52 protein-coding genes (1 of these 52 running past the window's edge) are annotated in these 57,671 nt (G+C 43.1%); 12 read left to right on the forward strand and 40 right to left on the reverse strand.

Annotation, left to right across the window (positions count from 1 at the left end):
• Nucleotides 1–852: glucosamine-6-phosphate deaminase (nagB, locus tag BLS28_RS28115; protein WP_091175617.1), on the reverse strand; the 852-nt coding region annotated here is incomplete at its 3' end.
• A 442-nt stretch (nucleotides 853–1,294) separates the two neighbouring features.
• Between nagB and BLS28_RS28120 the strand changes: the two genes are divergently transcribed.
• Nucleotides 1,295–2,488 carry an anhydro-N-acetylmuramic acid kinase gene (locus tag BLS28_RS28120; protein WP_256337565.1) on the forward strand — a complete coding sequence of 398 codons (1,194 nt, stop codon included), beginning with the start codon at nucleotides 1,295–1,297 and terminating at the stop codon, nucleotides 2,486–2,488.
• An 82-nt stretch (nucleotides 2,489–2,570) separates the two neighbouring features.
• Here BLS28_RS28120 and BLS28_RS28125 read toward each other — a convergent pair whose 3' ends face one another.
• From BLS28_RS28125 to BLS28_RS28170, 10 genes are all read right to left on the reverse strand, one after another.
• Nucleotides 2,571–3,473 (reverse strand): glycosyltransferase family A protein, encoded by a 903-nt coding sequence (locus BLS28_RS28125; RefSeq protein ID WP_091175620.1) that lies wholly within the window; start codon nucleotides 3,471–3,473, stop codon nucleotides 2,571–2,573.
• Between the two features lie 122 nt (nucleotides 3,474–3,595).
• Complete coding sequence (locus tag BLS28_RS28130) at nucleotides 3,596–5,548, reverse strand: OmpA family protein (RefSeq protein WP_091175623.1); 1,953 nt, start codon at nucleotides 5,546–5,548, stop codon at nucleotides 3,596–3,598.
• A 1-nt stretch (nucleotide 5,549) separates the two neighbouring features.
• Nucleotides 5,550–6,548, reverse strand: coding sequence for a PorP/SprF family type IX secretion system membrane protein (locus BLS28_RS28135; RefSeq protein ID WP_091175626.1), 999 nt, complete (start codon nucleotides 6,546–6,548; stop codon nucleotides 5,550–5,552).
• Nucleotides 6,545–8,578 carry a T9SS type B sorting domain-containing protein gene (locus BLS28_RS28140; RefSeq protein WP_091175628.1) on the reverse strand — a complete coding sequence of 678 codons (2,034 nt, stop codon included), beginning with the start codon at nucleotides 8,576–8,578 and terminating at the stop codon, nucleotides 6,545–6,547. Before BLS28_RS28140 ends, BLS28_RS28135 begins: the two co-directional genes overlap by 4 nt.
• Before the next feature lie 537 nt (nucleotides 8,579–9,115).
• Nucleotides 9,116–10,600 (reverse strand): oligosaccharide flippase family protein, encoded by a 1,485-nt coding sequence (locus BLS28_RS28145; RefSeq protein WP_091175631.1) that lies wholly within the window; start codon nucleotides 10,598–10,600, stop codon nucleotides 9,116–9,118.
• Nucleotides 10,597–11,733: a glycosyltransferase gene (locus BLS28_RS28150; protein WP_091175633.1), complete on the reverse strand. Its 1,137-nt coding sequence runs from the start codon at nucleotides 11,731–11,733 to the stop codon at nucleotides 10,597–10,599. The genes BLS28_RS28145 and BLS28_RS28150 overlap by 4 nt, the downstream gene beginning before the upstream one ends.
• Before the next feature lies 1 nt (nucleotide 11,734).
• The gene (locus BLS28_RS28155; protein ID WP_091175636.1) at nucleotides 11,735–12,502 is read right to left on the reverse strand and encodes a class I SAM-dependent methyltransferase; all 768 of its coding nucleotides are present in this window, start codon (nucleotides 12,500–12,502) and stop codon (nucleotides 11,735–11,737) included.
• 254 nt (nucleotides 12,503–12,756) lie between these two features.
• On the reverse strand, nucleotides 12,757–13,788 hold the full coding sequence (locus BLS28_RS28160) for a LamG-like jellyroll fold domain-containing protein (RefSeq protein WP_091175638.1): 1,032 nt from the start codon (nucleotides 13,786–13,788) through the stop codon (nucleotides 12,757–12,759).
• 121 nt (nucleotides 13,789–13,909) lie between these two features.
• Nucleotides 13,910–15,910, reverse strand: a complete 2,001-nt coding sequence (locus tag BLS28_RS28165; RefSeq protein ID WP_091175640.1) for a M56 family metallopeptidase — start codon at nucleotides 15,908–15,910, stop codon at nucleotides 13,910–13,912.
• 2 nt (nucleotides 15,911–15,912) lie between these two features.
• Nucleotides 15,913–16,284: a BlaI/MecI/CopY family transcriptional regulator gene (locus tag BLS28_RS28170; RefSeq protein ID WP_090534685.1), complete on the reverse strand. Its 372-nt coding sequence runs from the start codon at nucleotides 16,282–16,284 to the stop codon at nucleotides 15,913–15,915.
• Nucleotides 16,285–16,441: 157 nt separating this feature from the next.
• Here BLS28_RS28170 and BLS28_RS28175 point away from each other — a divergent pair, with 157 nt between their 5' ends.
• Both BLS28_RS28175 and BLS28_RS28180 read left to right on the forward strand, forming a co-directional pair.
• Nucleotides 16,442–17,845 carry an MBL fold metallo-hydrolase RNA specificity domain-containing protein gene (locus BLS28_RS28175; RefSeq protein WP_091175643.1) on the forward strand — a complete coding sequence of 468 codons (1,404 nt, stop codon included), beginning with the start codon at nucleotides 16,442–16,444 and terminating at the stop codon, nucleotides 17,843–17,845.
• A gap of 204 nt (nucleotides 17,846–18,049) precedes the next feature.
• The gene (locus BLS28_RS28180; protein ID WP_091175646.1) at nucleotides 18,050–18,316 is read left to right on the forward strand and encodes a GIY-YIG nuclease family protein; all 267 of its coding nucleotides are present in this window, start codon (nucleotides 18,050–18,052) and stop codon (nucleotides 18,314–18,316) included.
• 184 nt (nucleotides 18,317–18,500) lie between these two features.
• Here BLS28_RS28180 and BLS28_RS28185 read toward each other — a convergent pair whose 3' ends face one another.
• The 12 genes from BLS28_RS28185 to BLS28_RS28240 all read right to left on the reverse strand — a co-directional run bounded on the left by BLS28_RS28185 (nucleotide 18,501) and on the right by BLS28_RS28240 (nucleotide 30,605).
• Nucleotides 18,501–19,358 (reverse strand): NAD(P)-dependent oxidoreductase, encoded by an 858-nt coding sequence (locus BLS28_RS28185; protein ID WP_091175648.1) that lies wholly within the window; start codon nucleotides 19,356–19,358, stop codon nucleotides 18,501–18,503.
• Between the two features lie 90 nt (nucleotides 19,359–19,448).
• Nucleotides 19,449–20,021 (reverse strand): Crp/Fnr family transcriptional regulator, encoded by a 573-nt coding sequence (locus tag BLS28_RS28190; protein WP_091175650.1) that lies wholly within the window; start codon nucleotides 20,019–20,021, stop codon nucleotides 19,449–19,451.
• A gap of 151 nt (nucleotides 20,022–20,172) precedes the next feature.
• On the reverse strand, nucleotides 20,173–20,598 hold the full coding sequence (locus BLS28_RS28195) for a hypothetical protein (protein ID WP_256337566.1): 426 nt from the start codon (nucleotides 20,596–20,598) through the stop codon (nucleotides 20,173–20,175).
• Nucleotides 20,599–20,703: 105 nt separating this feature from the next.
• Nucleotides 20,704–21,456 carry an SDR family oxidoreductase gene (locus tag BLS28_RS28200; protein WP_091175750.1) on the reverse strand — a complete coding sequence of 251 codons (753 nt, stop codon included), beginning with the start codon at nucleotides 21,454–21,456 and terminating at the stop codon, nucleotides 20,704–20,706.
• Nucleotides 21,457–21,599: 143 nt separating this feature from the next.
• The gene (locus BLS28_RS28205) at nucleotides 21,600–22,340 is read right to left on the reverse strand and encodes an SDR family oxidoreductase (RefSeq protein WP_091175752.1); all 741 of its coding nucleotides are present in this window, start codon (nucleotides 22,338–22,340) and stop codon (nucleotides 21,600–21,602) included.
• Nucleotides 22,341–22,559: 219 nt separating this feature from the next.
• The gene (locus BLS28_RS28210) at nucleotides 22,560–23,498 is read right to left on the reverse strand and encodes a helix-turn-helix domain-containing protein (RefSeq protein WP_091175652.1); all 939 of its coding nucleotides are present in this window, start codon (nucleotides 23,496–23,498) and stop codon (nucleotides 22,560–22,562) included.
• Between the two features lie 118 nt (nucleotides 23,499–23,616).
• On the reverse strand, nucleotides 23,617–25,053 hold the full coding sequence (locus BLS28_RS28215) for a DUF4097 family beta strand repeat-containing protein (protein ID WP_091175654.1): 1,437 nt from the start codon (nucleotides 25,051–25,053) through the stop codon (nucleotides 23,617–23,619).
• Nucleotides 25,034–25,609: a hypothetical protein gene (locus tag BLS28_RS28220; protein WP_091175657.1), complete on the reverse strand. Its 576-nt coding sequence runs from the start codon at nucleotides 25,607–25,609 to the stop codon at nucleotides 25,034–25,036. Before BLS28_RS28220 ends, BLS28_RS28215 begins: the two co-directional genes overlap by 20 nt.
• Nucleotides 25,606–26,166, reverse strand: coding sequence for an RNA polymerase sigma factor (locus BLS28_RS28225; protein WP_091175659.1), 561 nt, complete (start codon nucleotides 26,164–26,166; stop codon nucleotides 25,606–25,608). The genes BLS28_RS28220 and BLS28_RS28225 overlap by 4 nt, the downstream gene beginning before the upstream one ends.
• 471 nt (nucleotides 26,167–26,637) lie before the next feature.
• Entirely contained in the window at nucleotides 26,638–27,168 is a 531-nt protein-coding gene (locus tag BLS28_RS28230) for an AAA family ATPase (RefSeq protein ID WP_091175662.1), read from the reverse strand.
• Nucleotides 27,169–27,420: 252 nt separating this feature from the next.
• Nucleotides 27,421–28,728: a M20/M25/M40 family metallo-hydrolase gene (locus BLS28_RS28235; RefSeq protein WP_091175664.1), complete on the reverse strand. Its 1,308-nt coding sequence runs from the start codon at nucleotides 28,726–28,728 to the stop codon at nucleotides 27,421–27,423.
• Nucleotides 28,729–28,730: 2 nt separating this feature from the next.
• On the reverse strand, nucleotides 28,731–30,605 hold the full coding sequence (locus BLS28_RS28240; protein WP_091175667.1) for a M61 family metallopeptidase: 1,875 nt from the start codon (nucleotides 30,603–30,605) through the stop codon (nucleotides 28,731–28,733).
• 255 nt (nucleotides 30,606–30,860) lie between these two features.
• On the opposite strand from BLS28_RS28240, the gene BLS28_RS28245 reads away from it, so the two are divergent.
• Entirely contained in the window at nucleotides 30,861–31,142 is a 282-nt protein-coding gene (locus tag BLS28_RS28245) for a hypothetical protein (RefSeq protein WP_091175668.1), read from the forward strand.
• A 133-nt stretch (nucleotides 31,143–31,275) separates the two neighbouring features.
• Here BLS28_RS28245 and radA read toward each other — a convergent pair whose 3' ends face one another.
• The 3 genes from radA to BLS28_RS28260 form a co-directional block, all read right to left on the reverse strand.
• Nucleotides 31,276–32,688, reverse strand: coding sequence for a DNA repair protein RadA (radA, locus tag BLS28_RS28250; protein ID WP_091175671.1), 1,413 nt, complete (start codon nucleotides 32,686–32,688; stop codon nucleotides 31,276–31,278).
• A 104-nt stretch (nucleotides 32,689–32,792) separates the two neighbouring features.
• Nucleotides 32,793–35,078 carry a hypothetical protein gene (locus tag BLS28_RS28255; RefSeq protein WP_143020899.1) on the reverse strand — a complete coding sequence of 762 codons (2,286 nt, stop codon included), beginning with the start codon at nucleotides 35,076–35,078 and terminating at the stop codon, nucleotides 32,793–32,795.
• Entirely contained in the window at nucleotides 35,008–35,997 is a 990-nt protein-coding gene (locus BLS28_RS28260; protein ID WP_256337567.1) for a hypothetical protein, read from the reverse strand. Before BLS28_RS28260 ends, BLS28_RS28255 begins: the two co-directional genes overlap by 71 nt.
• Before the next feature lie 136 nt (nucleotides 35,998–36,133).
• Between BLS28_RS28260 and BLS28_RS28265 the strand changes: the two genes are divergently transcribed.
• Nucleotides 36,134–36,514 carry a barstar family protein gene (locus BLS28_RS28265; protein WP_176844583.1) on the forward strand — a complete coding sequence of 127 codons (381 nt, stop codon included), beginning with the start codon at nucleotides 36,134–36,136 and terminating at the stop codon, nucleotides 36,512–36,514.
• 58 nt (nucleotides 36,515–36,572) lie between these two features.
• Nucleotides 36,573–37,058, forward strand: coding sequence for an SMI1/KNR4 family protein (locus tag BLS28_RS28270; RefSeq protein ID WP_091175682.1), 486 nt, complete (start codon nucleotides 36,573–36,575; stop codon nucleotides 37,056–37,058).
• Nucleotides 37,059–37,218: 160 nt separating this feature from the next.
• Here BLS28_RS28270 and BLS28_RS31050 read toward each other — a convergent pair whose 3' ends face one another.
• Entirely contained in the window at nucleotides 37,219–37,386 is a 168-nt protein-coding gene (locus tag BLS28_RS31050; RefSeq protein WP_176844584.1) for a hypothetical protein, read from the reverse strand.
• A gap of 133 nt (nucleotides 37,387–37,519) precedes the next feature.
• Here BLS28_RS31050 and BLS28_RS28275 point away from each other — a divergent pair, with 133 nt between their 5' ends.
• Entirely contained in the window at nucleotides 37,520–37,759 is a 240-nt protein-coding gene (locus BLS28_RS28275; RefSeq protein ID WP_091175686.1) for a hypothetical protein, read from the forward strand.
• Between the two features lie 154 nt (nucleotides 37,760–37,913).
• Here BLS28_RS28275 and BLS28_RS28280 read toward each other — a convergent pair whose 3' ends face one another.
• From BLS28_RS28280 to BLS28_RS28300, 5 genes are all read right to left on the reverse strand, one after another.
• Nucleotides 37,914–38,153 (reverse strand): hypothetical protein, encoded by a 240-nt coding sequence (locus BLS28_RS28280; RefSeq protein ID WP_090534650.1) that lies wholly within the window; start codon nucleotides 38,151–38,153, stop codon nucleotides 37,914–37,916.
• 66 nt (nucleotides 38,154–38,219) lie between these two features.
• A complete protein-coding gene (locus BLS28_RS28285) occupies nucleotides 38,220–38,903 on the reverse strand; it encodes an SAM-dependent methyltransferase (RefSeq protein WP_091175689.1) in 684 nt (227 codons plus the stop codon).
• A gap of 430 nt (nucleotides 38,904–39,333) precedes the next feature.
• A complete protein-coding gene (locus BLS28_RS28290; protein ID WP_090534648.1) occupies nucleotides 39,334–40,884 on the reverse strand; it encodes an Rne/Rng family ribonuclease in 1,551 nt (516 codons plus the stop codon).
• Between the two features lie 310 nt (nucleotides 40,885–41,194).
• Complete coding sequence (locus BLS28_RS28295; protein WP_091175691.1) at nucleotides 41,195–42,049, reverse strand: tetratricopeptide repeat protein; 855 nt, start codon at nucleotides 42,047–42,049, stop codon at nucleotides 41,195–41,197.
• 12 nt (nucleotides 42,050–42,061) lie between these two features.
• Complete coding sequence (locus tag BLS28_RS28300; RefSeq protein ID WP_090534644.1) at nucleotides 42,062–42,358, reverse strand: HU family DNA-binding protein; 297 nt, start codon at nucleotides 42,356–42,358, stop codon at nucleotides 42,062–42,064.
• Between the two features lie 485 nt (nucleotides 42,359–42,843).
• Between BLS28_RS28300 and mutY the strand changes: the two genes are divergently transcribed.
• Together mutY and BLS28_RS28310 are read left to right on the forward strand one after the other, a co-directional pair.
• The gene (gene mutY, locus BLS28_RS28305; RefSeq protein WP_091175694.1) at nucleotides 42,844–43,890 is read left to right on the forward strand and encodes an A/G-specific adenine glycosylase; all 1,047 of its coding nucleotides are present in this window, start codon (nucleotides 42,844–42,846) and stop codon (nucleotides 43,888–43,890) included.
• Between the two features lie 24 nt (nucleotides 43,891–43,914).
• A complete protein-coding gene (locus BLS28_RS28310; RefSeq protein ID WP_091175697.1) occupies nucleotides 43,915–44,325 on the forward strand; it encodes a single-stranded DNA-binding protein in 411 nt (136 codons plus the stop codon).
• A gap of 90 nt (nucleotides 44,326–44,415) precedes the next feature.
• Here the strand turns inward: BLS28_RS28310 and BLS28_RS28315 are convergent, their stop codons facing one another.
• Both BLS28_RS28315 and BLS28_RS28320 read right to left on the reverse strand, forming a co-directional pair.
• Entirely contained in the window at nucleotides 44,416–44,910 is a 495-nt protein-coding gene (locus BLS28_RS28315; RefSeq protein WP_143020900.1) for a hypothetical protein, read from the reverse strand.
• Between the two features lie 111 nt (nucleotides 44,911–45,021).
• Complete coding sequence (locus BLS28_RS28320) at nucleotides 45,022–47,205, reverse strand: S9 family peptidase (protein WP_431199527.1); 2,184 nt, start codon at nucleotides 47,203–47,205, stop codon at nucleotides 45,022–45,024.
• A gap of 108 nt (nucleotides 47,206–47,313) precedes the next feature.
• Between BLS28_RS28320 and BLS28_RS28325 the strand changes: the two genes are divergently transcribed.
• Nucleotides 47,314–48,846: a serine hydrolase gene (locus BLS28_RS28325; protein WP_091175707.1), complete on the forward strand. Its 1,533-nt coding sequence runs from the start codon at nucleotides 47,314–47,316 to the stop codon at nucleotides 48,844–48,846.
• 248 nt (nucleotides 48,847–49,094) lie between these two features.
• Here the strand turns inward: BLS28_RS28325 and BLS28_RS28330 are convergent, their stop codons facing one another.
• Nucleotides 49,095–50,465, reverse strand: coding sequence for an NHL repeat-containing protein (locus BLS28_RS28330; protein ID WP_091175710.1), 1,371 nt, complete (start codon nucleotides 50,463–50,465; stop codon nucleotides 49,095–49,097).
• A 223-nt stretch (nucleotides 50,466–50,688) separates the two neighbouring features.
• Between BLS28_RS28330 and BLS28_RS28335 the strand changes: the two genes are divergently transcribed.
• Complete coding sequence (locus tag BLS28_RS28335; RefSeq protein WP_091175713.1) at nucleotides 50,689–51,153, forward strand: DUF4920 domain-containing protein; 465 nt, start codon at nucleotides 50,689–50,691, stop codon at nucleotides 51,151–51,153.
• Nucleotides 51,154–51,176: 23 nt separating this feature from the next.
• Here the strand turns inward: BLS28_RS28335 and BLS28_RS28340 are convergent, their stop codons facing one another.
• The gene (locus BLS28_RS28340) at nucleotides 51,177–51,824 is read right to left on the reverse strand and encodes a hypothetical protein (RefSeq protein WP_091175715.1); all 648 of its coding nucleotides are present in this window, start codon (nucleotides 51,822–51,824) and stop codon (nucleotides 51,177–51,179) included.
• Nucleotides 51,825–51,923: 99 nt separating this feature from the next.
• The gene (gene carB, locus BLS28_RS28345) at nucleotides 51,924–54,740 is read right to left on the reverse strand and encodes a carbamoyl-phosphate synthase large subunit (protein ID WP_091175718.1); all 2,817 of its coding nucleotides are present in this window, start codon (nucleotides 54,738–54,740) and stop codon (nucleotides 51,924–51,926) included.
• A gap of 331 nt (nucleotides 54,741–55,071) precedes the next feature.
• On the opposite strand from carB, the gene BLS28_RS28350 reads away from it, so the two are divergent.
• Nucleotides 55,072–55,599 carry a hypothetical protein gene (locus BLS28_RS28350; protein WP_091175720.1) on the forward strand — a complete coding sequence of 176 codons (528 nt, stop codon included), beginning with the start codon at nucleotides 55,072–55,074 and terminating at the stop codon, nucleotides 55,597–55,599.
• A gap of 2 nt (nucleotides 55,600–55,601) precedes the next feature.
• Here the strand turns inward: BLS28_RS28350 and BLS28_RS28355 are convergent, their stop codons facing one another.
• The 3 genes from BLS28_RS28355 to panC all read right to left on the reverse strand — a co-directional run.
• Nucleotides 55,602–56,573, reverse strand: a complete 972-nt coding sequence (locus tag BLS28_RS28355; RefSeq protein WP_091175723.1) for an energy transducer TonB — start codon at nucleotides 56,571–56,573, stop codon at nucleotides 55,602–55,604.
• Nucleotides 56,574–56,598: 25 nt separating this feature from the next.
• The gene (gene panD / locus BLS28_RS28360; protein WP_090534618.1) at nucleotides 56,599–56,949 is read right to left on the reverse strand and encodes an aspartate 1-decarboxylase; all 351 of its coding nucleotides are present in this window, start codon (nucleotides 56,947–56,949) and stop codon (nucleotides 56,599–56,601) included.
• Nucleotides 56,950–57,077: 128 nt separating this feature from the next.
• Nucleotides 57,078–57,671, reverse strand: partial view of a pantoate--beta-alanine ligase gene (gene panC / locus BLS28_RS28365; protein WP_256337568.1) — the 3' portion only. The gene runs 264 nt beyond the window's last position; 594 of the gene's 858 nt are visible here — the last part of the coding sequence; its start codon lies off the right edge, out of view — the gene reads right to left on this strand; the stop codon is at nucleotides 57,078–57,080.

Raw genomic sequence — 57,671 nt, forward strand, 5'->3', positions numbered from 1 at the left:
CACAGCCTTTTTCTTTAACTGGTTATCCCACACGCAATCTTTTACCAGCCACGGGGTATCAAACCTGGTCAGTTCTGATGCAGCATCTGCATCCAGTACAAACTCTACATGTTGTGATAGTTGCAGGTAGGTTGCAGGTACTTCGCCCGAGATCTCTCCTTCTACCGCTTTCTTAATGATTGGAGCTTTCTTCTTGTTCCAGGCCATCAGGATGATTTCCCTGGCTTTGAAGATGGTACCGATCCCCATGGTAATGGCTTTGGTTGGCACATTCGCCTTACCACCAAAATCCCTTGAAGCATCACTCCTGGTCAGGTCGTCAAGCGTTACCATCCTGGTTCCTGAGTTTGGTGCAGAACCCGGCTCGTTGAAGCCGATGTGACCTGTACGACCGATACCCAGGATCTGAAGGTCTAATCCGCCAAGTTCTTCTATCTGCTTTTCGTAAGCCAGGCAGTAGCCTGCTACGGCTTCTTTATCCAGTGTACCATCCGGGATGTGCACATTGGCTTTATCTATATCAATATGGCTGAAAAGGTTTTCGTACATGAAGGTTACATAGCTTTGTGCTGCTGTGGGCTTCATGGGGTAGTACTCATCCAGGTTGAAAGTGATCACATTCTTAAAGCTCAAGCCTGCTTCTTTGTGCTGCCTTACCAGTTCGGCATAAACCCCTATCGGGGTTACACCGGTGGCAAGCCCTAATACCGCTTTTTCGCCTTTAGCTTGTTTCGCGCGGATCAGATCTGCTATCCGGTTCGCTACCGCTACCGAGGCTTCCTGCTGGTTGTTGTATACGCTTACCGGTAACTTCTCGTAACGTGTCTCTTCCAATAAATTTAATCGTGCCATGAATCTTAGGAAATGAAAATGAGGTTAGTTGTTGTAAACAAATATATCAGATATTTACATAGTGCCGTTATTATTTTAACTTTTGCGGTAGTGTCAACCCATCTAAATGGGGTTAACACGGGTTAACACATTTCAAACCTTTAAAATACAAAACATTAATAATCAACAATTTAAATACAGTCACGGGTTACTCTAAACTGATATTTTCGAGCAATTAACACATCCAAACGTTTGCACCTGTTATTGACAAAATCAGGTGCTGATGACACCTGCCCCGTTTAACCGGCATCAGGCCATAAGACAACTATCATTAAATACTAATAGTTTGCCAATATCATCATCTTATTTCGTTAGCTATTTTAACAACAAGTCATCGTCACTAAAATATTAAATGCATTGCCCCAACTTTTGCGGGTTGCCGTACAAATAGTAATTTAAGCCCATGATAGCATTGAACCATAACCTGCAGCACCTGTTTAGCATCGCTCAAAAACCATCAAAAATGGGTGTCGGCCTAATGTCTGGCACCTCATTGGATGGGCTCGACATTGCCCTGTGCAAATTTACTGGTAATGGTTTAAGCACTCATTTTGAGCTGGTACAATTTATCACAATCCCCTATCCAGATGACTTTAAGCTGCAAGTTCAGCAGGTATTTGCCCAGCGTAATGCAGATCTGGAAAAGGTAACTTTACTTAACGCTTATATCGGCAGCTATCACGCCAAACTGATATTGCAAGCACTTGGTCAATGGAACGTCGACCCACAGGAGGTTGATTTTATCGCCAGTCATGGTCAAACTATTTACCATGCCCCCCAGCGTTTACATCAGCATAAAAACTACTCTAACGCCACTCTGCAAATTGGCGACGGCGACCATATAGCCGTAAAAACCGGCATATTAACCATCAGCGATTTCAGACAAAAGCATATTGCTGCCGGGGGAGAGGGCGCTCCGCTGGCTTTATATGGTGATGTATTATTGGGCAATAAAACCAGCCAAAACCGGGTGCTGTTAAACATAGGAGGCATTGCTAATTTAACCTGGCTTCCCGGCGATGGTGATTTTAACCGCGTGCTCTGCACAGATATTGGCCCCGGCAATACACTCATCGATGCTGCCTGCCGAAAATATTTTGATAAGCCTTTTGATGAGGATTCAGCTATAGCTTACAGAGGGCAGGTAAATGATGATCTATTAACGGCGCTCCTCTCCCATCCATTTTTTGGTGAAAAAGCCCCTAAAACCACCGGACCAGAACTGTTCAACCTTGCCATGATTGCTGAAGCTCAGCAACGGTCAGGTACCGGGCAAATTAGTGGTGAAGACCTTATTTGTACCCTAAGCGCCTTCACCGCGGCATCCATAGCCGGTTTTGTTAAGGAAAATATCACAGGGGATCATGTTAAAATTTTTACCAGCGGCGGCGGGGCGCGAAATCCATTTGTTATTGGGGAATTAAAAAAACTATTGCCCCAAGCGACAATAGAAGATAGCAGTTTACTGGGGATCAACCCCGATGCCAAAGAAGCTATATTATTTGCTTTATTAGGTAATGAAGCCTTATGCGGTGAGCCGATCAGGATCGGAACGAACCCGGCGGTGTTAATGGGGAAATTCTGCTTCCCGGTTTAAACGGGAAGTTCAAATTGATTATTTCCTCGCAGAGGCGCATCACGCGCATCTCTACTTTTTCGTTATAAACGCCCCAAATAGCTTATCGCCCCATCTGCTGCTTCATGAACCTTCTGATCCGCTGCAACAAGGTACCCTTTCTGTTTGCCAGGAAATTTTTGATCGCCTTATAAGCCTCTTCATTCTCCTCTATGGTGTCGGGAAATTGCGTTACCTGTTTGCGTCCCATTTGCACATGGTACATATCCTCTTTATTGGAGTGTACGCCAGTACCATCATGGCCTATATTTTGAATAAGCGACTGCGACGGGTTCAGTGTCAACCCGTTTTTCAAAAAAATAGAGGCATACCAGCGAATGGCCCATGAATTATTTTTACCGGCCTTAAACTGCTCTATCTGCTTCCAGAAATTCATTTTGCCTTCTATCGAAAAGCGGGCTATTTTCAGCGTATCAAACTGAGCAATCAGCTTATCAACATCGGGTTCAAAGTTTTTCCAGGCGCGGGCCCAGGTTGCCCAGCCCCAGCTGGTGGCTGCACGATAAAAGAATGTTTCGGGCAGTTTCTTGTCATGCAGATTGTACATATAGGCGCCGATATGCATTACCTGTTCCTGGTTTGCATATTTTGTTAATGCGTCATTAAAATACTGCAAGGTATATGGCGAAGATAACAGATCGTCTTCAAAAACAATCACTTTGCCATATTCATACACCAACTGTGTTACCCCGCTGACGATGGATTCGGCCAGACCGAGATTATGATTACGCAAAATAATTTTTACCGATTTAAAACCGCTTACATCTTTTACCAGTTGCCTCACCTGTTCAACCTTTGGCTTATCGGCATCGGTTTTGGCTGCATCGCAAAAAATGTGCAGGCGCGACTCATCGGCCAGCAAATTTTGCTGCAAATAACTGATGGTACGGCGGGTATGGTCGGGCCGGTTATAAACAAAAAGAGCTATCGGGGCAAGATTTTGCATGGTATGATTTCAGCAGATCAGGTATTGCAATTTAAACGCCTTGCATTAAGCGGGGGCATTTAATTTGCAAGGCAAAATTATACCATAACCTTCCGATTGCAAACAAATAAAACAATTTGTTTTTATTCTGCCGATTTTACCGTAAATGTGGTACGACGGTTAAGTTGCCTGCCCTCGGGGTTATCTTTGCCATTTGGTAATTTGTTTGGGGCGATGGGCATTCTTTTGCCATAGCCGCGGGCTGTAATACGTGCAGACTTAATGCCTTGCAGTAACAGGTAATCAACACAAGCCTCGGCCCGGGCCTGCGACAACTTCATGTTCGCTGCGTCAGTGCCTATCCCATCGGTATGCGAGCCAAGCTCGATCTTAATTTTAGGGTTATCGTTCATGATGGCAACCAGTTTATCCAGCGTATCAAATGATTCGGACCGGAGATGGGCGTTACCAAAATCAAAATAAATATTCTCAATAGTTATCTGAACATTGATCTTATAATTCTGCAGGCAAATTTCGGGGTTAATGAGCGTATCAATACCCGGCTTTACTATCGGTGCAGGAATAACTTTGGTAAAGTACCCCTTTTGTGAAATCTCCAGCTTATACCTGGGCAGTTTTTCCTTTACCTGGAAAACATAATCGCCTTTGGCATCGGTTACCTTAACGGCCAAACCCATTTTCACATCGGGATCTTTAAGGATTACCCTTGCCCCTGCCATACCACCGTTAGTGCGGCAATCAATTACACGGCCACTGATATATAAAAACTTATACTGCCCGGTAAAAAGGCTTAAGCAGCAGTCAGAGCCGCGTGCCGAACTCAGGTAAAATTTATTTGGATTGGTTGGATCAAGGCTATAGTACAAGTCGTCTTTAGATGAGTTAACCGGGTAACCTAAATTAACCGGGACTGACCAACGACCAAAATCTCCTTCGCTGCGGTAAACATCAAAGCCGCCCATACCGGTAAAACCATTCGAGCTAAAAAACAACACTTTATCCGCCTGGTCATAATATGGCGACTGTTCATCATATGCTGTGTTTACTGCATCGCCCAGGTTACTTACAGTTTTCGGTTGCCCGGCATCATCAAGGTTACTTTCCCAAATATCGTCGCCGCCTTCGCCGCCGGGCCTGTCTGATGAGAAAAACAATCGCCGGCCATCAGCGCTAACAAAAGGGTGCTTGGAATTATAGCCTTCAGCATTAACAGTATTATTCAGCCTTACCGGCTGCTGCCATACACTGCTTACCAGTTGACTAAAATAAATGGCAGATACTGTTTTCCCGTTCTTTTTATACCAGCGGGTAAGGTACATCCTGGTGCCGGTACCATCAAGCGCAGGTGTAGCGTATTCAATTTGTCCTTCTTTATCAAACGCCTTAAAGTTTGTGGCAAGCGCTTTAGTTGAATCAAGGATGGCCGAACTGTAAACCCTGTTGGTATAAAACTTATCCTTATCAACCAGGCGCGATGAGGTAAACCAATACCTGCCCAGGTTAACGGTAAGGGCGTAGTCTCCCTGGTCTTTATTTAAAAACACCAAAGCTGATACATCAACGGCGCGTGGGTGTTCCAATTGCTTCAAGGCATATTCGCACGAGATTATTTCTTTTTTAGCGAGAGCGGCATACTGCGGATCGGGAGCGTTGCCTGCAAAATGCTTTAACTGGACCAATGCTTCATTATACTTCCCGTTTGCCTGCAGGCAGATGCCGTACCAAAGCGGTATTAACGGATATTGGCCAGCTGGTGCTTCCTTAGCCAATTGGGCATACCATATAGTAGCATCAGTATAGTCTTTATACAGACGATATGATTCGGCCAGGCGATAAATGATGTATTGATTAGTCTCAGCCTTTTTTGAACTGATTCTTTTTACTGCTGATGAACGCGGCACACTGCTTTTGGGCTCATCGGTTGTACCATCGGCAATATGCTTGTAATAATAGGCGGCAGTATAGTACTCATGCCTGTTAAAGGCAGTATCGGCCAGTGCCCTGTAGTTTTTCGCCTGTCCAAATGAAACCAACGGAAAAAACAATAGTAAGAAATAGGGTAATAGTTTTTTCATATTATATCCTTGGGCAAATTGGGGCCGGGGAATCAGTGTAGCGACTAAATATATAGCTTATTGATAGTTCAAAACCGCCGCGGCCTGATGTAACCGCGCGAAGCCCTGAAGTATTAAAATCATAACTGGCACCAATCACCATCCTGCGTATATGGTAACCAACATTGGCAATTGCAGCATCCTGTAAGCGGACCATACCACCGAGTACCAGTCCGTTATCATTGGCAAACTTAAGTTCAGAATATAATCCGAACGCTTTGATCTCACCTTTGCCTTGTTTAACGTAAACTGCGTTTGGGATCAGGTCAAAAAAATCAGACGCTTTTATACGCACACCGCCATGTGCTGTAAACCGCATAGGCAATTTACTGGCAATACCGCCCGCGGCAAAAGGGTCTGTTACATCATTGATATGGTTAATACTAAGTCCGCCAAACAAATTGGCTTTATTCATCGGGTCGGCATTGTAATAATAGATACCTGCGCCTGCATCAAATACCGTTTTTGACGAATAGCCAAAATTTTCGAAATTGGGCAAGGTAGGGTCGAAGCCGCTGTTCGGATCGTACTGGTTGTCAGACTGGAGTTTACCCGGATCAAAATTACGGCTGATAACTCCCGCCTGCAAGCCGAAATGCAGCCGCTGATTACCATCGCCCGACAGGGTTATGCCATAACCAAATGAACCATAAGCTGTAAAGTAATTATACCCGGCAGTGCCTGCTTTTTGATCAAGTATATTAAGGCCTAAGCCCACTTTATCGGTTGGTTTAAAATCGGCAGATACCCCTGCTGTGCGGTAGCCATTGCTGATGTTTGCCCACTGGTCCCTGTAGTTGGCAGATAAGCGTGTGTCGCCGTCAAAAACGCCTGTAAGCGCCGGGTTAAGCCAAAGCGGGTAAGCGTAGTATTGTGAAAAATGCGGATCAACCTGCGCCTTCACCTTTCCTGCAACTGCAAACTGCAGCGCTATCGTAATAATGAGTAGTAGTTTCTTCATCTTAATAGCGTAATTGTTCCTTTTTTATTCAATTGCGCCCCGTTATTCATTGTAGCTTTTAAATAGTATACATATACCCCTACAGGCATCAATGAGCCTTTATAATAACCATCCCATCCTTTGTTAACATCAGTTGATGTAAAAACCAATTGTCCCCATTGATCATACACATAAAAGGAAAGTGTTTTTATATTTTTTCCATGTGCATAAATAATGTCGTTATTTCCGTCGCCATTGGGGGTAAAGTTGTTGGCTACATATATTACATTGTTATTATCGATGGTGGCGGCAGTAACCGCGGCCGATGCCCCGCTAAGCGTACATGACGATGCTCCCAAAGCCTTCACTGTGATGGTAACAGACTCGTTTAGGCCAAGGCCTCCCACTTTATGCGTTAAACCGTTACTGCCCGAACTTGGCACTGTATAGGTTAAACCATTGTTGGTACTTACCAGGTAACTGGTAGCGCCGCTTATCGCGCTCCACTCAAAGGCTACGCTCGATGACGTAACTTCGCCAACAGTTACCACGGGTGCATCAAGCGGCTTGGTCATCTGTACCTGCACTGTGACTCTTCCGCCGCTGTTACACCCAGTGCTGTTGGTTGCTTCCAGGTAATAATGTTTTGCCGATGTTAAGTTAGCCGTAACATAGGTGTTGCCCTGGGCAAGCAGGTTTCCGCCGGTCGGCGCATCATACCATGAAATAACTGCCCCGCCTGATGCTGAAGCGGTTAATGTAGCACTGGTACCCGGGCAAACAGATGTTCCCGAACTGCTTACTGTAACCACCGGCAACGGAATGATAGCTATGCTAACTGTTCCCCGGGCCGAGGAACCGCACCCTGCAGCGTTGACAGCCTGTACATAATAGGTTGTTGCTGCTGTTACGTTGCTGATTGTATAACTGGTCCCTGTATGTAAAATGTTAGCTTCGGTGGCGCCGCCGTACCAGTTATAAACAACACCACTTTGCGCGTTTTGTATGGTAATTGTCGTTGTGGAGCCGGAGCAAACGCTAATAGTGCTTTGCGTAAATTGCGGTACCGCCGGTAATGGCGAAACAGTTACCTGTATTGTTGTTAAAGGACTGCTGCAGGTGCTATTAGATGCCTCAACATAATAACTTTTGCCTGCGTTTAATACAGGAGTAGTGTATGACGTACCTGTAGCAAGCACCGTGGTTTTAGCCGACGAATCATACCAGTTGTATGTAAATCCGGCCTGCGGCGAGGCAACCGTCAATGTAGCCGGGGTTCCCTGGCAAATGGTTATCGTTGACGCTGCAGGCGATGGAGGAGGTGGTGGTGTTGAAACCTTAATGAGCACCACATTACTAAGCGCCGGAGTTGTACATGCCCCGGAAGAAACCATACGGCGATAATAAGTATCATTGTTTAGCACCGGCGGGTCATAGTTTTTCGATACAGCACCCGAAATATCATTAAATGTTGCGTTATCTGTGGATGATTGCCATTGATATGAAAAAGTTCCATCGCCCCCTCCGGGCACACTACCCGTAATAGCCGCCGGATTGCCTGTTGAACAAAATTGGGTAACAGCTGGCGCTACTATTGTATTGTTATTGACTGCTGCTATCGGCCTTACGGTAACATCATAATAAGAATCATAATCCACTACGCCGGCGGTAGAGATCTTGCGGCGCAGGCTGTATACAATACTTGAAGCAGATGTATTTGTTAACGAAGATGTGATATAATCTTTTTGAGTATTTGCCGACGGTGCATTTACCCAGTTTCCGTTGTTATTTATTTGCCATAGATAACTGTCGGGCACAGGGTTTTTTATATCGCCGTTAAGTACAGCCGCAGCAGCGGAGCAAATGGTAATTGCCTGCAGGGGGGCGACCATAATATGGTATGGAGTAAACCTTGGTTCAACAGACCGCGGCTCCACGTTAACAGGCAATGGGGTTTCAAATGCCCGGCCAAACCCAGCGAACGGGAGAAAAGACAGGCAAAACATTGACCATAATACTATTTTATATAGAGGTGCAGGTTTAGGGCGCATAGTTTAAATTAACGGATAATGATAATAATTATCTTTCATATTACTAAATTTTCAAAATATTTTAATCATTAACGAAACGGTTTCAACGCCAACCAGCGCTGAGTTGACCCAATCAGTTATGTTAATTAATTATTTTATTGTTAATTCAGGTTTATCAATAACGTTATATTACAACGGTATCCTAAGCTCTTCTACGGTACAATTAATTATAATGTTCACATTATCAAAAAATTTCAAACTATGCTTTACTGCCATTGAAGCTATCACAAGTTTTTACCTTTTAAAGGAGAGGGCAAAGCCGTACCGGTTGAGTGCATGATGTGAAAAAACATGAATTATTAATAGCCCAATTTACAGGAAGCACATTGAATAAAGGCCTGATGAAGGGGGCGGCCTGCGGCACTAACGGTTTTATTTAATTAATCATAAAGGGTAAATGCAGCCCGGCAAATAACATAAACGGCAATAATATTGTGAACGGATGGCAATAAAACTTTATAAAGGCCTGGAATACTATAGCAATTAATACAACTTAACTCATACCTTTTTCAGGATGCGATCAAATACTATATTAATATCTTCTGAAATTTTTAAAATATATGCCAAAAACATATAAACTACGCCCACGATAACCGATCTGTAAATCATATCTGCGAATACATTCTTTAACGACGGAAGATAAAGCCCGATAAGCAGGCAAACCGTAAAAATCAGTAATATATAAACGTGCGCCATTGCAAGAGGCTGCAGGTTAAACTTAATTTTAACAAACAACCAATAAGCAAAGTTTAGTACAAACATGGTGATCAGGTATGACAAGGCGGCTCCCATCATGCCTAACATAGGTATCAGAACCAAATTTGACAGTACACAAAAAACCACCCCCGAAACAATAAAAACAGTGGTGAGCTTGTAATACTTAGATACATTCATGATATAGCCATTTAACCCTCCTGTCATATCAACCAGAAAGGCAACGCCCACTATAATAAATACATTAAAATAATTGGCGTACTCAGGTTTATGTAACAACATTATAATAAACGACCTGTTAATAACCAAGCCTATGAAAAGCAGGCAGCCGATAAGCATTTGTACTACTGATGTCTTGTAATAAATTTTACCAATCTTTGCCAGATCATTGGTAACCCATGACTGGGCTATGATCTGCAGTGAGGTGCGGCTCAATGCCTTTGCCGGTAAACTTATCACTACCGCAATGGCGAAAAACGTACCGTAAATACCTACATAACTAAATGACTCTTTGGTAAGCATGCTCAGCATCAGGGTATCAAGGTTCTGGATCATTACAAAGGAGCTGCCACTTAATACCGTAAAAACGCCATAACTAAAAAACGTTTTTCTTTCGCTCAGCAGCTGAGCACCAACAGTCGAAAACTTAAAGTGCCGGCCTTTTCTAATATAAGCAAGCAACACCAATACAGCCACCAGGTTAGCTGCTATATATATCATCAAAAAAACATGGTAATCAACCAGCTTAATAGCTATGAGCAAAACGCCCGCAGTTGTGAACAAACGTAATCCTACTTCGCGCAAAAAGGATGAAAGCACATTTTTAAATACCGTAAGCGCCAGGTTTTCCAGAACAGAAAATACCAGCGTAAAAAATGACAACGGAATAAGGTAATAGAAATACCTGATCAGTAACGGAGCTCCATTCTTATTCTTATAGTAACTAATAATAAAATCCTTAAAAACCACAAAAAGCACCGTGAAGATCGCAAAACCTATCAGGCTCCAAACAGTTACAAAAGATGCGAAACCGCTATGTTTTTTATCGTCGCTGCGATAGTAAGGGAAATATTTAAGAATGATATTACCAATACCTAACCCTGCAAACTGTGCATAAAGCAGCGATATGGTTCCCATTAAAATAAAAAAACCGATCTCTTCTGTGATAAGGATACGCTGAAAAAGAATGATAAGGTTAAAAAAACCTAAAGCAACTCCCGCATACAATATGAGGCTGTTAAAAAATCCCTGCTTTTGTAAAAGATTCATTTAATTTTATTGTTGCTTATACTACTTTGGATAATATGATCAAGCAAAGCGATGCGCATATGAATATCATAATTATTAATCATGTGGTTCCGCGCCGCTTTACCCATTTGCACGGATAATTCAACCGATTCTGCAAGGGTGCTCATTCTTTCGGCCATTCCGGTTATATTGTATTCATCAACCAAAAAGCCAGTCTCGCCATCAATAACAGCTTCCTTAATTCCCGAATGGCGGGTTGAAATTACCGGCAAACCTGATGATGATGCTTCGAGCACGGTAACCGGTGTACCTTCTTTGTCGCCATTGGCCGCTGTAACCGAGTGTTGTACAAATGCCCGCATGGTTTTCATTAACGTGCGTATTTCTTCAGGCTTTAATACCCCGGTAAGCGTAACCTGCTCATTAAGCCCAAGGTCGGCAATCAGCTCCCGGGTTTCATCAAACAGCGGTCCGCCCCCAACCATCCACAGCCTGGCATCGGGGTGTTTTTCCTGTAAAATTTTAAAGGCCTTAACTAAGGATTGAGGAGATTTCTTTTCAACAAAACGCCCTACGAATAAAAAATCTTTAGCGGAGGCTGATGTATCAAGTAAAGGGAAAGCAGCAGTATCCACTCCGCATGAAGCGGTAAACACTTTATCGGCAGGAGCGCCCATTTCTTTCAAAGTAGCAGCCATATCTATCGATACAGCAATAAAGGCACTCGCGTACTTAAATGCATCCTGGTAAAGTTCGGCATACTCAGCAACTGTATCGCGATGATAAACATCGGCTCCATGAAAATGAATAATCAGGGGAACTCCGGCTAATTTACAGGCTTCAGTAACAGATGCACCAACCATGCCATATTCAGCAAATACAGCATCTATTTTATGCTCTTTTAAATATTTATACAAGGCACAGGTACGTACCTTAATATTTTTCCTCTTAAAGATTCTTTTTTGGATGAGATAACTTAGCAGGCCCAGTTTTGAGCGGATCAGGGTTTTGCCTTCATGATCAAATACAGGAAAGGCGCCGCCGTATAAAACTTTTTTATTACCAGCCAGGCCATCAATATGCGCTTGTATAAAGGTCTCGGAAAAAGCAGACTTATTGGGCTTTATGATGCATAAATTATACGCCTGGCTCATTTCAACCTAACTTTTTACGGACATAATACCGGCGGAAGAAACTGCCCATTTTATACACCGCCTTATTAAAGATCCTTCGGCTGCGTTGTGACGCGGTTACCGGTTTTGGATGAAAGAACGCGGCTTCGAAATCGTCATTTTTTTCCAATACGATGTGTGCATAATCGCCTACGTTCCACACGTTTTTGAGTTCATACAGGATCACTTCGGTACCGGTATCTGCAGCCAATTTACCAATAACCTCAAAAGATATATGCTCATCAACAGGCTGCATGGTTTCAGGCTTATTAACTAATGACCATTTTAGGTTAGCCGGTGTAGGGACTGTTAAAATAATACGGCCTTTATTGCGTAATATTTTTGCCAGTGCGGCATGAACAGCAGGCCTGTCTGTAACAGCTATATGTTCATACACATCCATAAAAACAATCAGATCAAACTGCTCATTAAAGGTATCGGGGGTAAGGATGCTTTCCTTAAAATTGAGCTTGCTGTCACCAAAAAGCTTTTGAGCAATCTGAATAGACATTGTGCTGATATCAATTCCAGTAATAACGGCATCGGGCCAGTATTTACGCATCCGCGAACATATATTGCCCATACCACAACCTACTTCCAAAATGCGGACCGGTGCTGAAGGCGTAAAACGCTTAATAGTTTCCCACCCAAACTCAATACGAGGGTTCACTACTATGTAATCATTAAGCTTGTTTTTGACGTGCTCATCATAATAAGACACAACGTTTTCGCGGTTCGGATTTTCAGTCATTACAGAGGATATAAAGCTATGCTTTGCAGGTACAAAGTTAATAAATAATATTAAAGGGGTTTTTGGGCAACAATTATACAGATAGCGCAGCCACGCTGTACCTGCGTTTTATCTTAACAAAGGTGTATAATCGGTCGTAGCATTTCATGCGGCTAAATTAACAGTTTTATTGTAGTTTTTCACGAGTAGGCTTTAAAGTGAAACAGGTTCTTCCAAAAGGAAAAACCTGTTTCACTTTATTAATATGGTCGGAATTAATGTATTGCAGTATACAGTTTTTTAATTTCTTTGTCCGAAAGCACCCTGTCATACAAACGCATATCGTCCAAAGCGCCTTTCAGGAAGTATCCGGGAGAGGGTACATCAGGATTATCTTTACCAATGTAAGCGTCTGCGCCTATCGTGATATTTGGAGAAGCAAACCCGTCAAATGTACTATCTTTTACACCGTCAATATAAAGCGATAGGGTGTGAGTAGTATAATTATACACCGAGGTTACCATATGCCAGTTATTCAAAGCAACAGCTCCACTGGTAAGTACTGTTAAAGGACTGGCTCCTTCGTTAAAAGTAACCAATCCCAAACCACCCTGCCCGGTAGATACAAAGTCATACCCGGAGATAGAAAGATTCCATCCATTACCTAACCCTGGCAATCTTTTAGCTATTATCTGTGAAGCAAATGAATTATTATATGCATCAAGCTTCACCCAGGTAGTAATTGTAAAATCTGTATGAGATAGCCTGAGTGTTTGTTTGTCTTTGACAACGATGTAGCTGTTAAATCCATTAAAATAGTAAGCACTATTAGCATTCCCAAATCTATCAGCAACCTGTGTTAAATTATATCCGGAGCCATTGTTACCGTTGCCAGACACGTCAGATGTATTGGCGCCAAAAGGGTAATAAGCTATAAGGCCAACCTTAAGGCTGTCTTTAACGGTTACGATACAGCTTATTGATTTTGTTTTTTCAGCATTGCTCACCGAAACTTTTGCATTTCCTTCACCTTTGGCTTCGATACGGCCTAGTTTGCTAACAGTTATAATTGAGGTATCTGATGACAACCAAACCAACTTCGTTGTGTCAAAATTTATAGGCCGAACCTTTACGTCCAATTGTACTGCCTGCCCGGTATACATGGTAAGCGTATCCCGCAATGAAATTTCACTAAGAGTTTTTGTACTGTCGGTTACCGGTTTAGGTTGGTCTGCAATTTTGGTACAAGACGTGTGTGCAAACGCATATAATGCTACCAGCAACGACAAAGGATAAAATTTCTTCATATGATAAGGTAATGGTTGTTAGGCGCAAATATAATAAGTTCATCTCAGTTACAAAAATTTCCACTGTCACCTCATCGCATTTTATAATAAATTAGTGTTAAAGTCGCATATTTTGCCGAAATTAATTATCCTTTATAATGGTTTTCATTGCTGCCTTTTTCTTAGCAGCTGTTTTTGTAGTCACCAGCACAACACCATTTACGGCCCTCTCGCCATAAATAGCCACAGTATTTTTATCTTTTAACACACTTATCCGTTCGATATCGTTCGGATTAATTTTACTTAACGATGTACCCTGGGCCAGGGCTATCCCATCTATAATAATTAAAGGCGCTGATTTACCGCTATACTTGTCACTAACTATCACATGCTGCCTGGTGGTATCAACAACCAAACCGCCATATATTGGCCTGTCTTCGCCCGACGGATTTACAACATCCCCGGTTTTATTTTCGCCTGGCTTTGCAGATTTATCATCGGCCAGTGTAAAGCTTATCGGCACAGAATACTGTACTTTCACCGGCTTGCCATTCTGAATTCCAGGTTTCCAGGCCGGCGATATACTAAGCACTCTTAAAGCTTCCTCGTCGCAACCTGAGCCTATCCCTCTTACAACCTTCATGTTTGATAACGACCCATCTTTTTCAACAACAAAAGTTATGATCACCCTGCCCTGAACATTATTATCACGGGCGGTTTTGGGATACCTCAGGTTAGTCATCAGGAACTTTCCAAACGCTTCCAACCCACCTTTAAACTCAGGCACCTGCTCAACTGAGGTAAATACCGGATCAGAACCTGATTGAGCCGAAGCTATTGAGAATGTTACAGGTGCAGTAGTCTTTGTAGTATCATCGCTGGGAGCAAGTGTAAAACTGATAGGCACTGAATATTGAGTCCTTACCGTACGATTTCCCTGCATACCGGGCTTCCAGTTAGGCGATAGTTTTATCACCCTTAATGCTTCGTTATTCAGATCATCCGTAATACCCTTTACAATCCTTTCATTTGAAAGCGTGCCATCCTTTTCAACAACAAAGGTTATGATCACCCTTCCCTGGATCTTTTGTTCACGGGCTGTTGCAGGGTATTTTATATTGGTAGATAAAAATTTACCAAAAGCCCCCAGCCCGCCCGGAAACTCGGGCAAACGGGCAACCGCAGTATATACCGGTGAGGTATCAGCTGCTATAACCGGCCTTTCAAGTTTAAGAGGCTCATCAATAGTAATCTCCGCCACTTTACTGGCCGGCGTCGAGAAAACTTTATCGGCCTTAGTGTTGATGACCGTAATGGTATCACTATTATTAATTGTAGCTGATGACAGTACCATCATCAAAATAAACAGAGGGGCCGACAGTCCGTATTTAATAAGCGTTATGCGGTGCGATTTATTTTTTTGCAACATGATAATACGTTCTTTCAACAAACTTTTGTTAAAAAATGAATTAACCAAGTTGTGTGAAGGCGTATTAAATGTTTGGCTTAAAAGCAGCATGGCATAATCGGCCTTATCCGTACCAGCTTCAACAGCATGCCTGTCGGCTATAAACTCGTGAATATGCTTGATCGCCCGACGATAGAAATACACAATCGGGTTAAACCAGTTAATGATCATCACCAGTTCAACCAGCAACACATCGGCCGAATGCCATTGTTTGGCATGTACATCCTCATGCGTGGCAATTGCTTCATTGGCCTCCCCATCGGCATTTAATTTCACGGTTTTGAAAAAGGAATAGGATACCTGTGATTGCGGCTGACTAATCACCTTTTTTAGCTTAAACAACTGCCAGATCAATCTGAGCGATAAAAAAACGATACCCGCTGCATATATAATAAACAGCACCTCCCCTATACTAATAGGCGATTCTTCAATAGGTTTAAAGTGATAAACCAATACCGGGCTACTGTACAGGGTATACTTTACCTGCTGGGTAATAAATAGATTTTGCACCCAATCGGCCTGGATAACGGGTATCATAAATGATAGTAAAGCGGCACTTACCAGGTAAAGCCTGTTAAGCTGAAAAAAGGTTTCTTTGCGAAGCAAAAGCACATAAAACCCGTAAAACAGCAACAGGTATATGTTTACCAGTAATAAATATTGCCACCAGTTCATAATTACTTTTCTTTTAGTTTTTCAATCAGTTTCATGATCTCATCGGCCTCTTTCAGGTCGATCTTTTCTTTCTTTACAAAAAATGAAAGCATACGGTTAACAGAGTTGTCAAAATAACCGCTCAGTAATTTGTCGGCAGCAAAATTCTGGTATTGCTCCTTGCTGATTACCGGGTGATACTCATGACTTTTACCAAACGCTTCATGCCCAACAAAACCTTTTGTTTCCAGGATCCGGATAATTGTCGATACCGTATTGTAAGCTGGCTTGGGTTCAGGTAACTGTTCGATAACGTCTTTAACATACCCTTTTTTTAATTGCCAGAGCACTTGCATAATCTGCTCTTCGGCGCGGGTTAACTCTTTAATTTCCATGTGCGTACTTTAAATATTAATACCTCGTGTATTAATGTGTTTAATTGGTTAAACTAAGGTAAGAGATGTATTTTATATTTGCAACTAAATTTTTAGTTATTAATTTCTTAAACTTTAAATCATCATATTCGTTGTGATACTTCATACCATTTTATAAATGAACATAACCTTCCATGGTGCTGCCCGTAACGTAACCGGCAGCAAGCATTTACTCCGCTTAAACGACGGTACCAGCATATTATTAGACTGCGGCATGTTCCAGGGCCTGGGCGAGCAAACCGAAGAAATGAACGAACATTTTGGCTTTAATCCCAAAGGTGTAACACACATGATCCTTTCGCACGCGCATATTGACCATTGCGGTTTAATTCCCCGGCTCGTTGCCGAAGGATTTGAGGGAAACATTTATTGCACCTCGGCCACGATGGACCTTACACGCATCCTGCTGCTCGATTCGGCAAAGATCCAGGTACAGGACACCGAGTATAGTAACAAACACCGCATCCGCAAAGGCTTGCCGCTGCTTAATCCTTTGTACACCGAAGAGGATGTGATGGAGGCCCTTCGCCTGTTCAAAATTGTTGAATATGGCGAAGAGTTTGAAATTACCCCTGCCGTAAAATTCAACTTTACTGATGCCGGGCATATTCTGGGCAGCGCGGCAGTGCATATTACCGTTACAGAAAACGGCAGGGATACCCACATTACTTTTAGCGGCGATGTTGGTCGTTATGACGATCTGCTGTTGAAAAACCCGCAAACATTTGAGCAGGCTGATTATATTTTACTGGAATCAACCTATGGCGATTCCCTGCATAAAGAACTGGGGCCTATTGAAGAGTCGCTGCTGGAGATCATTAAAGAAACCTGCGAAGTTAAAAATGGCAAGGTAATTATCCCGGCATTCAGCGTTGGCCGTACGCAGGAATTACTGTACGCCTTAAACGGCCTGGAACTGAAAGGTATCCTGCCGGATGTTCCTTATTATGTAGATAGCCCGCTATCGGAAAAAGCAACCGAAGTATTGATGAACCACACCGAGGTTTATAATAAAAATGTGCAGGAAGTTTTAAAAACCGATGCCAATCCTTTTGGGTTTAAGGGCTTGCGCTTTATTGAAAGTGTAGAGGAATCAAAGGCCCTGAATAACGATCCGCGACCTTGTGTCATCATTTCCTCATCGGGCATGGCCGAGGCCGGGCGGGTAAAGCACCACATTAAAAACAATATCAATAATCAAAAGAACACTATTTTAATGGTAGGCTATGCTGAGCCAAATTCATTGGGCGGCCGGTTATTAAAAGGCGACCATGAGGTACATATTTTTGGTGAAATGTATGAGGTAAAAGCCGAGGTCCGCTCCATCAAATCAATGAGCGCCCACGGCGATTATGACGACCTGCTCCATTTCCTGGCCTGCCAGGACCCCGCATTGGTAAAAACCGTATTTCTTGTTCACGGCGAGTACGAAGTGCAGCAGCATTTTGCCGCGAAAATTAAAGCGCACGGCTTTCATCATGTTGAGATCCCGTACCAGCATCAGAAAATTGTTTTGGAATAGGGAGTTTAAACAAGTAAAAAGCAAAAAATTGTCATTTCGATAGAGCATGGGGGGATATGAGCACCGCGCGAAAGAGAAATCTTATACACCCTGTAAATCCCCTAAGCACATCTCATAAATCCCACTATACCTCTATGGAAATGACAATCTTCCAGTTACAAAATATCTACCTTTAAAAATGTGGAATCATAATATTACGTCTATATCACTACTAACCCAGGCAAAACTGTATTGTACATCGGAGTCACCAATGATATAAGCGTAAGGGTTTTGCAACATCTCGAAAATAAAGGAACTAATAAATCTTTTGCGGGCAAATACTACTGTTACCATTTAGTTTACTACGAACATTTCACCCACGTTGAGCACGCCATAGCCCGGGAAAAGGAGATTAAAAAATGGCGCCGAGAAAAGAAAATTGCTTTAATCGAGTCGACTAATCCGGGCTGGGAATTTTTAAATCAAATGTAATCGACTAATATCAATTGCCACTCATTTGCATCAAACAGCGAAGGCAAGACACCTCAAACAAAAAGCCTTATGCAAAACACATTAATCTAACGTGGTGTATAAGATTTCTCTTCAGCGCGACCGCACAATCCCCCCTTGCTTCATCGAAATGACATCAGCTTGTATTTATATCTATGGTATTTTTTTACCCTTTACTCACCTGCTTTATCACCGCTATAATATCCTCTTCGCCAAAAGCAGCTTCGGCGGCCTGGTAGGTTTGATAAGCAGTGTAGCCAAGTGGGGTAGCCAAACCGAGGTCTTTAGCCAGGCGCAGATCTTTAGCGATATGTTTTAAGGCGAAAGCTGCCTGGTAATTATTGTTAACAATGGCATCGCCTTTTATTTTGATAAAGGGACTGCCTAAAGCACTATTGCTGATCAGCATAATTAGTGCTTCTGCTTCAATGCCATTTTGTTGTGCCAGCGTTATTGTTTCAGCAAGGCCTTGTGCAACAATACCAAGCAAAGTATTAATGGCCAGCTTAGCCGCGTTACCTGCACCGGTACCACCAACCAGCATAACCAGTTTACCCATTTTTTCGAGGATAGTTTTAGCTTGCTCAAATGCGCCGGCCTCGCCTCCAACCATAATAACCAGCATAGCATCTTCCGCTTGTTTGACACTGCCTGATACCGGGGCATCCAGGTAATAATTACCTTGAGCCTTGCATGCCGCTGCTATCTCCTTACTGATAGCAGGCGAAACTGTGCTCATGTTAATGATTATTTTGCCGCTTACTTTTGCGGCAAGTAAACCTTCATCACCATGAAAAATATCATTAATCGCATTATCGTCTGATACCATGATAAAAACAACATCAGCAGCATTCAACAATAAGGCGGGCGAAGCAGCTATACCAATGCCCTGTGCCTTAAACACCTCTTCCTTATCCTTGCTTCGGTTATAAACACTGAGCGGATATCCTGCTTTAATCAATTGCTGCGACATTGGAACACCCATTTTTCCTAATCCTATCCATCCTGTTTTAACTGTATTCATAGTAGCTATTTTGTTTTTGATTTATATAGATTTTATTGATGTCTATTTCTCTCCCTTCTAAGTCATCTAAACAGACGACAAAAAACCTAATTACCGAATATTTTTGCGGATGCGGCTCAACGATTGAGGCGTTACGCCAAGGTACGACGCGATATCGGTAAGTGATACTCTCCTGGCAACCTCGGGCTGTCGCTCCAAAAATAACCGGTACCTTTCTGATGAATCGTAACCAAGATATGTGTTTCGCGTTTTTATCTTCTCCATAAGCGTATGCTGCGAAATCTGATCGATCATTCCTTTGAGATAAGGCAGCTTTTCATATAAAGCCAGCAGGGTGTTTTTGCTAATAACCAATAGTTCTGTATCGCAGGCGGCCTGAATGCTTTCATCAGCGATCAGGTTGTTATTAAAGCTGTACAGAATGGTGCAAAACTGATTGTCCTTTAAAAAGAAATAAGTAACCTCATTTCCCTTCTCATTTCGCGCCATAATACGCAGTATGCCGTTGGTAATAAAAAAGAGCTGTCTTGCTACATGCCCCAGCTGCAAAAGCGTATCCCCTTCTTTAAATTTCGTTGGCTCAAAGGCTTTTAGTATGAGCTCCTGATCATCAACCGGGATAGGTTTTAACTGCTGTAACCGGGCTATGAGTTGCTGTTGCATGATACAAAGATCAGGTAAAATTGAAGTAAAAGCATCAATAAAAAAAGTCCTTGCGGAACGAAGCAACAAGCCTCCTCTAAATCTCCCCCGGAGGGAGACTTTTATTTATCTCATTTTAAAGCCCTTCCTTCCGGGGAGGGTTTGGGTGGGGCTAACCCGCCTGCCCTATTTCCAATTTACTGATCTTATTGCCGGCACCAATCGTAAACTTAAAATAGGTTTTAAAATCGCCCCACTGGTCGCTGTGAAATTTACCGTAGAGGTGCAGGCCGTTTTGTTCCACCTTGTCGATACTGGTAAAACGTTCATGGCCTAAAGCTTTTTCAAAAAAAGTTTTAAAATCCATTTTATTACCATCATCAAAAAGCTGGGCATCATTGGTGAACAAGCTAAACCAAGCCTGCTTATCTCCGCTTTGCAGGGCGTCGATGGCTTGTTTTACTATCGGGTTATTTAACTTTTCGGTGTTCATGGCATTGATGTTTTGGATAGTTGCAGCAGGTGTTTTTGCAGCCTGAGCGTTTACTGCAGAAGTAATTAATGTGCCGTATATGACATAATGATTAAGCGTTTTCATGACATGGTAGATGTATAATCAAATAATGCTGCTTTTTGAATTAAATACAGGTAGCAGCTTATAGCTATGACTATAAGCTGCTACCCTATGTTACTAAACTGACCATTAATTTGTTGCGCCGCCGTTTACCAACAGGTGTTGTCCGTTCACAAATGAGGAAAGATCGCTGGCAAAAAACTCGGCCACATTGGCCACATCTTCAACTTCGGCCAGGCGGCCCATCGGACAACTGTCAAGCAATTGTTTTCTTAACGCGGGGTAACTATCAGCTTCGGCAAAGATACCTGAATGATCAACAGCAAATGGTATGATAGAGTTAACTGTTACACCACGGTGACCAATCTCTTTTGAAAGAATATCAACCAAATACCTTGGCGTAGTTTTACTGCCGCCATACACTGCCATTCCGGGTACAGGGAATGAGGTTGTGCTTGAGGCTATGTAAATAATGCGGCCGTTATCCTCAACATTTTTGGCAGCCTGCTGCATAGTAAAATAAGTGCCTTTTGTATTAATGCCAAATACACGGTCGAACTGTTCTTCGGTAAAATCAGTTACCGGGGTTTCCACCAGTTCGATACCGGCGTTAGCTACTACGATATCTATTTTACCAAACGCTTCTTTAGCTTCTTTAAAAAGCCTTTCAATATCAGCTACTTTACTTACATCGGCCTGCACAGCAATTACGTTCGCCCCCATCGCTTTGATGTTGCTGACCACTTCATCGGCCGATGCTTTATCGCGCGAATAGTTGATCACGATGTCGGCACCTAATGCTGCATAACGTTCTGCAATTGCTTTACCTAAACCACGGGCCGAGCCGGTTATTACCGCTACTTTATTATTTAATGAGTTCATGATTGTTTTTTTGATTACACCGATGAAGTTTGATTTCACCGATTGCGTTAATGATTCTGATTATTATTCCTGTCTCTCGTTGTCTTGCTTCTTGACTCTTGCCGTCTTGCTTCTATCATTCCCCCTTCAGAGGGTTAGGGGGCTTACGCCATTGCACCATTTGCCCCGATATTTTGCGCAGAGATCCATTTAGCATCGTCGCTTGCCAGGAAGGTTACTATTTTGGCAATATCTTCAGGCTCACCGATACGGTTAAAAGCTGATAATGACGCCAGGCGGTCGATCAGCTCCTGAGGTTTGCCTTTGGTAAACAGTTCGGTATTTGTTGGCCCGGGAGATACTGTATTGACGTTGATACCCCTCGCGCCAACCTCTTTGGCAAACACGCGGGTTAATTGCTCCACGGCGCCTTTGGTGGCTACATAGGTAGCATAAGTTGGCATCATAACGCGGGTAGTGGTTGATGAAAAATTGATGATACTGCCGCCATTGGCCAGTTTAGTTGCGGCTTCGCGCATGGTATTAAATGTTCCGCGAACGTTGATATCAAACTGGCGGGTAAAATCCTCGTCGGTAGTGTCTTTTATTAATTTGGTAATCATGATGCCGGCGTTGTTTACCAGTACATCAATTTTGCCGTAATGAGCTATCGCTGCATCAAACATGGCTGCTACTTCATCGGCCTTGCTAACGTCGGCCTGCAGGGCAATGGCATCGCCGCCTTGTTGTTTGACAGAGTTTACGGTTTGGTCAGCAGCTTCTTTGCCGCCTGCGTAGTTGATAATTACTTTAGCGCCTTCGGCTGCTAATTTGTGAGCTACTGCTGCACCGATACCTCTTGAGGCGCCGGTTACTAATACTACTTTTGATGCTAATGTGTTCATGGTTTCCTTTGTTATTTTGTTTTCGTTGATTGACAATACAAAGGTGGCAAGAGCAAAGCCCCTGAATGATACACATATCAAAGCATTACATACGAATATCTAAGATTGGCTTATAAATTTTGTTTGAGATGGTTTAAAGTAGAGACGCCTTACATGCCTCCCCCATAGGACAAGCAGCCTTGTAAGTTATCAAGCCAGCTTACTTTATAGACATCTTTATCAAGAGGATACCCTATGGTGCTCCTTCCTGAACAGCACCGGCGACAAATCAGTATGCTTTTTAAAATAATTACTGAAATGGGTAGCTTCAGAAAAACCCAGGCGATAAGCAATTTCTTTAATGGAGAGTTTTGAGTTCTGCAAGAGGGCCTTGGCCTCAGTTATAGTTTTTTCGGCAATCCATGTGCTGATGGTTTTGCCGGTTTTTATTTTGATAACATTACTCAGATAGTTGGGATGAAGGCTTTGCGCATCGGCGTAGTCCTGCACCCTGAAAGCCTGTTCGGCCGTACCATTGCTCAGGTCGCGATAATGTTTTTCGAGCAGGCGTTTAAAGTTTTTTACAATTTCCGAGCTTCTGTTACCTTCATATATCGGGTTATAATCTTTCCAGAAATATTCTTTGAATTTTAACAGCACCACCACAAACAGGTTACCGATGATCCGGTAACGGTATGGGCTATCTGAATTGTATTCTTTCAGGATCTGGTGATATAAAATATCAAACTCCTCAAAAACTTCGGGCGTAAGTACGCGGGCCGGAAATGTTTCGGCCAGCAGAAAAGGAAACTCATCAAAGATATTGGCGTGTACGTTTTCCTTCAAAAACGATTCGCTCAGCGTAAACAGGTATACATCGCCGATACGTTCCCAGTTAAACGAACGGAAATGGCCCGGATTGGTAAAGTAAATAGCACGGGGCTGCAGTTTATGATTTTGCTCATCAATAGTATAATCACCACTCCCATCTTTAATGAAGGCAAAGACAAAAAAGTTAAGCCTGCTCAAGGGCGATCTAAACGGCATCGGCTGATTAATATCTTTTAGGTTAAAAACCGTAAAATCGGTATGTTTTATCAGCTCGAGTGGTAAGTCCAGGTGCTTGTATTGATCATAAAGGGTATTAAAGATCTGTTTTTCACTATCCTGGTGATGCATGACGAGATGTTTGCATCAAAGCTATGAGGGATACGGGAGATTTGCAACAACGGGCTAATCAATAAAAAAAGGCGCATCAGTTACAATACGCCGTTTTTTATTTTACGTCTAATATATTTTAATCAAAGCTTACGCTACCATAACTGGTGCTGATGGTAATGGTTTTATCGCTGCCGCCTTTACCTAAATGGCCCTTGTAGGTTTTTGTCGGACTATAGCCACGTTCACCGTCGGCAGGGGTTTTACTGGTGATGTTAACATCATGGCCGCTATAGTTAAAGCTACCGTAGTGCACAGTGATATCAAAATCAGCATTCTGGCCGTCGCTCACTCCCAGTTTTACACTTGAATATGATGAATTAACCGAAAGATTTTTCACATTTTTATCAACCTCTTCAATCTTTAACGCCCCGCTGAATTTAACGTTGATATTACCCGAAGTAGTAATACGGCCAATTTTGGCCGAGCCGTAACTTACATCAGCATTGAGTTTATCACAATCACCAAGATTAAGGCTGCCATAGGCTACATCCAAATCGCTGCCGGTAAGGTTGCCGATAGTTGCACTCCCATATTTAACCCTGATCTGGCAAGCTGGGTTGCTTAAAGATTTGGCGCTAAGGCTGCCATATGAGTTATTGATATTGAGTTTACCGCTCAGGTCGGGCAACTCGGTACTGCCATATTTGTTGTTAATGGTAAGCGGATTTTTGGCGGGCATGTAAACGGTATAATTGATCTCCATTTTACGCACAGAGTTTTTCTTACCAAACAAGTTGCCCCAGCTGCCATTATCATCATCGTTTTGATTGATGTAAGTTTTGAACGATACACCCGAGCCGTCTTTGCTATCCCTGATATTTACATTATCAAGCAGTTTTTGTGCTTTATCTTCCTCATTGGCCCCAACTTTAATCTGTACATCAACCTTAACCTCGCTTTTAGCCCAGGTAATTACCGTGATCTTGCCAAATTTATTATCAATGTTAATCACATCGTTGCCGTCAACATTATAGCTTTTGCTGTAGCTTTTTGTTTTTTCAACTATATCGCCATTCTGCACCTGTTGCTCATAGCGCTCATCACCATCGTAACTGTAGCTAAAGTTCTGGTCGAAGTTTTTAAAGCCGAAGTTTATATTAGGACTAAGCATCTCAAATTTATCGGCAAACTTCAAGCTGTCAAATCCTTTAAACTTCATTTTAAATTTCAGGCTATCCTTAAACTTAAAAGCAAGCTGTTTGTTCAGCTTCAGCATATTTTGCAGTTTAAGGTGCATTTGCTTTTGCTGCTGTATTCGCAGGTTGCTCATTTCCTTTTGCAGTTCGTGCATTTTGGCATTCAGCTCCTTCATTTTTTGCTGATACTCCTTACTGTCGGTTACCGAAGTCCAGTTCTCCACGGTCAACCCGGCAGCAGGCGGCGGCGTGGGAGGTAATAGGGGTTTTACCGGTGCAGGCGGGGCTGCAGGACTTACCTGTGCAAAGTTTGCTGTACTTATGGCTAATAAGCCGATAAGCATAAGCAGGGCCGGACTAAATATTTTTGGTTTCATTGTTTTGTTCCTTTTTCATCTGGTTAAACTGTTCAATTACATTTAATTGCTGAGTTAGCACCTCGGTTTGTATTTGCAGGTTCCGGATCATTGCACGTAAAACACGTTCCTGGTTAGGGCTGGTGGCTAAATCACTGTTTAGTTTTTTATAGGTGGAATCCATCTTAGCTATCTCGGCGCTGAACTCCTTGTATAGCTGAGGATCATTTTTAGATGCTGACTTAAGTTCGGTAAGCTTGGTTTCAACAAGCGATGCATAGCGCACCTGCTGTTGTGCGTACTCGGGGTTAATAGCGGCAAGGTCAACGCCTTTTGTGCCTTTTTGGGTTTGTATATATATGCCGAAGCCTATGCCCATTATGATGATGACCGATGCGGCCACTTTTAGCACGAAGCCCAGCGAAAAAGTCTTTGCTTCCCGCTTTTTTGGTTGTTCCTGCTCCTGGTCCAAAAAATTGAGCTGTGCCTCAATTTTACCCCACAAATCTGCCGATGGTTCTATTTCGTTAAATTCTTCATTATTGTCGTGCATGAAATCTTCAAATCGCTTGCTCATGATACTTGTCCTTTCCTGTTTAAAATTTCAATTAACTTTCTTTTAGCTCTCAAAAACTGGGTTCTTGATGTGTTTTCTGATATATTCAATATTTGACCTATTTCTTCGTGGTCATACCCTTCAAGCAGATATAATGATATCACCACGCGATAGCCATCGGGCAACTGGTTCATGCCTTCTTTTACCCTGGCAACCTGGTACTGCAGGTCTTCATCGTCCCAGCTCTCGTCATCGGCAATATTTTCAAGATGGCCATCTTCCAGCTCAACCAGTTCCAGCTTTCGTTTGCGCAGCAGGTTGATCGACCGGTTTACAACGATCTGCTTAAGCCAGAGGCCAAATGTGGTATCCTGCCTAAAATCCTTCAGCTTGGCAAAGGCATCCACAAAAGCTTCCTGCAGCACATCTTCTGCTTCGGCAATATCGCCCACTATCCGAAAGGCCACGTTCAGCATAGCTTTCGAATACAAACGGTAAAGCTCATAACAGGCTTTTTTGCTCCCCTGTTTGCACTCAATTACCAGGTTGTAATGTTTATCAATATATATTGCTTCCAAATTCGCGACCGGCTTCAGGTTAATAGACGCAAGGCATTTTGCAACGTTGCACGTATGTGAAAAATATTTTTTTAATTATTGATAATTTTTTTGACAGTTTTAAGTTGAGATGGATTTAGATAAGCAAATCGCCTGAAAAATGCCCGACAAAATAGTTTGATAAAACAGCATAATCAAGAATTGTCATTGCTTCGTTCCTAATGACGCACTCATACGCTATTGATTATTAAATATATTTTAAAAATCAACTCTATAAATATTGGGCGTTGCCTGCGGCCCGTGCTATGCGCTCATACTGCACAGGCATTAGTCACAAGGCTGGTATCCGCTCCTATCACTAACGTGGCCACCGCACAACATCGCTAAAATATATTGTACAGTTATCACTTTTTTTTCAGGATTCACCTGGTGGTTCCTCGCAATGAGTTTTTTAAACATCACTTGCACATCATCCGGCAACATCTTTTAATCCTAAAAATCAGAGTTCAGATATTTATCCACCACTTTCACCGCATTATCATACCTATCCTGCCCAAGGCCTGATATTACTACATACCGGGCGTTGAGCGCCTGGAGTTCGCGGTGCCAAACGTTCATAAAATACTCGCGTTTGGTCGGAAAATTACGTAAAGGATCGTCCTGCCAGGGCAGATCAATATCTAAGAGCAAATAAAAATCATATGGATGGTGGGGCAATTCGTCAAGCACCTCCTGCGGGGCGCTGCCAAACATTTCCTCGCTCCAGATCTTTACCGTTAAAAAAGTGGTATCGCAAATCAGGATTCTGTTGGCTTGTGGCAGCAGTTTCTTTTCGAGCGCCAGCTGGCCGTGAAACATGTTCACCTCATCCTGCCAGGTGCAATCGCCCTTAAGGTTTGCACAATACTCACGCGAATACTCCGGTACAGCTATCGTATTATAATGCGCCGCCAGATATTCAGACATAGTTGACTTCCCTGTTGATTCGGGGCCTACGACTGCTATTTTGAGTATTTTGTTCATGAGGTAAAATTACATTAAATAAAAATCCCCTCATGGGAGGGGATTTGCGTCAAAGTGTTCTTTTTTTCGCCAATGACAACAGCGCAACTATTGGGAAGACAAAAATGTCATAGGAGGAACAAAAGTAATCGTATGCTATACAGGGCGGCTTTGCTGCTGTGCGATCGCCACGCTATCGCTCGCAATGACATTTTCTTTTATTCTTTTCTGTAAAGGGAGCAAACTAATCTCTAATCACTAACCTCTAATCACTTATTCCGTTTTTTTCGGAACCCTTGTTGGTGTATCCTGGCCCGAAACTATAGTGCGCGAGCTCAGGGCTATCGCGCGGATGGCCGAAGTGATATTGTTCACATCCAGCGAACTAAATTCATCGCCAACAGTATGGTATAATTTGTCAATATCAATCTGGTCGGTTGAGATGGTGTGGGCCGGTACGCCAACTTCGGCCAGCGACGCGTTATCACTTCTGTAAAACAGGTTCTGATCTGGGTAAGGGTCCGGGTAAAACTTAAAGGCGGTACCTTTCAGGTTCTTCTGCAGGATCTTGCCAAAATCAGATCTTTCAAACCCGGTAATAAATGCCGAGTTAGTGCCAAATTTAGATGCCTTACCAATCATTTCGATGTTGAACATAGCAACTACCTTATCTGCATCTATTTGTTTGGCAAAATACTGCGACCCGTATTCGCCAATCTCTTCGGCAGTAAAGGCTACGAAAATAAGCGTACGGGCATTATTGTTGAGCTTTTTATAGTATTTAGTCAGGCTCAATACTGCGGTTGTGCCCGAAGCGTCATCATCCGCGCCATTGGCAATGCTGTCTGTTACCCCGGGTTTATCAGGTTTGATAATCCCTAAGTGGTCATAGTGTCCCGAAAATACCACATATTCATTCGGTTTGGTTTTCCCGGGGAGGATACCGGCAACATTAAACAGCGGCAATTCTTCATTTTTGATATCGCAGTTAACATCAAATGATGCTGTGTTATCGAACTTGCCCAATACAAATACCAGGGGCTGTTTTACTGTGCCTTTAAAATTTGTGCTGCCTGCCCCAAGGTACGACTTAACCCGGCTAAACAGATCTTTAAACTTAGGGTCGATCAGCAAAAGTGTTTTCTTGCCGCTTTGTGAAGCTGCCCGGTACTCGGTCCTGAAATTTTTATCCGCACCAACGGTAACTACCTGTACATCTTTATCGCTTGCCCATTTAAACGAATCCGTACTGCTTGCAAACGCGCTGTCGGCAGCTATAGCTTTGCCATTGATGCTTACAGTCAAGCTAACAGGGGTCGACCGTACCATCGTAAAGTTTTGACGGTAACCGGTATTACCTGCCATAGGTTTAAGGCCGGCCTTTTTATATTCGCTTTCAATAAACTGAGCAGCTTTTTCAATGCCCGGCGTAAAAGTGGCCCTGCCCTGCATATCATCGGCCGACAGGGTTTTGATAATCCGGGCTACATCATCTTTACTAATGAGTTTATTAACATCTTGCGCAAAACCATAAGCCGAAACGCTTAACAATGCCGCTGTTATTATCGAGATCTTTTTCATAGTTATTTGACTTTTGACTGTAGCCAGTTGTTACGGAAAGTTTCCTGCTCTTTGCTCAATTGTTTACCTGCCTTTTCAAAGGTTACCACTTCAAAGTTGGGGTTTTCCTCAAGCGTTATCGTAGTTTCATGGGCACCGGTCCGGTTTTTATAGTTTACCATGATCTTATCGCCCGGCTTTTTATCGGCGATGGCATCACTAAACCCTTTCTGATCTTTAATATCTTTTCCATCAACTTTCAGGATCACATCACCCGCATCGATGCCTGCCTTGTAAACCGGGGTACCTATAGTCGTGCTTGAAAGTATTGGCAAACCTTCGGCATCTGCAGCACGTGCCTGCCCGGCGCGGCCACGGCCCGGAGTAACCGCCAGCGGACCAGCCCAGCCTTTGCCCGGCTGTACTTTACGCAGTACCAGGCCTGCTTTAGCTAACAGTTCTTCGTAATTGTTTTTGTCGGTTCCGTTGATGTAACGCTTAAAGAAATCGGCCGCAAACTTAGGGTTATTGGTTACTTTACCTAAATCGGTTTGCAGATCAGGAATGGTATACGGTTTCATTACTTTACCCCTGCTAAGCCAAACAGCACGCATATAATCATCAAGCGTCATGTTAAAATCGCTGCGGAGGCGAAGATCGAGTGCCAACGCAATAGCACCGCCATAAGTGTAATAACTGGTAAAATCGTTAACGTTATTATTAGGGTCGATAGATACTCCTGCATCTGCAAAAACCGAATAGCGGCTCATTTGGGCGGCCGAATATTTGGCAGCGGCAGGTGTGTTTAAGATCTGGTTTACCAAACCGGCAATGGTTTTGGTATAATCATCAACCGTTACAAAGCCGGCGCGGGCAAGTAATAATTCGCCGTAATATTGCGTAAAACCTTCGGCAAACCAAAGTTCGCTGCTCATGTTGGCGTGTTCAAAGTTAAAAGGCTCCAATGATTTTGGACGAATGCGTTTTACATTCCAGCTATGGAAGTATTCATGTGCGTAAACGCCCATGAGGTTGTTTTCAAATCCTTCAACTTTTGGTGCCGGGATAGTTATGGAGGTTGAATTACGATGTTCCATACCGTCACCTGATACAGCAGGATTTACATCGCTCACAAAAGTGTACTCGCCAAAATCATAAGTGGGCAGTTCGCCAAATACGGCTTTTTCTTCCAGCACCAGCTTCTGGATCATCTTGCCGAAGTTATCAATCACCGCCTGGCTATCGTCTGAGTGCATGGTAAGGTTTATTTTTTCTTTCTTGCCATCGGTATTTACTACTTCCCAACTGCTGAGTTTGTAATTGGACAGTTCGGTAGGGCTATCCATCATATATTGCAGATTGGGTGCGCTGTACACATTTGAGCCTTCATGTTTAAGTTGTGAAGCTACTTTCCAGCCGTATTTATCAATGTCGTTAAACTCAAAAGTAAGGGGGCGTTTATCCTGCCCTACCACCCACATAAACGTGGCGGGCATATTCAAGTGGGCATGACTCGGATCGATAGAAGCATAAGTACCATCGGTCCAGTTGCCAAAAAGTGTATAGCTCACTTTCACCGCTGCCGGATGTTCTCCCACTTCGTAAACATCGCCTTCAATTTGGGTTAAAGGCAGCTCCTTACCTTCAACATCGGTAGCTTTAACGTTGTAAATATTTTTACCAAACTCATGGGTTGCATACCGGCCGGCAGATGAGCGGCTCATCCGTACCCTGAAAGCGCCTGATGGTGCCTGCGGAATGGTCATGCTTATCTCAGCCTCGTGATGGGCCGCGTTTGGGAATGATATGGAATAGTAAATAGCTTTTTGTGGTTCCTGCTGTGCCATAGCACTGCACGCAAGTACCGAGGCGGCGGTAAAGAGTAGTAATTTTTTCATCAACTTAAATTATCTGCGCTGAAATTACTATTAAATCACGAAAAAATAATATCAATGTTATTATGCAGAAAATCGTTCTTTAAATAGGTAATGCAATCAGCAGCGGATAAAATGAATTTTTGCGTTCACTTCTACATATTAACTGTGGCAGGTTTAAAAAGCGTTAGTGTAAAGAACCTCTACACCCCATTTAAAAAGGCTTAATCCGGTCGCTTTCATTTTATTATATGTACATTTAAAGAAATTCGCCGGCTTATGATCCTTTTTTCAAAGAGAAATCTATACTACACCGATTACCAATGGACTATTTACATCCCGAATGATCCGCGTGTAAATGGCAGGCCCGATCATACTGCGTTCAATAAAAATGAAGGGAACGAGATGGTATACCTGATCAACAAGTTAATGATGATATGGGATTATCGTTTTGCCAACACCGGCAATAAAATGGAAAAACTGATCCACGATAAGCTACCGGCCGAAATCTCCAGCCAGGAAGAGGTGCAGAACTGGCTTAAAACAAATTTGAAGTTTTAGAGTGAAAAAGCAAAAAGCGGAATGCTTAAAGCTTAAAGCCAATAGTTTTATGATCATTGCTATCTAACAACACTATAAAAAGATAACATGAAATCAATTAAACGCTTTGAGCTTTCTGCCTTAAGCCCCCCTCTTATCCAAACAACAAGCTAAAAACCTCTTCGATACTACTTACAATTTTGATGTCGATATCGTAGCGGGACAAATCCATGCGCTTTTTATCCTGGCCGCTGGCAGGAAGGTTATATTTGGAGATAAAGATCTGGTTAAAGCCAAGCTTCTGCGCTTCGGCAATGCGTTGCTCTACGCGGTTTACCGCCCTGATTTCGCCCGAAAGTCCCAGTTCGCCTGCAAAACAGGTTTTGAACGGAATGGGCATATCTTCGTGCGATGAAATAATGGCCGCCGCCAAACCAAGGTCAATAGCCGGGTCTTCAACCCTGATGCCGCCGGTAATATTCAGGAATACATCTTTTGCACCCAACCTGAAACCGCAGCGTTTTTCCAATACAGCCAACAACATGCTCATGCGTTTGGTATCGAAACCGGTAGCAGTACGTTGCGGCGTCCCATAGGCCGACGCACTAACCAATGCCTGGGTTTCAATCAGCATTGGTCGCATACCTTCTAAGGTAGCCGAAATAGTGATGCCGCTTAATGGCGCTTCCCGGTGCGAAAGCAGGATCTCCGACGGATTGGACACTTCCCTCAATCCTTCACCCATCATTTCGTAAATACCCAGCTCTGATGCCGAGCCGAAACGGTTTTTGATGGTACGCAATATGCGGTAAACGTGGTGCCTGTCGCCCTCAAACTGCAGCACGGTATCAACCATGTGCTCCAATATCTTCGGCCCGGCAATCATACCGTCTTTGGTAATATGACCAATTAAAAATACCGGCGTCGAAGTCTCTTTGGCGAAACGTAATAGCTCGGCGGTACATTCCCTAACCTGCGATACACTGCCAGGCGTTGATTCAATATGTGCCGAATGCAGGGTTTGGATCGAGTCGATCACCACCATATCCGGCTCTAATGATTCTATCTGTTTAAATATGTTTTGGGTTGAAGTTTCTGTCAGTATATAAGCGCCTTCGCCTATGACTCCCCCTTCGGGCGAAGCTAACCTTTCGGCCCGCATTTTTATCTGCCTTTCACTTTCCTCGCCCGATACATACAAAACTTTTTGGTTTGGCATATTGAGCGCAAGTTGCAGCATCAGGGTTGATTTGCCTATGCCCGGCTCACCGCCTATCAATACCAGTGAACCGGGCACTATCCCGCCTCCCAAAACGCGGTTAAACTCTTTATCGGGAGTTGGCACACGGTGCTCTTCGGTATAAGTGATCTCCGTTACGGCCACTGGTTTATTGGCCCGCTGCTGACTGGTTGACGCAGGTTTCCAGGCAGGTACCGCTGCATTGCCTTTTTCAATCACCTCCTCAACAAAAGTGTTCCATTGCTGGCATGACGGGCATTTACCCAGCCATTTAGGCGATTCAAAGCCACAGCTTTGACAAAAATACGCGATCTTGGATTTGGCCATTATTTATTCAGATGTGCAGATTACAGATGTGCAAATATGCAGATTATTTATTTTATTACTAAATTAATTAGCAAAACACATTAATGAATACTACTCAATTACCTTTACTTTTTATCTGCATAGAGCCTGAAATAGCCACACTCCTTAAGCGCTTCTTTATAGTAAGCCGTGTTATTGTATTTCTCTTTTAACTGTGCGAAATATTTGTAATACGCATCGGTAACAGGCTGACTGGCTTTTATATCGGCAAACTTGTCGGCACCTTTAAAGTTTGGGTCATTGTATATTTCATTCAGGGCACATTTACTCAGCATAAATGTACAGCGGGCACGCTGTTCATCTGTGGTGGCATTTTTGCGGGCCAGTTGATAGTACTTCATCGCAATTTGCATCGATGTCAATTTATCATCCATGCGCTGTTCGCCTTCGTAATAATAGCGGCCGGTTGGCCCGGTAGCTACCGCATCCGATTCGTAAAACAACCGGGCGTTACCGTAGTATGTGATATTGTAATAGGCATTCGCAATGGCATAAGCATTACTGTATACGTTTTTGCCTTGCTTAATTTCTGTATTTAAAGTGTTAAGCGTTTGCAGAAAACTTAGCGGCGTATATTTTTGCTTTTGCGGGGCTGCATGATCACAGTCATGGCAGTCAACTAATCTACCGGTAAAGGGGTTGCCTGCAAGCACAAAATCTTCGGGCTTCATTTTTTTGAGTTGAGCAATAGCTTCAGGTAACTTTTGCTGATAAACCAATGTGATAGCCCGATGGTAATATAAATTGTTAAGGGTTATAGGATAATAACGCAACATCGTTTGTTCAAAAGCAGTTTTATCCGGTTTATTTAACAGATCTATCATGTGCTGCACCCTTGTGCTATCCGCATAAAAATCCTGTGCATTGTTGTTAAAGCATACCTCCCTGATTGGGTTGCCTTGCTTTTTATAAAGCCGCGATATGGCAAGGTTACAAACCGAAATGGCATTATCAAACCGCAGGTCTTTGATCTTAATCTTACTATCGCGCAGGTTGGCAAGCCAGTTAAGGGGCTCCGTTAATTTTGCCTCTGCAGTGGCATCCATTTTTTTAAGGTTTTTGATATATAACATAAGGTCGAGCAACTTGCCCTGTGCTACAATCATTTTATCGCCGGCGGGGAACTGGTTTTTTGCTGTAGCATAAAACTTACCGGCTGCGGTGTAATTGCTATCCAAAAAGTTAAGGTAACCTGCCGCGAGGTTCCAATAGTAAGGCTTGGCTGTATTATTTTTAAGGGCAATGTTTTCAACAAGCCGTTTACCATCGTTATCGGATTTTATTACCGAATCGGCAGGTTTACCGCCTCCTGTTGTGGCCTCCCTGATATTAATCAGACGGCTTAGCAGCAGGTCCAGTTTTTCGGATTTTGGGTTGATAGCCGCGATAGTTTTTATAGCCCTTGCGGCATCATATTGTACCCCCATCATATGCCACAGGGTTATTTTTTCTTCCGGCGTTTTGGCAAGCCTGAGTGTGGCATTCCAATCACTTTCATTTTGCGGGTGGAAGCTCCAGAAACTCGGGATCTTTAATTTATACGTGTAATCATAACAAAGGCTGTACAGGTAGTTTGATAGGGCGTAGTTTTTTTGCCTGTAATAATATCCGGCTACATAGCCCATTGTACGGTAGTAAATGAGGTTTTTAGGAAAATGATCTTTGAACTGATTAAACAAGCTCACAGTTGTTGCCGACGACGAATTATCCAGGAAGTAATAATAACGAACGGCTTGAAACCATAAACGCTCCTTGATAAAAGGATCTGTTTCGGCATCGAAGGCACCAATCAGCGTTGAAGCCAGCTTTACCGGCGAATGATTGGGCTTTACCTTATCCCACGAATAATATTGATCGTTTACCGAATAAGCCTCACTTATTTTCGCCAGCTTCAGGTAGCTATAAAAAGCTTTGAGCATTTTTGCTGATACAGTACCAGTACTCATAACGGGGTATTTAGCGGGCAATACTTTGAGCGCGCCGGCTGATTTACGGGAAATGGAATCAACAGCGCCGGCACTGGCTTTAATAAGCAGGTACTGAAGTGATGTTTTGCTGAATTGATGGTTAAAATGATCGTACCATTCGTCAACAATAATATCGTTATACCATGTATTGCTCCCATCCGTATAGCCCAAGCCATAGTAAACCTCGTTGCCGGTATAAAAGAATGGGGAGTATTGCTTGTTGACAAAATATTCGGGAGTGAAAACGGAATATTCTTCCTCGTACGAGTCGGCACAGGCCCAGATCACTCCGGCTATGGCCAGCGTGCATAGGCTAAAAACGAGCAGAAATTTGCGTAAGGGTTTCCTGGTTAAATTTTGAAAGGTCGATATTGGCCAGTTCATAGTAGATAATAGTTGTATGTTTTTGTTTAGGCAGATGCTGTGTTAATTGCTGGGCGGCAGCGTTCAATGTATTGCTGTCCGTTTCTTCAAGTTTAAAAATATCATTTTGTTTGATATAAATTCCATCCAGAAAAAAGCTTGTTTTGGCCCTGTAATTTGCCTGCCCTTCAATTGGTTCAAAATGAGCCTGATCGGAAAGTTGCCTTCGCCCTATTTTTCCATATACCTGGATCACCCGGCCCTCCCTGATATGAATAGCCCAGGAAAATAAAGGCAAGGCAATATCCAGCTTCAGGGGATAGCTGCCCAGGTAAGCGATATACTTATCCGCATCATTGCTATTGTATATTGAATTGGGCTGCTGCAGCTCGGCGTTGAGCTTGCCCATGTTATAAAACATCAATACCCCGCGGTCGGCAGGAGGCACACCTGTACGGTCTTTAAATTTAACCTGGTGCAGGCGGATGGTTGCTTCCAGTTGTTTATGGTTCAGGTTTTTAAAAGCGGTCAAAAAGCTGAAATATTTTAACCGTGTACTTAACGACCAATCGCAATCAATTTGTACTTTGGTATAGTTGATCTTCCTTTCCGCGGCCAGTTCATTGATTAGCTTATTGCAATGTTCGGCAAGATTGGTTACAGCAGTATCTGCAGTGTTTTCAAAAGTTTTGTTTGTGATATAGATAACCGGAGTAATATTAAAGCCTGCCGGGAGCGCATTGAGTTGCACAACGGCATTTGGATATGAGCGTTGTTCTTTATCGTTCCAGCTTACATCAAAAAAACGGATGTAGGCATTGTTGCCGGTTTGCTTTAGTAAGGCTGTTTGCTGTTGATTAAGGTTGAAGCTGGTTTTCCAGTAATAAAAGGCCGTTGTAGCATTGCCGGTTTTGCGACAAGAAGCCGTTGGAAGTAACAAGACTAATATTATAAACCACCGGAAATATTTGAGCATAGGCTATGAAATAGGTTGTTAACGATGGTAAAGTAAGGGATTTTTTTTATACTGTTTTAGAGGGGATAGGCTTGGGCCCATACCCATATAAAAGATGCTTATGATAGAAATTGTTTTCTTGAATGAACCCGATAAATATTTTGATGAAGGCGAATTTATCGCTCATCTTCCTGCAGTTGAAGGAGAAGGTAAATTGTTAAAAGAGCTGAGTGCGGTACTTAAATTTCCTGGTTATTTTGGGCTTAACTGGAATGCCGTTTACGATTGTCTGTGTGATTTTCATTGGATAGAAAAGAAAGGAGTTGTACTGGTGCATCGTGTTATGCCCATCCTTACCGAAGAAAAGCTAAAAGCATATATAGAGGTACTTCTTGATGCAACTAAAAGCTGGGGCATTGATGAAGCACATTATTTTAAAGTGATTTTCCCTATAAAATCGATGCCGTTTTTAGAGCGTATTTTGACGGATTTAAAAAAATAAAACCCTGAACTTCGACCCATCTTTAGTTAAGATCTAATAATCAATAATAAAGTAAGCTATGGAGATAAAATACATGAAGGTACTGAATGACAACCTATCAGTAACAGCAGCGTACACCGGAGTTAAAGAGGTTGTAAGCCCGATTTCAGTTGAAGAAATTATCGCCTTGGAAAACAAGTATAATGGTGGCAGACTATTTCCTGCAGCCTTGCGTGAATTATTGTTTTTAGCCGGAGGGTATTGTTATGTACTGGATTATGGAATGAATGATAGTCAGGAACAGATGCAGCAGAGCTCCAGAAAATATATGACTGTTTTCGGGCGTAACAGGGTTATTGCGAGGCCTTTTTATGTGATAGACGTTTACAACACAGGAGATCAGTTTGTATTTGTGTATCTGGACGAAGGAAAAGATGACCCCGATGTTTATGAGGCTTTGATAGGATATAGATTAAATGATTGGATACATCTTGTTAAGTCTCCTTTGAGTGCTCTTATAGATGGCCGAATAAAGAGATTTTTAAGTGGCGGTAATCCGTTTTGAGAAGGTTTTAAAAACTTTCAACTTAACTGTATAAGAAAACAAATTCCTATTTTATATAAGAGGGCACACAAGCAGAATGCTTGCCTTATCTTAGGCCGAAGTTACGCTGCGCTAAACACCAGAGAAGTAGAGAGGAACTTCGGCCAGCATTATTAATACCTTACTTATTCAATTTCTTTTCAACTGCACTTCGTTGGTTGGAGCCTGCTGATTTTTTTGCCGCTTCCACCTTTTTTGCGGTTGCTCCTTCTTTGTGTGCTTCGTAGTTCAATTCATGTGGTTGCTCTGATAGAGAGTTCCTTTCCACTTTTACTCCTCTTTTTGACATAGCTTTTCTTATTAGATGTAACAGATTAACAACGCTACATTTCAATGATTTTAACCACCAGGAAAATAATTATCTTTTTTAATTAATTACAACTAAATGAAATGTAGCTTGTTCAGCTATAAAGAAAAAAGCTATGAAAAACCTATTTGCACAAAAAAACAATACCGGATTATGGATCACAGCCGGCATAACAGGAGTTTTGGCAGCAGGCGCGGGGATCTGGTTTTACTTCCGCGGCAAAAAATCAGATGAAATAGCCGGCTCCCAACAGGAACACGTTCAGGATTATCTTGAAGCCAAACACCCCAAAAAGAAAAAACATAAAACCGATGTGGATGAGCTGGCAGACCTGGTACATCATCAGGCAACCTGAAAAGACTGTACGCCCCTAACTGGTCGGAGTTAAGCAGCTGGCACACCTTCGACCAGGAGGGTTGCCGGCACGAACCAAACCGGAAGCAATACGACAACTATTATTAAGTAAACGTTATCTATGTGAGGGAACGTACCGGTACTTAAACAAGTATTTACTCTTCTGATGTTAGCATTACGGCGCACAGCGCCCTTATGGTTTCAGCTAACTTACCTTCCGCGTTTAACGCTATAAGTTCAGTCTCCCTAAAAACCCGTTTATGTGATTTCCCCTCGTGCTTTGCCTCAATGGTAATAAAGGCTTCAGCGTTTAAGCTATCAGGGCCTGATCTCGTTACCTTTAAAACTTCGAAGTTAGGCTCGAAAATCTCTTTTATTTTATCAATTATCTCCATATCTCAAAAATAAATGTATTGATTTTAAAAAACATCAGCCACAACCGGGCTATTTTTCACATTTACTTATGTCTTGCTTTTAATAACCAACATTTGATTACCTCCTTTTTGAAATTCGTAATCTACTTTTTGTATATCAATATTAAAATCGCTGCCAAGCACCTCAAGTAATTCGTCAAAAAACACTGGAGCCCCGGCATTGAGGTTTAATATTGGGAAGATCCGCAATTCGGGGCATATGCGCATGATCTCCCGTATAGCCTCTGTATGAAATTTTAACCCCAGGTTATCATACAGCAATAAAAAATGAGAGCTTAGGCCCAACTCAAATGCGTTATCCGCAAAAGAGGTTTTAGCGGGCATGGCATGTTTAATATATCTTTGCCGAAAGCAGTCCTGGTCAAAATCCCGCAGAAAATGGTTCATCGCGGTCATTCTTATTTCCTGCAGTTCTTCCACATCTTTAATGTTGTTCCAAACAAACTTATCGGCGTTAGCCCTCACCTGGCCTATCACTTCTACACAGGTTTCATCAATCCGTTTTCGGATATCATCAGTCGAAAATTGATATAAAGGATCGATGGAGGTAACCTGCTTACCCATTGCGTGCATCTCCGCATTAAAACTTGCCGGACCATCACCTATACTGACAATCTTTTTGGTAACATCATTGGCGCTGAGGTTAAACATTTGCTGATATTCGGTAAACGTGCGGCCCCAGGGCACAACGTTATTTAGTTCAAAAGCCATTATTATAATTTTTGTTACAGATAAAAAAGACGGACCTATATAATGATACTGCCGGACGGATACTGAAAAAAGGACTAATACCTGATAGTCGTTATGATACCGGCTGCACAAAGCTGTGACGCCACCAATTGAGTTTGGTTATGTGATAATTGATCATTGATGGGCAAGATATGATTAAAGACTGGCAATAGCAAGGTTTGTTATTTATTCCAAATGCAAACCAACATAAGGCTGACGTCGTCTCTGCTTCCATAAGGCTATTGCACCTGATGCATATGCCGAACACAGCGACGGCCACGACAGGTAACACTGTTTTGAATTGGATTTAAGACACCCTAAAAACCAAAAAGAGCAGGTGCTCATCCAACACCTGCTCTTTTTAAAGATCTTTAATTTTGTGCCATTTTCAAACAGTTGCACTTCTGAATTTTTACAGTTTGATTTCTTCGTCTTTTGATGAGAAGAAATGGAATTCCGTGATCTGATACGATGGGTTACTTTTAACCTTTATCCATTGGCCATATTTGATAAACCACTTCATTTGGCGGTTATAGATGCCCTTTTTAATAAAAGCCTCAATATATGGGTGTACGCACAGGGTTATTCCTTTTTCGTTTTGCTCTGTAAGGATATAATTGAAATTGTTCTCAATATCATCCATCAGCAAAATGGTTGGCCTAATAGTCCCTGTACCATTACAGGTAGGGCAAACCTCGCTGGTAACGATGTTCATTTCGGGCCTTACACGCTGACGGGTGATCTGCACTAAACCAAATTTGCTCGGAGGCAAAATGGTGTGCTTGGCACGGTCGTACTGCATTTCGGCACGCAGAAAATCAAAAAGCTCTTTACGGTTTTGCGGTTTGTGCATGTCGATAAAATCGATTACCACAATGCCGCCCATATCGCGCAGGCGTAACTGCCTTGCAATTTCTTTAGCTGCTTCTTTGTTTACCTGGTAAGCGTTCTCTTCCTGGTTTTCTTTGCTGGCCGTACGGTTACCGCTGTTTACGTCAATGACGTGCAGGGCTTCGGTATGCTCAATTACCAGGTAAGCGCCGCCGGCAAGGTTAACTGTTTTACCAAATGCGCCTTTAATCTGCTTTTCGATACCGAAATGGTCAAATATAGGCTCCTTATGCTTGTGCATGCGGACTATACTCTCCATATCGGGCGAGATTTCATGAATGTATGACCGAATTTCTTCGAACATACTATTGTCATTGGTATAAATGTGCTGAAAATCGGGGTTCAAAATATCCCTGAGGATAGTTGATGTGCGCCCTATTTCGCCCAATACCTTTTTTGAAGGCTCAACAGAAGGAAGCTTGGTAATAAACTGTTCCCATTTCGAGATCAGGTCAAGCAAATCTTTCTGCAGCTCATCAACCCCTTTACCTTCGGAAACTGTACGGATGATAACGCCAAAATGCTTTGGCTTAATGCTTTCAACTACTTTACGAAGACGTGTGCGCTCGGTATTGCTTTTTATCTTTTTCGAAATAGAAATTGCTTCCGAAAAGGGTACTAAAACAACATACCGCCCTGCTATCGACAGGTCGGAACTTAAACGCGGCCCCTTAGTTGATATGGGTTCTTTAGCTATCTGTACCGGGATAAGCTGATTTTTGGTTAATATCTCGGAGATTTTTCCTCCCTTATTGATATCGGCCTCAAGCTTAAACCCATCCAGTAGCTTTGACTGATATCCCCCGCTACGTACTTGCTTGGTTAGTTTAAGCAGGCTTTGTACCTGCGGACCAAGATCAAGATAATGCAAAAAGGCATCCTTCTCATAGCCAACGTCAACAAAGGCGGCATTTAGGCTGGGCATGATCTTTTTGATACGGCCCAGGTAAATATCGCCAACTGTATAGTTGTTGCTTACCTGTTCTTTGTGAAGCTCTACGAGTTGTTTATCCTGTAATAATGCAATGGTAGCCCCGTTGGGGGATGAATCGATAATTAATTCCTTTATCAATTGCTACTCCATTTCTTATAACGGTAAAAACCGTGTGTTAATAAGTGGGTAAAAAACACTAATAAATAAAAAGTACCCACCCCGGTTTGGGGCAGGTAAAATCATTAATGTTTAGTCTTAAGTCGTTGGTCGAAAGTTTAAAGTCAGAAAAAAAGACTTTGTACTTAAGACTAAGAACTATCGACTTAACATAAATGCTTATTTCTTTTTATGTCTGTTTTTTCTTAAACGTTTTTTACGTTTGTGGGTAGCCATTTTGTGTCTTTTACGTTTTTTACCGCTCGGCATAATAATAATTTTAAAATGTGTGTTAGTTATTTAATTCCTTAATATATCCATCAATGCGCTGACTGAAAACAGGGTCAGGCATCATTTCTTTGCATTTCTGGTAAGCGTCAATAGCTTCCTTTTTCATGCCTAATTGCTTATAGCTTTCGGCTAAATAGAAAGTAGGTTCCAGTTCCTGCTTTTGCGCAAGCAGTGTTTTAAACCTGCTTACCGCTTTTTCATACTGACCCGATTTCATGGCGAACATACCTAAGTTAAGGTTAGCGTTCCAATTTTTCGGGTCTTTTTTAACAACCTCAAGCAACAGCGCTATACCCTGCATAGGGCCTGCTGCGCCATTAACGTAAGCTATGCCCAACCCGGTTTTACCTTCAAGGTTTTCGGGTTGTAATTTCAAAGCATTTTGAAATGCTTCGGCAGCATCATTCACAAACGCAGGTTGAAATAAAGTATCCTGTGTAAGTTTATATGCATCATTAAAACGGTTACCTGCATTTATCCAGTCTTGTACCTTGTTTTCTTTACGGGCTAATGCCTGGTAATAAAACGCTGCAGGTGCGGGCTGGTTAACATCATCCCAGTGCTTGGCAAGCTGCGCTTGCAAAACCGGTGCATCTGCGTCTGATGCTTTTTTTAACTGGGCTTCAAGGTCATTGATCTTAGCCGCCAATGCATCCCCAATAGCTGCTTTGGCAGGGGCCGACACCATATCAACGGTAACATTAGCTGCCGGTTTAGCAGCGCCCGCTGAGGCGGCCATGGCCGGTTTGCCGTTTTTATCGTCTTTTGGTTTTACTAAACCTTTTACGGGCAACCAATACAAATAGCCCATAATAACAACTACGGCTGCACTAACGACTATTTGTTTTTTATTCATGATGGCGTATAATTATTTTTTGCTGGTTTTGTTACCTGACTTTACTTTCTCAACAAAAGTTTTGGCCGGTTTAAAGCTTGGCACAAAGTGCTCAGGGATAATGATGGCAGTATTTTTTGAAATGTTACGTGCTGTTTTCTTAGCTCTTTTTTTAACCACAAAGCTACCGAACCCTCTTACATATACGTTTTCGCCGCCAACCATTGAGCTTTTAACAACTTTGAAAAACGCCTCAACAGTTTCCTGCACGTCTACTTTCTCTATACCTGTTTTTGATGAGATTTCAGTTATAATTTCTGCCTTAGTCATATCTTATTTACTTAATTTAATTTTATAAATACTTAACTGTTTTGGGGTTGCAAAAGTATCGCTTTATCCGTTAACAGCGAAATATTTATCCGTTTTTTTTTGCCAGGGGCGTAAAACCTACATTTTCGTTACAATTTTGAGTATGAGAGGCTTATAAATTACTGGTTAAACATCAATTTGCCGGTGTAAAGAAGTGTGAAAAAAAGTGTGAAAATCGATCAATCCAACTGGTAGTAAAGGGCTTGTAATTTCACAGGTTAGTTGCCAATATTTATCTCTGATTTTTAAATATCAACTCCCCGACCTCCTGGCTTTCCTCCTGGTTTCTGAATCTTGATTTCATATCTCCAAACCCTCCTCCCTCTTGTTGGTTCTTGATTGCCTGCCTCATGATTCCCCCTCTATGCCTCCTGCCCTCCTCTCTTGATTCCTGATTCTTACCTTCTTGTTTCCTGCCTTCTTGTTTCTTAATTACTTTTACAACAATGAATTTTACCGACGAAGTTGTACAATGGTACTTAAACAACAAACGAAACCTGCCCTGGCGCAATACTACCGATCCTTATGTGATCTGGCTATCTGAGATCATATTGCAGCAAACCCGGGTTGAACAGGGCATGCCATATTTTTATCGTTTCCTGGAAAAATATCCTGATGTAAGCAGCTTTGCCGCTGCTCATGAAGATGAGATCCTGAAGCTGTGGCAGGGACTGGGTTACTACTCAAGGGGGCGCAACATGCTTAAAACAGCCCGGTTGGTACAGGAGCTCCATAACGGACGTTTCCCGGATAGCTATAATGAACTGATAAAACTAAAAGGTATTGGCGAATACACAGCCGCCGCTATCGCTTCGTTTGCAGCTAATGAAGCCAAAGCCGTGGTCGACGGTAACGTTTATCGTGTACTGGCGCGATACCTGGGTATCTATGAGCTTATCAACTCAACCGGGGGTAAAAAAACATTTCAACAAGCTGCCGACGATTTTCTTAATAAGAAAATGCCGGGACTGCATAATCAGGCCATGATGGAGTTTGGTGCCATGCTGTGCAAACCTAAAAATCCGGCCTGTGGTATTTGCCCTGTCCGCCTGGGTTGCGTGGCCTTTAACACCAACACTGTTGCCGCTCTCCCGGTGAAATTAAAAACTGTAAAAGTACGTGAGCGCTTTTTTAATTATTTCCTGGTAACCAACGGCGATACCATTTTGATGAACAAAAGGGGCGATAAAGACATCTGGGCTAATATGTTTGATTTACCTATGGTTGAAACAGATACGCTTTTAAGCCTTGAAGAATTATTAAAACAACCCGAAGTTTTAGCTGTTTTTGGTGATGGTATTGAAGCTACTGAAATCTCGCCGGTTCATAAACATATCCTTACTCATCAGCGGCTTTTTGTAAGACTGATAAAAATTAAAAACCAGCCACTCAAAACGCACGAAAACTGGGTTAAAATTAACGTTCATAACCTGCCTGAGTTAGCTTTACCAAAAATCATTTTTATATTATTAAAAAATATTTTTAATTTGTAAAATAATTTTACGTTAATTTATGGCATGTCTGGAATAAACAAAGTAATACTCGTTGGCCACTTAGGCAAAGACCCTGAAGTACGGAATTTAGAAGGTGGCGTATCTGTTACGAGTTTCCCTTTAGCTACTTCCGAAACTTTTAACAAAGATGGCCGCAAGGTTGAACAAACCGAATGGCATAATATTGTAATGTGGCGCGGACTGGCAGAAGTAGCGGCCAGGTTTCTTTCAAAAGGGAAACTGGTTTACATTGAGGGCAAACTCCGCACCCGCTCATTTGAGGATAAGGAAGGTATAAAAAAATACACTACCGAAATTGTGGCCGAAAACTTCACTATGCTTGGCCGAAAAAGTGATTTTGAAACCGAGCCGTTAAAATCACCCGCAAAAAACGGGGATTCGTTTATAGATCATTTAAATGCCGAAGATTATTAAATTACCGATACTTACTAAAACATCCCAAAGAAAAAATGCCGATAACACTTGTCACTGGCATTTTTTATATCCCGGAAAATTGCAAAACGGTTATTGCTTAAAATAGTTCACACCCTGCGGCGCGGTACAATCGTCGGCCGGTCCGCATATATATGTCAACGTAAGTACATTCCCTCCGGCATTTAAAACCATAGTGTAGTTGGCCGTTACCGCAATGACATTGCTAACCGCCGCCAGTTCGGAAACCGGACCAAAAGCATTGTTTTTGTTTTGATAATCGGTTATATCATACAAGGTTAACACCGAATTCTGGATCTTATACTTTCCAACCCTTTTTGACGCTGTTCCGATAAGCTTTTCGGAAACCGAGTCGATACTGGTCACCGTGCCTTCAAATGTGTGGTCGGTTTTAAAATCGTATTCGTATTGTACCCACTGTTTTGAAAAGGCAGCAGGAACAATCCATTTTCCGGATATTTTTAGCTCACTATTGGTTACCCTCTCTTTGTGACAGCCCCAAAAAGCTGTTACTAAAACAATGGCTAATAAGCCTACCACTTTGGCAGGATTCGTAATTTGTTTCATATCAATGATTACGCTTAAAAAAAGCATAATGATACAGCAGCATATTCTTTTCCCAGCAAACGCAAAAGCCCTCATATAATGGAATATATGAGGGCTTTGCCTGTTAATATTCTATCTTCCTCCCGGAGGGCATTTAGCTTTCAGATACTGTGTAAATAACGTGCGCAAATGCTGTGTTGTACCTTCGCCTTCCGATATCGAATGCGTACGGTTAGGGTATGACATCAGCTGGAACTGCCTGTTGTATTTCACCAGTTCATCAATCAGCAGCTCGGCATTTTTGTAATGCACATTATCATCGCCCGTGCCATGAATGTAAAGCAGGTTGCCTTTCAAATTCTTAGCATAAGTAACCGGCGAACCTTTGATAAACACTGCACGGCCTGCATCATCGGTTGGTACGCCCATATAGCGCTCCTGGTAAATGTTATCATAAGTAAGCTGGTTGCCTACTGCCGCTACCGCTATCCCTGTTTTATAAATATCTCCATACTGGAACATCAGGTTAAGAGTTGATGAACCGCCGCCGCTCCAGCCGTGCACTGCTATACGGGATGAATCGACAAATGGCCATTTAATGATCTCTTTGGCAGCCATAGCCTGATCGCGGATATTGATGATCCCTATGTTCTTGTAAATAGCCTTGCGCCAGGCTGTACCTTTAGGGGCGGGGGCGCCACGGCCTTCAACCGACATGTAAATATAACCGTCATCGGCCATACTGCCTTCATACAGCCTATTACGACCTGTTCCCCAGGTATCCGTTACGGTTTGTCCGGCCGGTTCGCCATAAACGGTAAACAGTACCGGGTATTTTTTATTGGGGTCGAAATTGGTTGGCTTTACCATCCAGCCGTCCATTTCAATGCCATCAACAGTTTTTACTTTGAAAAACTCGGGTTTATTTTTAGCGTTTTTATCAACGGTTATTACAGTACCGCCGATATGCTTGTGAGCTGGCAAACTGATCACCTCGCTTTGCGGGTGGGTATAGCTGTTGCTGAAATTATGCAGCGCAACCTTACCGTTGGGCGAAATATCATAGCTATGCGTGCCCGGTTCATCAGCAGGCGAAACACGCTCGGCTGTGCCGCCGCTTAATTTTATTTTGTAAAGATATTTCTGTGTAGCATTATCCGGCGAAGCGATGAAGTATACATAACCCAAAGCTTCGTCGATCATGTCGATGCCGATCACATCATAATTGCCTTTGGTGATCAGGCTTTCTTTGCCTTCACGGGTTATTTTATACAAATGGCGCCAGCCATCCTTTTCGCTCAGCCATAAAAAACTTTTGCCTTTTTCAATCCAGCCCCAGCCTACCGGGTCGCCCCCGGCTACACGTGCTTTAACATCAATCCATGAATCATTATGCTCTTCGCGGATTACACGGGTTGTGCCGTTTGACACGTTGCCTATAAACACGCGGCTTTCATTTTGCGCACGATTTAGTTGTTCAAGAATAACTTCGTTTGAGTTATCGGCCCATTCCATATTAGGGATGTAATGCTGCACAGCATCGCCGGGCACATTGATCCAGGTAGTTGTACCGGTAGCGGTGTTAACAACGCCCACTTTACATGAGCTTGGATCTTCGCCCGCAACAGGGTACTCAACCGGCACAACATAGGGATAAACCGAATCGGTAGTGTTCAGCATCAAATAGGTTTTGATCTTGCTGGCGTCTATTTGCCAGTAGGCTATCGATTTACTATCCGGCGACCAGCGGAAACCATCGCGGCAGCCAAACTCTTCCTCATAAGCCCAGTCAAAAGTACCGTTGATAAGCGTTTGGGTACCATCGGTAGTTAATTGTTTTACCGAACCATCGGCCAAATCTTCCATGTAAATGTTATGCCCGCTTACGTAAGCAGCTTTACTGCCATCTGGCGAAAATTTGGCGAACATCAGTGATGATGCCGGCCGGTTTTTACCCAACTGCCAAAGCTTTTTGGTATTAGAATCATACACCCAGTAATCGCCTCGGGTATCATAACGCCATACTTTTTTGGTATTGGTATTAATGAGTACTTTTTTGTTATCATCGCTCACCGTAAACCTTTTAACACTGATAGGCGCTTTGCCTGCTGGTGTCAATTCTTCTTTGGTAATAAAAACAGTTTTTTTGGAAGTATCGCGGGCATCAATCATGATAATCTGCCCGCCGGTTATGCGGTAATACTGATAGCCGTCTTTTGTCCAGTTAACGGCGGCCCGTTGCGCCCGGGCCGTATTTTGCAGTAAGATTAACAATAGCGCAGTAAGGAAAAATAATCCCGAACGGTAAAATTTCATATACATTTAGTTTGAATTAATAGAGCGGCGTTATTTTTATTTATTAAATAACGTCACTGTAAATTTTGCGTTAAATTAGCACAATAAAGAACTCTAAAGCCCTCTGTAATGAAAAAAATACCTCTATTGCTCGCTGCCTGCATGTTATTTTTCACATCGGTAAACGCCCAGCGGGCCGACAGGAGCAAATTCATTAAAGACAGTTTAGATCTATATATCAGCAAGGCCTTAACCAACTGGCGCGTGCCGGGCATAGCTGTTTGTATTGTGAAAGATAACAAGGTTGTGCTGATGAAAGGTTATGGCATTAAAGAGCTTGGCCTCATGAACAAAGTTGATGAAAATACCTTGTTCATGATAGGCAGCAATACCAAAGCTTTCACGGCAACAGCGCTTGCCATGCTGGAGGCAAACAAAAAACTGTCATTAGATGACAAGGTAACCAAATACATACCTGAATTTAAACTGGAAGACAAAAACGCAAGCGACCAGGTAATAGTGCGAGATCTCCTTTGCCACCGCCTCGGCTTCCGAACCTTCCAGGGCGATTTTACTTTTTACAATACCAACCTTACACGCCAGGAGGTAATTCAGCGTTTGGGCAAGCTTAAAGCTACTTATCCGTTCCGTACACGCTGGGGATATACCAACGCGGCATTTTTAACGGCCGGCGAGATCATTCCGAAGGTTACCAACGGGCACTCATGGGAAGCTTACTTAAAGGAAGCCATTTTTGCACCACTGGGTATGGGCAATACTTTGGCCCTAAGCAAGGATTTGCCAACATCCTTAAACCGCACGGTGCCGCATACTATTGTCGACGGCAGGCTTACGCCAATCCCTTATTGCCAGATAGATGGGATCGCACCTGCGGGATCTATCAGCTCGTCTGTAAATGACATGAGCAAATGGGCACTTGCTTTACTGAACGATGGTAAGGTTGGGCAGCGTCAGGTAATCCCTTCCGCAGCCATTCAGGCAACACGTGTCCCGCAGGATATCGTGAGTAGTGTTCATCATATGAACGGCGAAAATAACTTTGAGCTTTATGGCTTAGGCTGGTTTATCCAGGATTACTCGGGCCACAGGCTGGTGATGCATGATGGCGGGGTTAACGGCTATTTGTCGTCAGTAACGCTTTCGCCGCAGGATAACCTGGGCATCATCATATTAACCAATACCGATCAGAACCAGTTGTTTGAGGCCCTGCGCTGGGATATTTTAGATGCTTATTTCAAACAACCCTTCCGCAATTACAGCGAAGGTTATTTAAAACAATACAAAGCCAATATCGCAACCGAACAGGCTGAAGATAAAAAGCTGAGGGATTCTGTCCTGTTAAACCCCAAACCAATGTTGTTGCCAAACAAATACATTGGCAAGTACAGCAACGATTTTTATGGCAGCATGGAGGTTACCCAGGGCGAGGGCAACAACCTCGAAATGCGCTTTGAGCATCACCCTAAAATGTATGCCTTGCTAAAACCACTTGGCGGTAACCGCTTTTATGTAACTTTTTCTGACCCTACACTGGGGAAAGCTGTATTTCCGTTCATGGTACAAAACGGCGAGGTTACGGGAGTACGCGTAAAAGTGGCTGATTTTGTAGAGCGGGGTGCGTATGATTTTAAGAAGAATTAAAGCAGGGTTAAATACGATAAAGGTGAGTTAACAAAAGCGTGGGATTGTGCGGTTCCCCTCTTGAGAGGGGCGAAGGGGTGTGTCTCTGCTTTGATAAGCTAATTACATAAACACACCCCTGCTAACGCTCTCCCCTTCGCGTTCCCTCTCAAGAGGGGATTTGAAAATTTAAAAATCTCACATAAAAAAGCGGGATAATTTTTCCCGAAAGAAAAACTATCCCGCTGAAAATATTTAAACAATTAAGCTTATTGCAGCACAATCTTACGAATTCGGTTGTTATAATAGTCGGCTACGTAAACATTGTTGCCGACATCAACGGTAACACCCTGCGGCGAATTAAAAATCCCTGCAGTGCCCACACCTTCTGCAAAACCGCTTGTTCCGTTACCGGCAATTACTTTTAACACTTTATCCTTGGTAATCTCCAGGATCCTGCCATTCTGATCGGCTATGAACAGGTTCCCGCTTTTATCAAACGCAATGGCCGACGGACTCCCGACAATCCCGGTTTGTTTATTACCGCCAACAAAAGTAGTAACAACACCCGCCGGGGTTATTTTACGAATGGCATGATTAAGCGTTTCGGCTACATATATATTATTATTGGCATCAATAGCTATGCCGTTGGGCTTATTGAAAGTAGCGCTGGTTGCGGTTGCATTATCCAGGTAGCTCGCACCCCTGCTGCCTGCAAATGTGGTAACAACACCCGCCGGGGTTATTTTGCGGATCAGGTTATTGCCCATATCGGCCACAAAAATATTTCCGGAGCCATCAATTGCTAACCCACGCGGACTGTTAAACGTTGCTTTCGTTCCTGTACCATCGGCATATCCGGCATCGCCGCTGCCTGCAAAAGTGCTTACCACACCTGCCGGGGTAATTTTGCGGATATTATTATTACCATAATCGGCTACATAAATATTGCCTGTTGCATCCGTAACCAAACTTTGCGGAGCATAAAACTGCGCGGCGGCTATAGGGCCGTCAACATAGCCAATGCTACCATTGCCGGAAAGTGTAGTGACATCTCCTGCTGCAGTAACTTTGCGTATGGCACTGTTAAATGAATCGGCTACATAAATATTGCCGTCGGCACCCACGGTTATCCCCTGCGGACTGTTGAAAAGAGCGGCGCCGCCCAAACCGTCAACAAAGTCGGCCGCCGTATTGCCCGCCAATGTGCTAACTGTTCCTCCTGTTGATGTTGTACCTTCGCCGGTGGTAAACTGCACCACTTTACCGTAGCCTGTACCCGCGCTGTTTACAGCATATGCGCGTGCATAATAAGTCGTTTTAGGGCTTAAGCCGGTAAGCTTTGTAGTATAAGCGTACAAAATTACCGTATCGGTGGTTTTCTTATCGGCAGTGGTAGGAGTTTGATTGGTAGCGCTGTAACAGATACCGTAGCTGCTCAGGCTCACGTCAGTCGATCCATTAAATAAACCGCCTGTATAGGCTATGGTTCCACTTTCGGGAGTCACCACATCCATTGTGGTTAAATCAGGCACGGTTACGGGTGTAACGTTTCCTTTTTTACCACAGCTTGTGCCGGCCAAAGCAACGGCAAATAAAAACGCGGCAAATAAAATTGTTTTGGTAAAGCTCTTTTTCACGAGTTAGTTTAAAAGTTATATGTAGTAAGTAAGCAAAATTAACTTATCAATACGTAGCAAATTACTTTAAAGTAACATTTTAACAAATATTAACATACTTATTACTTACCAAAAGGTTCCACCGCCCTGCAAACACAAATAAAACCAGTTAACTACTGCCACACGGGGGCAAAATCATCAAAATCCGGCAACATTTTTGGTGTATACCTGTTATTAATTTACTATGAAACTAATAACGCTGTTCATATCCCTTTTGATAGCCAATACAGCTATTGCGCAAAAACATGTACCACTACCCCACGGAATGATATTTGGCGAAAAGCCCGACACGATAGCTTTAATGCCCGCCTCCAAACTGGAAGCTTTTATGGGAAAAAAAACACGGGTCACCACGGCCATCAGTGGCAGGGTTATTAAAGTAATCAAAGAAAAAGGCGGCTCGTTTGAAATGGATGCGGGTAACAACCGGGTCATAACTGCCCATTTTACCAATGCAGGGATAAACCTTCCCAGGCAGTTGGCGGGCCGTACGGTAATCATTTCAGGAATAGCTGCTAAACAATTCATTGCCGATGACCTGCAGCATATGGCCGGCGATACGGTTAGCGGCAAAAAGCAGCATAAGGTAAATGCCAACCCTGGCCGAAAGGTTAGCTTTGAAGTAAAAGGATTAATGATAGATAAATAAAGCTATTCAAGCCGGGTAAATATCTACCCGTTTGTTACTATGAGCTGCCTTAATTTTTCAGAAACCTCGTTTTTGTTTACTGCAGATGCTTCGCGTTTGCATTTCATATAATGTTCGCGGGCAATTTTTTCGGCCAGGTCGCCGATGGTTTTTACATGCATCTCTTTGCCAAAACGGCCTGCAAGTTTTAAACCAATCCCGGCTATTACCATACCGGCAATACCTATGGCCAGGTAATAAAAGGCCAGAACAAAGCTAACCACCAATATCATGGAAAAAAGGTTAACTATCCACTGCTTGGGCTGAAGCAAACGGATCTGGAAACCCATCTCTTCTTCAATAGCGGCCACAGCCTCAATACGGCTATCGCGCGGAAAAAGATCAGCGAGTTTGGTTTGGGGCTTTATGATATCCTTATCATACCCCGATGATGTATTGATGGCATTACGGAGTTTGTAAAACGCCTGCTGCGTGGTACAGCCATCATTTGTTTTTTTTACCTTTTCAACAACAACGTCGCAAAGTTTACCAAAGTTTTGCACATCGTTTACCGATGTATCGTTCAAACTGATGTTAAATGATTTTTCAATTTTCACTAAAACATCATCCATATCTTCAGGATCAACACTCTTCAGGCTGATTTCCTGACCATTAGCCGTATTAACTTTCAATCTATAGCAACTAAATACAACAATAGTGAACCTGCAATTAGGGTTGCAGGTTCACGTTATTAGCAATTAAACTACAAAGGCTGCAATTTAATGTTTTAATTATTTACTCAAATACATTGATTTCTCTTTGTACAGATGCCTGAAGTATGGGTCCTGCAGGTTAGGGATAAAGCGGATAGCCTCACCTGTTGATTTCATTTCAGGGCCGAGCTCCTTGGTAACTTCAGGGAACTTATCAAACGAGAACACCGGTTCTTTAATGGCATACCCCCAAAGCTTGCGTTCGATGGTAAAGTCGCTCAGCTTATTGGCTTCAAGCATAACCTTTGTGGCTATGTTGATATATGGCACATCGTAAGCCTTGGCGATGAAAGGCACCGTACGCGAAGCACGCGGGTTGGCCTCAATCACATACACCTTATCATCCTTAACCGCGAACTGTATGTTAAGCAAACCGCGTACGTTAAGCGCTTTAGCTATCTTTTTGGTATATTCTTCTATCTGGTGAATTACATTATCCGACAGATCGAACGGAGGCAGTACAGCGTATGAGTCGCCTGAGTGGATACCGGCAGGCTCGATGTGCTCCATCATACCAATGATGTGTACATCCTCACCATCGCTGATCGAATCAGATTCGGCCTCGGCGGCACGGTCAAGGAAGTGGTCGATCAGTACACGGTTACCGGGCAGGTTGCGCAGCAGGCTTACTACCGCTTTTTCCAGGTCTTCATCATTGATCACAATGCTCATACCCTGGCCGCCTAATACGTAGCTTGGGCGTACAAGTACCGGGTAACCAACCTTGTGGGCAACTTCAAGTGCTTCTTCAGCGCTTTCAGCTACTCCATATTTTGGATATGGAATGTCAAGGTGTTTCAAAAGGTCAGAGAACCGGCCGCGATCTTCCGCGATGTCCATATCATTGAATGATGTGCCAATGATCCGGATGCCGTGCTCGTGCATTTTTTCGGCCATTTTAAGGGCTGTTTGGCCACCCAACTGAACAATTACACCATACGGCTTTTCAAGCTCGATGATCTCGCGTACATGCTCCCAGTAAACCGGCTCAAAGTACAGCTTATCGGCCATGTTAAAGTCGGTTGATACGGTTTCAGGGTTACAGTTAACCATGATGGCTTCAAAACCTGCTTCTTTAGCGGCGAGTAAGCCATGCACACAGCTGTAATCGAACTCGATACCCTGGCCTATACGGTTAGGGCCCGAGCCCAACACGATGATCTTTTTCTTGTCAGATGCTACCGATTCGTTTTCGCCTTCATAGCTTGAATAATAGTATGGAGTTTTAGCAGGGAACTCGGCGGCGCAGGTATCAACCATTTTGTAAACGCGGTGCATCCCTAAAGCCTTACGGCGCTGGTACACATCTTCCTCGGTTACGTTACCCAAAATGTGGGCGATTTGTACGTCTGAGAACCCTTTTTGTTTCAGGGTATACAGGAACTCTTCAGGAACATTGTTCAGTGAGTAGCGGCGAAGTTCTGTTTCAAGGTTAACCAGGTCCTGGATCTGGTTCAGGAACCAGCGGTCGATTTTGGTTGCTTTACGTACCGACTCGATAGGCACGCCAAGGCTCAACGCATCATAAATATGGAACAATCTGTCCCAGCTTGGGTGCTCCAGGCTGGCCATGATCTCTTCGAGGTTACGGCTCTGGCGACCGTCGGCACCTAAGCCGGCACGACCGATCTCCAAACTTTGACAGGCTTTTTGTAAAGCCTCGGTAAAGCTGCGGCCGATACCCATAACTTCACCTACCGATTTCATCTGCAGGCCAAGTTCTTTGTTAGCGCCTTTGAACTTATCAAAGTTCCAGCGAGGTATTTTAACGATCACGTAATCCAAAGTTGGCTCAAAGTAAGCCGAGGTTGTTTTGGTGATCTGGTTTTCAATTTCGTCGAGGTTATAACCTATAGCAAGCTTTGCAGCAATTTTAGCGATAGGGTAACCGGTAGCTTTTGAAGCAAGAGCCGATGAACGGGATACACGCGGGTTGATCTCAATAGCGATGATCGCTTCGTCAGCAGGGTTTACCGAGAACTGAACGTTACAACCACCGGCAAAGTTACCAATGGCACGCATCATTTTGATAGCCTGGTTACGCATTTCCTGGTAGCAACGATCGCTGAGGGTCATGGCAGGGGCTACAGTGATCGAGTCGCCGGTGTGGATACCCATCGGATCAAAGTTCTCGATAGAGCAGATAATGATTACGTTATCGTTGCTATCGCGCAGCAACTCCAATTCGTATTCTTTCCAGCCTAACACAGCCTGCTCAACCAATACCTCATGGGTTGGTGAAGCCTGTAAGCCACGGTTAAGGGCGGCATCAAAATCTTCCTTTCTGTGAACAAAACCTGCACCTTTACCACCCAGTGTGTAGCTTGGGCGAATAACCAGCGGGAAGCCAATTTCCTGCGCGCCTTCTTTACCTTCAAGGAAAGAGTTGGCGATTTTTGATTTGGCAACCCCTACGCCGATATCAACCATCAGCTGGCGGAACGCCTCGCGGTTTTCGGTTTTTTCGATGGCAGCAATATCTACACCGATAACCTTAACGCCATACTTTTCCCATATGCCGCGTTCAGACGCTTCGATACAAAGATTCAACGCGGTTTGACCGCCCATGGTAGGCAGCACAGCGTCTATCTGCTGTTCGGTTAAAATTTTCTCAATGCTTTCGCAAGTGAGCGGCAGAAGATAAACATGGTCGCTGATAACTTTATCCGTCATGATAGTTGCCGGATTGCTGTTAATAATAGAAACGGAGATGCCTTCTTCTTTTAGCGAGAGAGCGGCTTGTGAACCGGAATAATCAAATTCGCAAGCCTGGCCGATAATGATTGGGCCGGAGCCAATGATCAGAACGGATTTGATGGAGGTGTCTTTGGGCATAGGGCTTTTTTTAAGTCAAAAGTTCTAAGTCAAAAGTCAAAGGCATTTAAGCCTTTAAACGGTTTTTCCTATGCGCTGAAAGCCAAGAAATCCCGACTTCAGCGTCGGGGTGCAAAGATAGAGTTTTAACAAACACCATTCATGTTTTTTTTCACATTTAATATTACAGCAATAACACCCGGCATTTTTTAAGTTTCGGGGCACATTTTCTTAAAACAATAGGCTCACTATTTCCGTAAAATCTCACTATATTTACTTGCAGACCGGCCTGTAATTTCCAATTGAACCTGTAATTGCGTGAAACCGCAAATACTTTTTATATTTAAGAACTATGATAAAGAAGCCTGTTTTTATATTGCTTGCGGCTATTTTATTTTTTGGCAGCTGCGCCATGCTGCAATCAGTTGTTAAATCAACATTTCCATATACTGCAACCATGGTTATTCCGGCGTCGGCCAAAGTTGATGAGGCGCAAACTGCAATAAGCACGGGTAACAGCTTTGACCAGGATTTTACTAAAGATGGCAATAATGCCAGCAGGATAAGCGAGGTACGCATCATATCAGCCAAACTGCAGTCGAGCGACCCATCAGATTATAACATTGGCAATATAGCGTCATTAAGGATATACATGGCTAAAAACGATGGCAGTGAAGAGGTGATGGTGGCTATACGTAAAGATATAAGCCCCAATGCCGGCAACAGCATAGTACTTGACATTGACAACTCTCACTTTTTAGACGAACTGGTGCGCCAGCCAAGCGTGCGCATCCGGATGGTTTACCGCCTGCGTAAAGCGACGGCAACTGATGCCAGCCTGAAAGTATCATTAGGAATTGGATCGTACCCGGCTAATTAAGCTTACCTGCCTATCGCAAAAGAAACCGGCACGCTGTATCTAACCCTAACCGGAACGCCAAATTGTGTTCCCGGAACCCATTTTGGCGAGTTATTGAGCACCCGCACAGCTTCATCATCAATAATGGGAGCAACAGATTTACTCACTTTAATATCTGTTAATGTTCCATCCTTTTCTACAACGAAAGAAAGTACCACAGTACCTTCAATACCCTTACGAAGGGCATCATCGGGATATTTGATATTATTTGATAAAAACCTGCCGAACCGCTCAAGTCCGCCTTTAAATTGCGGAGGCACCCCACGAGATTTCAGGTAAGTATTAACTTTTCCCTCTTTAGTTGTCGCTGTGCCTGATATCAACCCCCCGTTATCATAAATTTCGGTAAAAGTAGTTTTGAAGTCTTGAAAATCACCTTTCCACTGTCCATCGCGTTTACCGCCTTTTACAGGTCCTTCTTCTTCAACATAACCAAATTTGTTATCGTAACCTTTAAAGTAGCCATTACCTTCAGAAACCTGGTCGTTTCCCAACGAATCTTTATTGGCTATGATGAGGTAATTGCCAGACCTGTCGGCTGTACGGTCTTTATTATCTTCGGGATACGAAAACTGCGCGTATAACCTGCCATTGGGATAAAATTCCATATCCTCACCTGCCTTTACCCCGTTTTTATAGCTGATAACCGATTGCTTTTTGCCATTAGCATAGTAAGTAACACATTGCCCTTCAAATTGCGGCGGGTTAATCTTGCTCGATTTGCCAATAAGTTTTTGAGTTCCGTTAGCATAAAATTCAAAAACATTATACAGCGTTGAAGCCGAGTCTGGCTCACGCACCACACGGATATAGTCGGCGCTATCACGTATACCAACATACTTACCGTTATTTTTTATAAAGTAAACGTTTTGGCGCTGGGCATAGGCCCCGGTTGTAATAAGAAGAAAAAGGGTGATTGTAAAAAGCGGTTTCATAAATTGCGGCTTAGGCGCCGCTAATTTACTTAATCAATTTATTATCTGAATCGGGAAATATCAAAATTGGCTCATAATTCCGGGCTTCTTCAACCTCCATGTAGGCGTATGACATAATGATCACGATATCGCCAACCTGTGCCAGGCGGGCAGTAGCGCCGTTAAGGCATACAGTGCCTGTTCCGCGTTCGCCTTTGATAACATAGGTTTCAAAGCGGGCGCCGTTATTATTGTTCACTATCTGAACCTTTTCGTTGGGGATGATATTTGCAGCCTCAATCAGGTCTTCATCAATAGTGATACTGCCCACGTAATTCAACTCCGCCTGCGTTACCTTAACCCGGTGAATTTTGGACTTTAATATTTCAATTATCATGGCGCAAAGTTAGGAATAAATTTAGTCGATAGTCCATAGTCGATAGTCCATAGATTGTAAAAGATTTTCCATCGGCCGGATAACCAGTCTACTGAAGCGTCCCTGGACTATCGACTATGGGCTATCGACTAAGAAATCAACACATTATCAATCAATCTTGTTTTACCTACGCGTGCTGCAACAAGGGCAACAATAGTTTCGGATGCGGGGGTGGCATGATGCAGTGTTTTGCCATCGGCTATTTCAAAATACTCCAGCTCAACGCCGGGTTCGTTGCTGATCATTTGACCTGCCTGCTGCTGCAGGGTGTCAATTTTGTTAATATCGAAGTTTTCCTTAACCCAGTTAAGTGCTTTGGAGAGAATGAGCGAGTGTTCTCTGTCATACGGGGTTAGGTGGATGTTCCTTGAGCTCATGGCCAGGCCATCAGGTTCACGCTCAATCGGGCACATCACCAGCTTAACGGGCATCTTCAGCACCTCAACCATTTTATTAATCACCATAAACTGCTGATAATCCTTCTGCCCAAAAAAAGCGATATCGGGCTTTACAATATTGAACAGCTTATTTACTACCTGAGTAACCCCCTGATAATGCCCTGGTCTGAATTTTCCTTCCAGCAGGTATTCCAGATCGCCCATGTCAAAATGCCATTTTTCATTATCAGCATACATCTCGGTAACCTGCGGATTAAACAAAATATCGCAGTTAACTTCCTCAAG

The organism is Mucilaginibacter gossypii, from assembly GCF_900100945.1.
Taxonomy (GTDB): Bacteria; Bacteroidota; Bacteroidia; order Sphingobacteriales; family Sphingobacteriaceae; genus Mucilaginibacter; species Mucilaginibacter gossypii.

What these genes read in the sequence shown, in the direction of transcription:
- BLS28_RS28120 (WP_256337565.1), top strand. Translation starts at nt 1,295, where the DNA reads ATGATAGCATTGAACCATAACCTGCAGCACCTGTTTAGCATCGCTCAA.
- BLS28_RS28125 (WP_091175620.1), bottom strand. Translation starts at nt 3,473, where the DNA reads ATGCAAAATCTTGCCCCGATAGCTCTTTTTGTTTATAACCGGCCCGAC.
- BLS28_RS28130 (WP_091175623.1), bottom strand. Translation starts at nt 5,548, where the DNA reads ATGAAAAAACTATTACCCTATTTCTTACTATTGTTTTTTCCGTTGGTT.
- BLS28_RS28135 (WP_091175626.1), bottom strand. Translation starts at nt 6,548, where the DNA reads ATGAAGAAACTACTACTCATTATTACGATAGCGCTGCAGTTTGCAGTT.
- BLS28_RS28140 (WP_091175628.1), bottom strand. Translation starts at nt 8,578, where the DNA reads ATGCGCCCTAAACCTGCACCTCTATATAAAATAGTATTATGGTCAATG.
- BLS28_RS28145 (WP_091175631.1), bottom strand. Translation starts at nt 10,600, where the DNA reads ATGAATCTTTTACAAAAGCAGGGATTTTTTAACAGCCTCATATTGTAT.
- BLS28_RS28150 (WP_091175633.1), bottom strand. Translation starts at nt 11,733, where the DNA reads ATGAGCCAGGCGTATAATTTATGCATCATAAAGCCCAATAAGTCTGCT.
- BLS28_RS28155 (WP_091175636.1), bottom strand. Translation starts at nt 12,502, where the DNA reads ATGACTGAAAATCCGAACCGCGAAAACGTTGTGTCTTATTATGATGAG.
- BLS28_RS28160 (WP_091175638.1), bottom strand. Translation starts at nt 13,788, where the DNA reads ATGAAGAAATTTTATCCTTTGTCGTTGCTGGTAGCATTATATGCGTTT.
- BLS28_RS28165 (WP_091175640.1), bottom strand. Translation starts at nt 15,910, where the DNA reads ATGAACTGGTGGCAATATTTATTACTGGTAAACATATACCTGTTGCTG.
- BLS28_RS28170 (WP_090534685.1), bottom strand. Translation starts at nt 16,284, where the DNA reads ATGGAAATTAAAGAGTTAACCCGCGCCGAAGAGCAGATTATGCAAGTG.
- BLS28_RS28175 (WP_091175643.1), top strand. Translation starts at nt 16,442, where the DNA reads ATGAACATAACCTTCCATGGTGCTGCCCGTAACGTAACCGGCAGCAAG.
- BLS28_RS28185 (WP_091175648.1), bottom strand. Translation starts at nt 19,358, where the DNA reads ATGAATACAGTTAAAACAGGATGGATAGGATTAGGAAAAATGGGTGTT.
- BLS28_RS28190 (WP_091175650.1), bottom strand. Translation starts at nt 20,021, where the DNA reads ATGCAACAGCAACTCATAGCCCGGTTACAGCAGTTAAAACCTATCCCG.
- BLS28_RS28195 (WP_256337566.1), bottom strand. Translation starts at nt 20,598, where the DNA reads ATGAAAACGCTTAATCATTATGTCATATACGGCACATTAATTACTTCT.
- BLS28_RS28200 (WP_091175750.1), bottom strand. Translation starts at nt 21,456, where the DNA reads ATGAACTCATTAAATAATAAAGTAGCGGTAATAACCGGCTCGGCCCGT.
- BLS28_RS28205 (WP_091175752.1), bottom strand. Translation starts at nt 22,340, where the DNA reads ATGAACACATTAGCATCAAAAGTAGTATTAGTAACCGGCGCCTCAAGA.
- BLS28_RS28210 (WP_091175652.1), bottom strand. Translation starts at nt 23,498, where the DNA reads ATGCATCACCAGGATAGTGAAAAACAGATCTTTAATACCCTTTATGAT.
- BLS28_RS28215 (WP_091175654.1), bottom strand. Translation starts at nt 25,053, where the DNA reads ATGAAACCAAAAATATTTAGTCCGGCCCTGCTTATGCTTATCGGCTTA.
- BLS28_RS28220 (WP_091175657.1), bottom strand. Translation starts at nt 25,609, where the DNA reads ATGAGCAAGCGATTTGAAGATTTCATGCACGACAATAATGAAGAATTT.
- BLS28_RS28230 (WP_091175662.1), bottom strand. Translation starts at nt 27,168, where the DNA reads ATGAACAAAATACTCAAAATAGCAGTCGTAGGCCCCGAATCAACAGGG.
- BLS28_RS28235 (WP_091175664.1), bottom strand. Translation starts at nt 28,728, where the DNA reads ATGAAAAAGATCTCGATAATAACAGCGGCATTGTTAAGCGTTTCGGCT.
- BLS28_RS28240 (WP_091175667.1), bottom strand. Translation starts at nt 30,605, where the DNA reads ATGAAAAAATTACTACTCTTTACCGCCGCCTCGGTACTTGCGTGCAGT.
- BLS28_RS28245 (WP_091175668.1), top strand. Translation starts at nt 30,861, where the DNA reads ATGATCCTTTTTTCAAAGAGAAATCTATACTACACCGATTACCAATGG.
- radA (WP_091175671.1), bottom strand. Translation starts at nt 32,688, where the DNA reads ATGGCCAAATCCAAGATCGCGTATTTTTGTCAAAGCTGTGGCTTTGAA.
- BLS28_RS28255 (WP_143020899.1), bottom strand. Translation starts at nt 35,078, where the DNA reads ATGAACTGGCCAATATCGACCTTTCAAAATTTAACCAGGAAACCCTTA.
- BLS28_RS28265 (WP_176844583.1), top strand. Translation starts at nt 36,134, where the DNA reads ATGATAGAAATTGTTTTCTTGAATGAACCCGATAAATATTTTGATGAA.
- BLS28_RS28270 (WP_091175682.1), top strand. Translation starts at nt 36,573, where the DNA reads ATGGAGATAAAATACATGAAGGTACTGAATGACAACCTATCAGTAACA.
- BLS28_RS31050 (WP_176844584.1), bottom strand. Translation starts at nt 37,386, where the DNA reads ATGTCAAAAAGAGGAGTAAAAGTGGAAAGGAACTCTCTATCAGAGCAA.
- BLS28_RS28275 (WP_091175686.1), top strand. Translation starts at nt 37,520, where the DNA reads ATGAAAAACCTATTTGCACAAAAAAACAATACCGGATTATGGATCACA.
- BLS28_RS28280 (WP_090534650.1), bottom strand. Translation starts at nt 38,153, where the DNA reads ATGGAGATAATTGATAAAATAAAAGAGATTTTCGAGCCTAACTTCGAA.
- BLS28_RS28285 (WP_091175689.1), bottom strand. Translation starts at nt 38,903, where the DNA reads ATGGCTTTTGAACTAAATAACGTTGTGCCCTGGGGCCGCACGTTTACC.
- BLS28_RS28295 (WP_091175691.1), bottom strand. Translation starts at nt 42,049, where the DNA reads ATGAATAAAAAACAAATAGTCGTTAGTGCAGCCGTAGTTGTTATTATG.
- BLS28_RS28300 (WP_090534644.1), bottom strand. Translation starts at nt 42,358, where the DNA reads ATGACTAAGGCAGAAATTATAACTGAAATCTCATCAAAAACAGGTATA.
- mutY (WP_091175694.1), top strand. Translation starts at nt 42,844, where the DNA reads ATGAATTTTACCGACGAAGTTGTACAATGGTACTTAAACAACAAACGA.
- BLS28_RS28310 (WP_091175697.1), top strand. Translation starts at nt 43,915, where the DNA reads ATGTCTGGAATAAACAAAGTAATACTCGTTGGCCACTTAGGCAAAGAC.
- BLS28_RS28315 (WP_143020900.1), bottom strand. Translation starts at nt 44,910, where the DNA reads ATGAAACAAATTACGAATCCTGCCAAAGTGGTAGGCTTATTAGCCATT.
- BLS28_RS28320 (WP_431199527.1), bottom strand. Translation starts at nt 47,205, where the DNA reads ATGAAATTTTACCGTTCGGGATTATTTTTCCTTACTGCGCTATTGTTA.
- BLS28_RS28325 (WP_091175707.1), top strand. Translation starts at nt 47,314, where the DNA reads ATGAAAAAAATACCTCTATTGCTCGCTGCCTGCATGTTATTTTTCACA.
- BLS28_RS28335 (WP_091175713.1), top strand. Translation starts at nt 50,689, where the DNA reads ATGAAACTAATAACGCTGTTCATATCCCTTTTGATAGCCAATACAGCT.
- carB (WP_091175718.1), bottom strand. Translation starts at nt 54,740, where the DNA reads ATGCCCAAAGACACCTCCATCAAATCCGTTCTGATCATTGGCTCCGGC.
- BLS28_RS28350 (WP_091175720.1), top strand. Translation starts at nt 55,072, where the DNA reads ATGATAAAGAAGCCTGTTTTTATATTGCTTGCGGCTATTTTATTTTTT.
- BLS28_RS28355 (WP_091175723.1), bottom strand. Translation starts at nt 56,573, where the DNA reads ATGAAACCGCTTTTTACAATCACCCTTTTTCTTCTTATTACAACCGGG.
- panD (WP_090534618.1), bottom strand. Translation starts at nt 56,949, where the DNA reads ATGATAATTGAAATATTAAAGTCCAAAATTCACCGGGTTAAGGTAACG.